The following is a 57531-nucleotide window of genomic DNA, read 5'->3' as shown; positions in this document are numbered from 1 at the left end:
CCGTCTCGCCGCCTACGAAGGCGTGCGCATGCTGATCGCGCACGGCCATCGCCGCATCCTCATGCTTGCCGGCACGCTCGCTGCCTCCGACCGCGCGCGGCAGCGGCATCTCGGCTACACGCAAGCAATGCAGCAAGCCGGCCTCTCGCCCGCACCCGCGCTTGAAGTCGACTTCAACGCGGACGAATTGTCGCCGGCGGTGCTCACGCATCTGACGAGCGGCCCGAACCGTCCAAGCGCCCTCTTCTGCAGTAACGATCTGCTCGCAATGGTCGTCATGCGCGGCCTGCGCCGGGCGCGTCTGCAGATCCCGCGCGATATGTCGATTCTGGGATTCGACGGTCTCGCAATGGGCGAACTTTTGTCGCCGCCGCTCGCAAGCGTCTGCGCGCCGAACCGTGAGATCGGCTGTGCCGCATGGCGCCGTTTGCTGACACGCGTCACCGCAAATTTCGAAGATCTCGGCGAAACGCCGCTTGCACTGACGCTGCCGCACAGCTTGCGCGAAGGCGCCACGATCGCCGCAATTTCAAATCGCAACGACGCGGGCGCGACGCATGTCGGCCAGCGTCTTCATCTCCAACCTTGAACAATCCACCTGAACCACCCGCTCTCTTCCATTCCAGGAGAACCGCAGTGATCCGCTCTTCCGTACGCCTTGCATCGGCAGTTTCACCGCTGATGCGCCGCCTCGCCCAATCCACCGCCGTCGCGCTGTGCGCCGGTACGCTCGTGACCGCCGCGCTTGCCACCGTCACCTCGCAAACGGCCCACGCCGATGAAACCGCGATCTGCTACAACTGCCCGCCCGAATGGGCCGACTGGGCAAGTCAGATCAAGGCGATCCAGCAGAAGACCGGCATTCGCGTGCCGTTCGACAACAAGAACTCCGGCCAGTCGATCGCGCAGTTGATGGCGGAACAAAAGAGCCCGGTGGCGGACGTGGTGTATCTGGGCGTCTCATCGGCTTTCCAGGCGAAAGACAAGGGCGTCGTCGAGCCGTATAAGCCCGCGCATTGGGACGACATCCCCGCCAACATGAAAGACCCGCAAGGCTACTGGTTCACGATCCACTCGGGCACGCTCGGCTTCTTCGTCAACAAGGACGCGCTCGAAGGCAAGCCCGTGCCGCGCTCGTGGGCAGACCTGCTCAAGCCCGAGTACAAAGGCATGGTCGGCTATCTCGATCCGTCGAGCGCATTCGTCGGCTATGCAGGCGCGGTCGCGGTGAATCAGGCGCTCGGCGGCACGCTCGATAACTTCGAACCGGGCCTCGACTGGTTTCGCAAGCTCAAGGCCAACGCGCCGATCGTGCCGAAGCAGACCGCCTACGCGCGCGTCATGTCCGGTGAAATTCCAATTCTGCTCGACTACGATTTCGACGCCTATCGCGCGAAATACAAGGATCATGCGAACGTCGAATTCGTGATCCCGAAGGAAGGCACGATCTCCGTGCCGTACGTGATGAGCCTCGTGAAGGGCGCGCCGCATGAAGCGAACGGCAAGAAGGTGCTCGACTTCGTGCTCTCCGACGAAGGTCAGAAGCTCTGGGCCGATGCGTATCTGCGCCCGGTTCGCGCGAATGCGATGAGCGCGCAGACCGCCGCAAAATTCCTGCCGGCAACCGAGTACGCACGCGCAAAACCCGTCGACTTCGGCAAGATGGCCGAGAAGCAGTCGAGCTTCGGCGAGCGTTATCTGCAGGTGATGCATTGAACGACATTACGTTCCCACTGCGCTGGCGCATTGCATTGATCGCGCCGGCGCTAGCGGTCTTCATCGCGTTCTGGCTGTTGCCGATGGGCGCCCTCGCGCAACTGAGCGGCGACGGCCACGCGTTCGCCACCTATCGCGCGATGCTGACCAATCCGCGCTACATGTCGAGCCTCGGCGCGACGATCGTGTTGTCGGCGGCCGTCACGGCGGCCACGTTAGTCCTCTCGGTGATCGCCGGGTTGCTGCTCGCGCGTCGCGAGTTCGCGTTCAAGCGCACGCTGCTCGCATTGCTGACGTTTCCGCTCGCGTTTCCCGGCGTAGTGGTCGGCTTCATGGTCATCATGCTCGCGGGACGCCAGGGGTTGATCGGCGCGCTGTCGCTCAAGCTCACCGGCGACCGCTGGGTGTTCGCCTACTCGATGAGCGGCCTCTTTCTCGGCTACCTGTACTTCTCGATTCCGCGCGTGATCGTCACGGTGATGGCGTCGGCAACCAAGCTCGATGCATCGCTCGAAGAAGCCGCGCGTTCGCTCGGCGCGTCGCCGTGGCGCATTACGCGCGACATCGTGTTGCCCGCGCTGTCGCCCGGCCTGATCGCGGCGGGCGCAGTGTGCTTCGCGACCGCGATGGGCGCGTTCGGCACGGCATTCACGCTCGCAACCGACATCGACGTATTGCCGATGACCATCTACACCGAGTTCACGCTGAACGCGAACATGATGACGGCGGCCGGACTTTCGATCGTGCTCGGCATCGTCACGTGGGCGGTGCTTGCATTGGCGCGCAGCGTGAGCGGCTCAGCCGTGGCGGCGAGCGCATGAGCGGCGTCATTCGATACAGCGCGGACCCAACCGGAAGCAGAACCTCTCGATGAATTCCATTACTTCCTCTTTACCGTCCGACGCAAAGCCACGTACGCGGCTCCGCCTGCCCGATGCAAGAGCGTGGCTCGCAGCGAGCCAATGGCTCGTTACGCTGCTGCTATGCGCGTTCCTGATCGTGCCGGTTGTCATGTCGATCGTCGCCGGCGTGACCGTCAACTACTTCAAGGGTGTCTCGAGCGGATTCACGCTGCGCTGGCTCGCCGAAGTGTGGACGCAATATCACGGCTCGGTGTTCCTGTCTCTCGAAGTGGCAGCGATCACGTTGCTTATCACGCTGCTGACCGGCGTTCCCGCAGGCTACGTGCTCGCGCGCAGCAAGACGCGGCTCTCGCGCATCGTCGAGGAATTCCTCGTGCTGCCGATCGCATTGCCGGGTCTTGCATCGGCTCTCGCGCTCCTCGTGGTGTACGGCGGCTTCACGATGTTCCGCATGAGCGTGGCGTTTATCGTCGTCGGACATGTGGTGTTCACGCTGCCGTTCATGGTGCGCGCGGTTGCCGCAGTGTGCGCGAGCAGCGACCTGCGCACGCTCGAAGAAGGCGCGGCAAGTCTCGGCGCGAGTTTCATGCAGCGCTTCGTGACCATCGTTTTGCCGAACGCGAGGCCGGGCATCGTCGCGGGCGCGCTCGCCGTGCTGACGCTTTCCATCGGCGAATTCAACCTGACGTGGATGTTGCACACGCCCGACACGAAAACGCTGCCGGTCGGTCTCGCCGACACATACGCGTCGATGCGCATCGAAATCGGCAGCGCCTACACGATTCTCTTCTTCATCATGACGATGCCGCTCCTCGTCGCAATGCAATGGCTCGGCGTCGATGCGACCGGCCAGCGCAACGCGGCGAAAAAACGCATCGCCGCTTCTGCTTCGAATTCCGTCACGACATCATGAAATTCGCCTCTACCGCTGTGCCCGCTTCTGTTGCCGGCTCGGTTCCCATCACGTTGACGCAATGCGCGAAAACCTTTCGCGGCACACGTGTGCTCGAACCGGTCGATCTTCATATCGAAGCCGGTGAGACGCTCGTGCTGCTCGGTCCGTCCGGCTGCGGCAAGACCACGACGCTGCGCATGATCGCAGGGCTCGAAACGCCCGACGCCGGCGGCCGCATCGCATTCGGCGACGACGACGTCACCGCCCTGCCCATCGAAAAACGTCAGGTGGGCATGGTGTTCCAGAGCTATGCGCTGTTTCCTAACCTGACCGTGCGCGGCAACATCGGCTACGGATTGAAAATCAAACGTATGCCTGCGGCGACAGCGCGGCAGCGCATCGACGAATTGCTCGACATGATGCGCCTCACCGCGCATGCCGATAAACCGATCGACCAGCTCTCCGGCGGACAGCGTCAACGCGTGGCGCTGGCACGCGCGCTTGCCGTGCAGCCGCGCGTGCTGCTGCTCGACGAACCGCTCACGGCACTCGACGCCCGTTTGCGCGACGCACTGCGCAGCGAGATGAACACGCTGCTGCGCAAACTGGGCATTACGACCGTGTATGTGACGCACGACCAGGCCGAAGCGATGGAACTGGGCGATCGCATCGTCGTGATGAGCGCCGGGCGTATCGAGCAGATCGGCTCCCCGCGCGACATCTACTATCGACCTGCCAATCGCACCGTCGCGCAGTTCGTCGGCACGATAAACCGAGTCGCCGGCGAACGCCGCGGCGACATGTTGACGACCACGGGCGGTGCCGTGCCGCTGCCTTCGACACCCACGCAAATCGCGGCACCGGCACGCTCGGCGCACGAGATCTTTTTCCGCCCCGAAGATGCGTTTCTCGCCGATCCCGCACACGCGCAACTGCGAGGCCACGTCGAAACAAGCGCGTTTCTCGGTGAGCGCACGCGCCTGACGATCTGCGGCGCCGCACCGGATGCGTTGCTCGTCGACGTCGCGGGCCGCGTCGAACTCGCGCGCGGCACGCCGGTCGGCATCTCGATCGTGCAGGACGCGCTGATTGCGCTATCGTAATAACGCGGCGCTGCTTTGGAGCGCGCTCAAACAAGGACTATCCCATGCTGCTGGCTCAAATTAGCGACCTGCATATCAAGCGGCCCGGCGGGCTCGCCTATCGCCGCGTCGACACCGCCGCGTATCTCGCGCGTTGCGTCGCTGCGCTGAACGCACTCGTTCCCCGTCCTGACGCCGTGATCATCACCGGCGACCTAGTCGATCAGGGCGATCCGCAACAGTACGAACACCTGAAGACGCTGCTCGCGCCGCTTGAATTGCCCTACTTTCTGCTGGTCGGCAATCACGACGACCGGACCGCGTTGCGCGCCGCCTTTCCCGACCGTGCGGAACTGCACAGCGGCGGCGAATTCGTCCAGTACGCATTCGATGTCGGCGCATTGCGCGTGATCGCTCTCGATTCGCTGGAGCCGGGCGAAAGCGCCGGTACGCTGTGCGACGCGCGGCTCGCGTGGCTCGAGACGCAACTCGACGCGGCGAGCGGCAAGCCAACAATCGTCGCGCTGCATCATCCGCCGTTTGCTTGCGGCATCGGACATATGGACGAGCTGCGGCTCGATCCTTCTGCGTCAGCCAGACTGGCTGCACTGATCGCGCGTTATCCAAACGTGGAGCGCGTGATCTGCGGGCACGTGCATCGTCCGATGTTCGTGCGTTTTGGCGGCACGATTGCATCCGCGGTACCGGCGCCCGCGCATCAGGTCGCGCTCGATCTTCGCGACGACGCGCCGTCGGCGTTCATGATGGAACCGCCTGCGTATGCGCTGCATCGCTACGATCCGGCAACGGGGCTCGTCACGCACCACGCGTATGTCGATGCCGCGGACGGTCCCTATCCGTTCTACGAGCCAGAAGGCGCGCTGATCGACTGAACACGCGTTCGTTCTGTACGGGTCAGCGGTTGACGAATGTTCGACGCGCGCGCCGCGATACGCTGAAGTACGGCATTCCGAGCGCGGCCGCGACGATCGCCTGCATCAGGCCGTCGAACGGAATCGCAATGGCGATCCCGATCGCATGCGTCATGTAATCACTCGCCAGATAGGCGCCCGTGCGCAGTACCAGAATCACACCGAGCCACGCCTGCACGTGCACGTTAAAACGCGCCGATCTGCGCGCGGCAAGGAGCGTCAACCACCCTGCGCCCGCCACGATGAACGCGCCGGTCATCACATTCGCGCCGACCATGACGATCACCGTGCGATACCAGCCATGTGTTCCGGCGCGCGCGAATACCGCAAGCAGTTCCCATTCGAGCATCATTTCCAGTGGGTCGCGCATTGCGATTGCAGTAGCGAGCGCCCACGCCGCGAAACCGATCAGCGCGATGAGCAGGCCTCCGCCAATGCGTGGCGACTGCCGTTGAGTCGAGCGTGTCGTGGGCTCTTTCATGAGATCGTAGGGAGTTGGCTGAAATAGCGCGCCGATTCTACGAATCCGGGCCCCGCAAACTTCGCATTTTTGTCACGGGCGCACATGGCGCACGCGTGGCGGCGAGTCAGCACAATCCGGTTCGCTCCGGTATGATCGGCACGCTTGAGGACCGTGCATGGGCCGGTCCGCCCACCGCATCTCTCATGTCCACTTCCAACGCGTCCACACCCGCCTCCGACCGGTCGCTGCGCGGCCTGCTGCTTCTGCTCGCGACCATTGCCGGCATCTCGGTCGCCAACATCTATTACAACCAGCCGCTGCTCGACAACTTCAGGCAGTCGTTTCCGGCGAGCGCGTCATGGGTCGGCGCGGTGCCGGCCATTACGCAGCTCGGCTACGCGGCAGGCATGTTGTTGCTCGCGCCGCTGGGCGACCGCTTCGACCGGCGGGCGTTGATCCTGCTGCAGACTGCGGGCATGTGCGTCGCGCTTGTCGTCGCGGCCGCCGCGCCGACGCTGTCGGTGCTGATCGTAGCGAGCCTCGCGATCGGTGTGCTCGCTACCATCGCCCAACAGGCGGTGCCGTTCGCCGCCGAACTCGCGCCGCCGTCGGAGCGCGGGCATGCGGTCGGCACGGTGATGAGCGGTCTGCTGCTCGGCATCCTGCTGGCGCGGACAGCTGCAGGCCTCGTTGCGCAATACCTCGGCTGGCGTGCGGTATTCGCCGCTTCCGTGGTCGCATTGCTCGTGCTTGCCGTGGTCATCATCCTGCGTCTGCCGAAAAGCAAGCCGACCTCGACGCTGACCTACGGCAAGCTGCTCATGTCGATGTGGCATCTGCTCGTCGAGCATCGCGCGTTGCGCGAGGCTTCGCTGACGGGCGCCGCGCTATTCGCCGGTTTCAGTATCTTCTGGTCGGTGCTTGCGCTGTTGCTGGCGGGCGCGCCGTTCCATCTCGGACCACAGGCTGCGGGACTGTTCGGCATCGTCGGCGCGGCGGGGGCGCTCGCCGCGCCTCTTGCCGGCAAGTTCGCGGACCGCCGCGGACCACGCGCGATCATCACGCTGTCCATCGTGCTGGTGGCGATCTCTTTCGTCGTGTTCGGCGCATCCGCGAAGAGCATCGTGGGACTCGTGATCGGCGTGATCGTGCTCGACGTCGGCGTGCAGGCCGCGCAGATTTCGAATCAGTCGCGCATTTACGCGCTCAAGCCCGACGCACGCAGCCGCGTGAATACCGTGTACATGGTTGCGTATTTCATCGGCGGAGCGATCGGCTCAGGCGTCGGCGCAGCGGTGTGGCCGGTTTTCGGATGGGTGGGCGTGAGCGTCGCGGGTCTGTTGTTCGCGGGCCTCGCCGCGTGGAATCATCTGGCGCTGCAGGCTCGTACTGCCAAAGGTTGATCGCGGCCAGCGCTCAGCCGTTGCTTCGTGCGAATGCGTACTCGTGCAGCGCATCGATCACGCGATCGAATTCGAAAGACTTGTCGTAGAAGTGGCGCACGCCATATTGTTCGCAGCGCTCGCGATAAGCCGGCAATGCATGATTGGTCAGCACCGCGGCAAACACGGAGTCGATCAAACCTTCGCGCTGCAAATAGGCCAGGACGGGTACGCCCGAGCCCTGCTTCAATTGCAGATCGACAATCACCGCGTCGAATGCGTCGTCGCTCAGGAGCGCGATGGCTTCGTCGGCCGAATCGGCGTAAGCCGCCACGCGCAGCGAACCCGACGCGTCGATCGCCTCCACCAGACTGCGGCGGATCAGCGGCGAATCCTCGATAAGCAGCACGCGCAACGGTGCGCGGCTGGCTGACTCGGCAACGGTGTTCGATTCGCTGTTCATCGGGATTTCTCGATCGTCCATTATTCGATCAAGCCGTTCTTGATCGCGTAATAAGTCAGATCGGCATTGTTCGCCAGGCGCATTTTCTCGAGCACGCGAGCCCTATACGTGCTCACCGTTTTCACGGACAAATGCAGTTCCTCGGCAATCTGCGTGGGAATCTGCCCCGCCGCGAGCTTGCAGAAAATCTGAAACTCGCGCTCGGACAGCGCTTCGTGCGGCCGCGCCGCCGCCGGTTTGTCGAGATTGTCGGCAAGCGTGTCGGCCACCGCCTCGGACAAATAACGATGCCCTCGCGCTACCGCACGAATCGCGCGCACGATCTCGTCGGGTTCGCAGTCCTTGTTCAGATAACCGTTCGCGCCCGCGCGCAGCAGGTTGATCGCGTACTGGCTCTCCGGGTAGCCGGAGAGGATCAGCACGCCCTGCTCCGGGCGCACCTGCTTGATGACGCGCAAGGTGTCGATGCCGTTCTTGTCCGGCATCGCAATGTCGAGCAGCACGACGTCGAATGCCTGTTCGCGCACGAGGCTGATGGTTTCGTCGCCGGTGGCCGCTTCCGCCGCGACGCACATGTCCGGCTCGTCGGCGACGAACTGTCTGAAACCCCCTCGGACGATCGCGTGGTCGTCAGCTATCAACACTCGAATCATCGGCTTGGTGTCCGTACGATGGAATCGCTCCAAAGCAGACATTGTAATGACGTCGCGCCGTACTTCGGCGTTATCGCGCCCGGAACCGCCGGCCGCAAGCTCGTCATGCCAGGCGCAATCACTCGCGCCCTTCGAGCAGGTCGGCCATATCGTCCGCATGCTCTTCCTCGACTGCGAGAATTTCTTCGAACATACGACGCGTCGTCACGTCCTTCTCGCCGAGATAGCGGATGATCTCGCGATAGGTGTCGATAGCGATGCGCTCGGCCACCAGGTTCTCGCGAATCATGTCCGTCAGGTTCTCGCCTTCCTTGTACTCGGAATGCGCGCGCGTCTTCAGCCCGTCCGGCGCAAAGTCCGGCTCGCCGCCAAGCTGCACGATGCGCTCGGCGATACGGTCGGCATGTTCCTGCTCTTCGGCCGCGTGCTCCGCGAATTCGGCGGCTACCGCTTCCGAGTTGATGCCCTTCGCCATGAAATGATGGCGCTTGTAGCGCAACGTGCAGACGATTTCGGTAGCCAGCGCGTCGTTGAGGAGCTTGAGCACCGTGTCGCGATCAGCGCCGTAAGTTTGCGTGACCGGGCCATCCGACATGTGCTTGCGGGCGTCGTCGCGGATCTTCTGAATGTCCATCACGAACGGATCGCTCGACTGCGATGCCGCGCCTTGGGCGCCAGGTGTGTTCGCCATTGAATCTCTCCTTTATCCGTATTGGGGGGTGGCTGCATCACGCAAGGTGCCCGCGCGATGCGCCGATAGAATCATGTTCAGGTCTATGTTCGGAAGACACCGAGCAGCAGCGTGACCACGAACACGACGAGGAAAATATAGAACAGTATCTTCGCGATCTCGGCCGCGCCCGCCGCGATTCCGGTGAAACCGAACACCGCAGCAATGATGGCGATGACGAAGAACACGATGGCATAGTGAAGCATGGCGACTCTCCTTCTTGTTGGTATCCGCGGGGATTTCCGTGTGCTCAGGTTGCGCGTGCCGCTTTGCTTAAGCGCCCAATTTCAGGCGCCTCGACGAGGCAAAGCGGCGCTAATCGACGATTTTTTTCGTCACCACGAAGCCGAGCACGAGGAACACCACGCACAGAATCAGGAACACGACAAACAGGAACTTCGCGATTGCCGCCGCGCCCGCAGCCACGCCGGTGAACCCAAGAAGGCCGGCGATCACCGCGATGACGGCGAAAAACAACGCCCACTTCAGCATGATGGCTTCCTCCAGAACAGTGAATGGGATCAAGGTCCATCGTATCCAGCTGTATCGCCGGGCGCATTCCGACGCACTCCGGTTTTCGTGTGAGAATCCGCTTACATTGGATTACGGCCGCTTTACGCGAAGCGGCTCGGACGCAGATTCGCCACGCACAATGTGCGCGCCAGCGCGCGGGCGCGCACCCGCGGCGACTGCAGCGGACGCTACACTGATGCGTATCCAAGGAGTAGAACGTGTCAAACGTGCAGAACGCCGCTGATGTGCATAATGAAGTGCACAATAAAGTGCAGAACGAAGCGCAACAGGAAGCGCGAACCGGATCGCAAACCCCGGCGCCGCAACCCGGCACCGCGGCCCGCCTGAGCAACTGGATGCGCAACCGCAGCTGGGCGATCGCGATGACCGTGGCGATTGTGATCACCGTCGGCGGCCTAGTGATTCTCGAAACCGCGCGCGAGCGCATCGCCGCCGAGTACGAGACAGCGCTCGAAGCCCGCGACGTCACCGTGCAACTCAGCGCGCTCGCGAGTCAGCTATCGCGTCTGAGCGCGCAGCAAAGCGATTTTCTTCTGACGAAGCGCGACGCCGCAGCGCACGATTTTTGCGCAACCGCCGTCAGCATTCGCGACAGCGAACAGCTGCTGGAGCGTTTTTACCGCAGTCCCAAAGCCGATAGCGCGGAGCTCGCGAGCTTCACGCAAATCCGCGCGCTGATCGACGCGCGAATCGGCGCCGGCGCCGCCGCCTTGCAGCGCGCGGCGCCTCGTCCGCTCGATCTGAGCGCATGCGGCAACGCGAGCCATGCCAACGCGGTAGATGCGGCGCTCGTCGACAGCACACTGAGCCTGCTGCGAGACAACGAAGAACGGCGCGCGCAGCACGCGCTCGCCGCGAGCCGTGCCGACCAGCGCATTTCGACGCTTTGCGCGGCTGGCCTGTCGGCGCTCAATATCGTGTTGTTCATTCTGCTCTTCCGCAATCTGGGCATTCAGATCGACCGGCAGGCGCGCGTGCAACGTCAATTGATCACACAACAAGGTGAACTCGATCAACTTGTGAACGAACGCACGCGTCAACTCGAGGCACTCGGCTGGCATTTGCAGGCCGTCAGCGAAAATGAGAAGACGCAACTCGCGCGCGAGCTGCACGACGAACTCGGCGCGATTCTCACCGCGAGCAAAATGGACGTGGCGTGGGCAAACCGCAAACTGAAAGAGAGCGACCCCGACATCTCCGAGAAGTTAAAGCGCGCGCTCGCCAATCTGGACCAGGGCATTGCGCTCAAGCGCCGCATTATCGAAGACATGCGGCCTACCGTGCTGGCGAATTTCGGTCTTGTGACCGCACTGCGCACACTCGCCGACGAAGCCGCGCAACGCAATAACTGGACGCTGAACCTGCAGCTCCCCGCCGACGATATCCAGCTCGACGAGCAAACGGAAATCGCACTCTTTCGCGTCGCGCAGGAATCGTTGACGAACGCGGCGAAGTACGCGCGAGCGTCGCAGGTGTCGATCGGCTTGCAGGTCGGCGACGGCCGGGTCACGCTCGATATCGCCGACAACGGCGTGGGCATCATGCCGGCCGATCTGACACGCACGCACACACATGGACTGCTCGGCATGCGCCAGCGGGTCGCCGCGCATGGCGGGCAGTTCGACATCAGACGCGGCGTGCCGAGGGGCACCGACATCCATGTCGTGATGCCGAGCGTCAGCACGTCGGCGCAGCCGGGCAGCGACCCGTTGCCGTTCCCCGCGCGCACTTCGGTGTAGCCGCGTTGCGCCGCGCTTGAATCCGCTGCTGCTCGTATTTGTAGGAGTGCGCCGACGTCAACACCAGAGCACGCCTACAACAAAATCGCAGCGTAGCCGACAGCGCGGCACGCACCCTTTTTTTACCATGCAATCAGACCGGATCGACTGGCGCAAGCCACGGTCGGCAGCTAGCACAGCCGCTAGCGGGACACGTCTACCGATACCTTCTCGACAAGGAGAACTTTCATGAATCGACTGATCGCTTTGCTTCTCATCGCAGGCACGGCCGCGCTCGCCGGCTGCAACACCATGGCAGGTGCCGGCCAGGACATCTCGAAGGGTGGCGACGCCCTTACCAACTCCGCTGAAAAGGCGAAGTAAGTCGTTTTCGTCGAGCGGCCAGCGCCGTCGCGGCGCATAGCCGCTGCGTTTGAATGAAACCCGCTGCGGGAAACCGCAGCGGGTTTTTTGTTGAACGTTGTTGAACGCCGTCATGTCCGGGTGCGGGTATCGAATGCATGTATCGATGCTTGCGCACAAAACAAAGCGGCGACCCACATGCGTGGATCGCCGCCCCGTCCTCCCCAGGACTTGCCGCTATCGCGTGCGCTGCAATGCGCGCACGCTCTCTAGCGAACTTATGCGCCCGTCAGCGTGTTCGACAATTCGACGCTCGGCGTGTTCGTGTTGCCGTTCTGCACGACGAGCAGATGGATCTGTCCCACCGCCAGCTGGCTCAGCGCGCCGCCAATCGGCACCGACGTGATCAGCCAGTCAGCGTTGTTCGACAACGTGAACGACTGCGACTGATAGATCGGCGTCTTGCTGCCGGCCGCCGTCGCGATCAGCACATACTGGCCGCCCGACACGTAGATGGAATCCTGGCCGCTTGCCGGCACCGCGTTCTTGAACGACAAGCCGGACATCGTCGGGGCTACGTTGCTGATGTTCGTGTTGGTCGACTGGACCAGATAGAGGTCGAGGTTCGGTGCATTGCCCGATGCGTTGAAGCCCCGCACACGCGCGCTGTTCGAAAGCAGACCCTTGTCGAAGGGATCGTCGATCAGACCGATGTCGGCTGCCGCCGCGCCCGGCAACGCGAGCACCGTATATTCGTGGCCCTTCGCGACGTTCGGGAAGTTGCCGCTTGCGAGCGCGGTCGTCGTGCCGGTTGCCGCATAACCCACGTTCGTCGAGCCCGTGTTGATGTTCGTGAAGTTCGTCACGCCCTTATACGAGACATTCGTCTGTCCCGACGGTGCGGTGCCGTTCACGAGAAAATCCACGGCCGGTCCGCTCGGGATCGCATGCACGAAATGGATTTGCGGGTTCGTCAGGCCAAGCTCTTTGCCTACGTCGTCAGAGCCCCCGCCGCACGCGCTCAGGACAGAAGCAACGGCGATCACGGCCGCCATGGTTCGGATCAGTTTCATTGTGTTCACCTATATCGATGTCGGGCTCTCCGCCCATTCATATGCGGGCGCACGCTTAAAGACAGTGCCATCTGAAACCGTGTTCGATGCGTTGTTCGAACGGTCCCGGTCCGGCTGTCCTTCGCGAAGCACTCCCTCCTATCCCTGCGCGCATTACGCCTTTTCAGGGCGCCGCGCGGTCCATTCGATGGACGCACGCAATGAGCAATGGCTGTGCCGCAACCATCGATTTGGCTTATCGACACGTGACAATGTCTTACCGGGCAACATCTTGCGAGCATTAGAAGCTTTCCTCAGATGGTGGTCGGGAGCGCGCGGTGTATCGTTCGTGCGCACCCCATACTTACAACGGCAGCCTGTATGTCTTACCAACACTTACTCGCGGAGCTCGACCTCGGATTCACCCGTCTGCGCAATCGCGTTGTGATGGGCTCCATGCATACGGGCATGGAAGACCGCTTCTGGAATTATCCAAAGCTGGCCGCGTACTTTCGTGAGCGCGCGAAGGGCGGCGTTGGTCTGATCGTCACCGGCGGCATCTCGCCGAATCGCGAAGGATGGCTGCTGCCGTTCGGCGGCACGCTCAACTCGGTATTCGATCTGCGCAATCATCGGCTGCTCACGCAAGCGGTTCACGAAGAAGGCGGCAAGATCGCGCTGCAGATCCTGCACGCGGGGCGTTACGGGTATCAGCCGCTAGTTGTGTCGGCATCGGCTGTGAAGTCGCCGATCTCGAAGTTCAAGCCCCGCGCGCTCAGCATTGCCGGAATTGCGAAGACGGTGCGCGACTACGCGCGCTGCGCGAAGCTCGCTCAACGCGCGGGCTATGACGGCATCGAAATCATGGGCAGCGAAGGCTACCTGCTCAACCAGTTCCTTTGCCCCCGCACCAACCGGCGCACGGACCGCTACGGCGGCGGCATCGAAAACCGCATGCGGATTGCGCGCGAGATCGTCGAGCGGGTTCGCGAGGTTTGCGGGAAGCGCTTTATCGTCGTGTATCGGCTCTCGCTGATCGATCTGGTGGAAGGCGGCAATACGTGGGATGAAACCGTACAGGTCGCGCAGGCGCTCGAAGCAGCGGGCGTGACGATGTTCAACACCGGCATCGGCTGGCACGAGGCGCGCGTGCCGACCATCGTCACCTCGGTGCCGCGCGCCGCGTTCGCCGCGCTGAGCGCGCGACTGAAGGCCGCGGTGAAGGTGCCGGTGATCGTCTCGAACCGCATCAACACGCCTCAGGTCGCGGAGGCATTGATCGCCGACGGCGCCGGCGATCTGGTCTCGATGGCAAGACCGCTGCTCGCCGATCCGGAGTTCGTGCTGAAAACCGCCGAAGGACGCGCGCACGAAATCAACACCTGTATCGCGTGCAATCAGGCATGTCTTGATCATACGTTCAGGAATCAGCGCGCAACCTGCCTCGTCAATCCGCGCGCGGGGCGCGAGACCGAGCTGGTGTATCGACCGCTCGCGGGTCCCCAACTCGTGCGGACTGTGGCGGTCGTCGGTGCGGGACCGGCGGGGCTGTCGGCGGCGACGGTTGCAGCGTCGCGCGGACATCGCGTGACCTTGTTCGATGCAGGCGCAACGATCGGCGGCCAGTTCAATCTGGCCATGCGCGTGCCGGGCAAGGAAGAATTCAGCGAGACGATCCGCTATTTCCAAAGCCAGCTGGAACGGCATTGCGTCGACGTGCGGCTCGGTACGCGCGTCGACCCAGCGCTCCTCGCCGCCGGTGCTTACGACGACATCGTGATCGCGACCGGCATCGTGCCGCGTCGGCCCGCAATCGCGGGCATCGATCTGCCCAATGTTCTGTCGTACGTGGATGTGCTGCGCGGCGCGCCTGTGGGACGCCGCGTCGCCGTGATCGGCGCGGGAGGCATCGGCTTCGACGTCAGCGAGTTCCTGCTGCATCCCACTGGCGAGCCTTTGCCGATGCCGCGCGATGCGTGGCTAGACGAATGGGGCGTCGATCTTTCCGTGCGCGAACGCGGCGGCTTGAAGCCGCCCGCTGCGGCTAGGCCGTTCCGGCAAATCTGGCTGTTGCAACGCAAAGCGGGCAAGCTCGGCACGGGGCTCGGCAAGACTTCGGGCTGGGTGCATCGAGCGACGCTCGCGCGAAACGGCGTGAAGATGCTGGCCGGGGTGTCGTACCTGGAAATCAGCGAGCGCGGTTTGAAGATCGCGCATGGCGGCGTCGAAGAGTGGCTGGAGGTCGACAACATCGTCGTGTGTGCAGGGCAGGAATCGCTGCGCGATCTGCATCCGCGGGAACCGGCGGATGCAGGCGGCCCGCGCTATCACGTGATTGGCGGCGCGGCGCTCGCCACCGAGCTTGATGCCAAGCGCGCAATCCGCGAAGGCGCGGAACTGGCCGCACGGCTTTGACGCAGGACATCTACGGGAATGGGCGGAGTCGCGTGCGCGCCCTGCCCGTACCGGCCGCAGGCGTCGCCTTTCAGGCTAGCCCTTTCTTCCGATAATCGAGCCAGAATGACAAGCCCACGCTGACCAGGATCACGACAGTCGCGATCACCGTCGAGTGCGTAACGGGCTCGCCGAGCAGCAACGCGCCGAGCGCCACCGCAACCACCGGATTCACGTACATGCAACTGCTCGCAATGATCGGGCTCGTGTGCCGTATGAGAAAACCGTAGGCGACGTAGGCGGCCATGGTGCCGATCAGCATCAGATAGACGAACGCGAGCAGCGGCAGGAAATGCACTTCGAGCATGCGCTCGCCCGAAACCCAGGCGACCATGGTCGACATTGCGCCGCCAAGGCCGATCTGCAGCGACGTGGACAAAAACAGGTCCGACGGCAGCTTAAGACGCCCCGCGAGATGCGCGCCGCCCGCCCAGAAGAGCGCCCCGCATAGAATCGCGAGGCTGCCGCCCGCCGAACCGGGCGCACTGTCGCCATGGCTCAGGATCGCGATACCGACGAGCCCGAGCCCGACCGCGAACCACTCGCCTTTGCCGATCTTGCGTCCCGCCACAGCAGCGATCACCGTCGCAAAGAGCGGCACGGTCGCGACCATTACCGCGGCTGTGCCCGTGCCGACCGTGCGCATGCCGTACGCCAGCATGCCGCTCGACAGCCCCACCAGCATCGTGCCGACCAGCCCGGCGTTGCGGATTTCCGCCGCGCTCGGCCAAACCGGATTGCGGCGAGCTGCGAAAACGAACAGCCCGACGCCCGCGAAAAGATTGCGCAGACCGGACATCAGCAACGGCGGAAACGAGCCGAGCGCAACGTGAACCGCAAGATAGGTCGAGCCCCACACCACATAAACGACGCCGAGCGCGAGCGCGATCTGACCGTTGCGCGACTGCGGCAGACGGATCGGGAAACCACGAGAAAACCGGCTTGGGAGTTCCAGCGACATCGTTTCAACCCGCCCATGCCGTTCGAGGCGCCCGCTGGGGGGACGGCGGACACCGCATCGGCGATGCGGTCAGGCGGGCGAGGCTGGCAGACATGATGGTGGAGCGAAGTACGAAGGTTGGCTAACAGAGAAAGCCAGACGGGACATGCAACGCCGCGCCGGTCGAGCGGTGGCTCTGGCGGATTCGCGGCTGACACGCGCCGAATTCGTGGCGCGCATCGCATTATGCAGTAAGCGCCCACCGCGCCATGCGAAAGAATCGTAACTTTTGGTGCGCATGCAACAAAAAGCCGGGGCGTAACCGCACCCCGGCTTTCTGTCTGGATTTGAGCGCCAGGCGCCGCTTCATGCAACGTGCATCGGAACCACCCGGGCGGCGCAAGCCGCACCCGGCACGCAGATATGCGGCTTCGGCGGCCCGCCTAGTTGCTCATCGCGCCCGACGCCTCGTGTTTCATGCCCATTGCGTCGCCTTTTTTCATCTTGTCGTGCTTCATTGTGTCCTTCTTCATGTGGTCTTTCGACATGCCGTCCTTGGACATGGAATCTTTCGACATCGAATCATGCGACATCGAATCGTTGGACATCGCGCCGCTTGCCTGCGCGAATGCGGCGCCGCCGCTCATCAGAAAGGTGACGGCCACTGCTGCGATTGCAAATTTCTTCATGGGATAACTCCGTTTGTTGTGGATCAATCGAACCGGCCGTAGCCGGCGTATTTCCGAAGCTTCTGCCGCCCGGGGTCGCGCATGCGCGCGGCGCATGCGGCGACCCGCGCGCGTCAGGAGCCTCCGAACCAGTTGTAGCCCTGGTCGACCCAATAGCCGCCAGGATACGTGTTGGTGACGAACATCTCGACGATGTGCTTCGGGTTCTTGTAGCCGAGCTTAGTCGGCATGCGCAGCTTCATCGGGAAGCCGTATTTCGCGGGCAGGCGCTCGCCGTCGTACGAAAACGTGAGCAGCGTCTGCGGGTGCAGCGCGGTGGGCATGTCGATGCTTTCGTAGTAGTCGTCCGCGCATTTGAAGCCGACGTACTTCGCACTCGTGTCCGCGCCGATGCGACGCAGAAAATCGCCGAACGGCGTGCCGCCCCAACGACCTATCGCGCTCCACCCTTCCACGCAGATATGCCGTGTGATCTGCTCCGCGTGCGGCAGCGCGTACAACTCGGGCAAGCTCCAGACGCGCTGGCCGGTCACGAGGCCGCTGATTTTCAGCTTGTAGCCGGAAGCGTCGACCTGCGGCACCTCGTCGACACCGTAGTAGGCATTGAACGGAAACGGCCGAGTAATCTGCGCTTCGGTGTAGGTAGGCGCCAGTTGTCTCGGATCGAACAGCGCGGCTTGCGCGCGATCGTTCAGGCGCGAGACGGCAGTGAGAAACTTGTTGACCGATTCGTCGTCGGTCAGCGAGCAGCCGGTCAGCATCGACAATCCGCCAAGCGACAGTAGCTGCTTGCCGAAGAGACGCCGCGACGGCATTGAAAGCTCGCGCCTGACGTCGATCAGGATCGACTCGCGGTCCAGTTTGCCAGCGACATTCGTCGCAGCGTTTTTAATGAGCTTGTTCATGATTCGGTATCCGTAACATTCGCGCGAAGCATTTAGCGACCGCGCAACATGGCAAGCAGCGAGCGAGGCACGAGTGCAACCATCGCCAGATGAACGACGATGAACGCAGCCATCAGCGCCATCGCGCCGAAGTGGACGATGCGCGCGTTGTCGTAGCCGCCCATCAACTCGCGCAGCAGCGGGAACTGCACCGACTTCCAGATCGCGAGCCCAGACAGCACAAGCACGAGCAGATCGAGAACGACGAACAGGTAGGCGAATTTCTGCACCGCGTTGTAGACCCGCAAGTCCGCGTGCGACAGCTTGCCGGTCAACGCGGCGATGAAATCGTGCAACACCGCGCGCGGCGAGACCGGCAAAAACTTGCGGAAGAAACGTCCGGTCGCAAGGTTCAACGCGAGATACGCGAGGCCGTTGAAAACCAGCAGCCACATCGCTGCGAAATGCCATTGCAATGCGCCGCCGAGCCAACCGCCGAGCGTGATTTCCGTCGGAAAACGGAACGCGGGAAAGACCGGCGACGCGTCGTAAATGCGCCATCCCGACAGCATCATGACGATCGCCGCGAGTGCGTTGAGCCAATGCGTGATGCGCACCCATACCGGATGTATCACGCCGCTGGAGGGCGCGGCAGGCGGTGCGCTGTCGCGAACAACATGAGGCGTTGCCATGGGAATCTCCGTTGATTGACGCGAGCTCAATGGCAGGCGGCCAGTTCGGCCACCTGCAGCACGTCGCCGGTTGCTGCGTTCTGGACAAAAGCGACTACGCCAAATCTGTCGGCCGACGCGTTCGCGTTCCTGTTCGTATCGGCATTGGTATCGGCATCGTCGAAACGAATGTCGCGAGTAATCTGCGCATTGCCGCCGACGAGCGGCACCGGCCCGATCCATTGCCGCACCACTCGTTCGTGATGCAATGTCGCGCCGCGGTTTTCGCCGGCGCCGACCTGCGAGCTCAGCGAGTTTTCATACACCGCGACGTAGGCATCGAGCGGCCCGACGGTATCGGCAGCCTTGCTGTCAAAGCGTGCTGCGACGTTGAATGCGCCGCCCGTCTGCGGCTTCAGTTCGAGGGCAACGTTCGCTCGTGCCGGCTCAGCCACGAGCTTGCCGACGCGACCTTCGAAACTGTCGCGTTGCGACCAGCTTCGCAACTCCCGCCCCGCCACGAAAACTTCAGGCGTGTAGATGGTGTGACCGCCCGCAAGATCGGTGAGCGTCTGCTGCCGTTCGGTGAAGCGGTGCTGCGAGAAGCGATCCGTCCAACCGAGGCTGTTCCAGTAGTCGACGTGCAGCGCCAGAGGCACGATGCTTTGCGTTGAACCGCTGTGCTTCCATTGGCTGAGCCACTGGTCGGCGGGCGGACAGCTATTGCACCCTTCGCTGCTGTACAACTCGACGAGCGCAACGCGATGCGCTGGACTGCGCGCGCTGCACATCGCGCCGGCTGCATTTGCTAGACCGCTCGCGGACAACATTGCTATTGCACTGAGAACTGCGACGGCTCGAACGAACGGTCGGCGTGCGCGGCGCATGACGATTGATTGCATGACCTGCTCCTATCGGGATCTGCACGTTTGTCGATGCGCGCAGCAGGTTATGACAGCCCCCCGCAAATTTTTTTGCCTGACGTTTGCACGCGTGTTCATCGCATCACCGTTTGGCGCGGCCCGACTTACAGCGGCGAAATGTTCGCGAAGGTCGTTGAAAGACGCCGTGCTAACATGCCCTTAGTCACTGCGCCGCTCGCTGTCGTCACAGTCATCGTCAGCTACAAGCGGTGCGTCGCCCATCTCCACTCGACAACTGCCGGCCCTTCAATGCGTTCTCCGACTTCACGCGCCCACACCCGCTTGCGCCCCCGCCGCGCAAGTGGATGCGCGCGCGTGCAGTTCGCGCCGCATTCCGCCGAGGAGCCGTCGCGAACGCTTCCGCCAGAAACGCTTCCGCTTCTCGCCGCCCGGCGCCCCACCTGACGCAGCTCGCTTCCTTGCCTGAAGCCGCGTCGTCCCCAAGGGGACTTTCGGGGCGCCGGGCCGATCACATCCGCATGATGTTTCCTCACACAGATTGCAGCCATATTGCAGATCGAATTGGAGTAGCCGCCGTGAAAACGACCAGAAGGACCAAGCAGTGTTACCTCACCGAACTCGACGTCGCCCGTCTTGAGAAGCACGCCGCTGCACCCGGCGCGGACGCACGTTTGCACGACATGCTCGACGACGTACTGGAGCGCGCGGTTATCGTCGATTCGCGCGAGATTCCGGCCAACGTGGTCACGATGAACTCGCAGGCGACGCTCGTCGACGAAAGCAGCGGTGAGCACATGACCTGGACCGTCGTCTATCCGCCCGACGCCGACTTCGCGCATGGCCGCCTGAATGTGTTCTCGCCAGTCGGCCTCGCGCTTCTCGGCGCGAAACGCGGCGAGCAGATTCGCTTCGTGCCGCCAAGCGGCGCCGAAAAGGTGCTGAAGCTCGAAAAGATCCTGTACCAGCCCGAAGCCTCGGACGATTTCACGCTGTAAGCAAACAGGCCGCGTGGCATAAGTGCTGCAGCGCGTCATACGCGGCGCGCCCGTCAATACAAGCATAGTGCGCAAATAGCGGATCGGCGGGCTGCAACGCGATGCGACGTCTTGCGCTTTCGCTCCCGCAGATAGCCCCGGCCCGCAAGGGCGCTGCGCCTCACGCACGACGCCCATACCGATCGCACACAGCATTGCAGACGGGTTGCCAAGCGGCGCCCGCCCGGTGTATCGTGTGCGCTGCTAACGCGGGGGTCCTGCGATGCACGGGAGTTGGAGGTCCGTGCCACGTGGGTGAGAAATACCCTTTGAACCTGATCTGGATAATGCCAGCGCAGGGAAGCGTACGGATTTCGCACTCCAGCCCTTGTGCCTCATCTCTCGCGAATTCCGACTACTTCCGTCTCGTCTCCTGCTTAGCGGCCCACATTGCTTTGACGGAGAACACGCATGAACGCCAACCCGAAGTTTCTTTCCGCCGACGCCCACGTCGACGAAGCCGCCGTCGCGCCGCTGCCGAACTCCCGCAAGGTCTACGTGACCGGCTCGCGCCCCGACATCCGCGTGCCGATGCGCGAAATCACGCAATCAGACACGCCAGACAGCTTCGGCGGTGAAAAGAATCCGCCCGTCTACGTCTACGATACGTCGGGTCCCTACTCCGATCCCGAAGCGAAGATCGACATCCGCGCCGGCCTGCCCGCGCTGCGTCAGCGCTGGATCGAAGAACGCGGCGACACGGAACCGCTCTCCGGCCTCACGAGCGACTACGGCCGCGAGCGCGCCGCCGATCCCGCGACCGCCGAATTGCGCTTTCAAGGCCTGCACCGCACGCCGCGCCGTGCGATGTCCGGCAAGAACGTGTCGCAGATGCACTACGCGCGCAAAGGCATCATTACGCCGGAAATGGAGTACATCGCGATTCGCGAGAACCAGCGCCGCGCGGAATATCTCGAGACGCTGAAGACAAGCGGTCCGAACGGCGAAAAGCTCGCCGCGATGATGGGCCGTCAGCATCCGGGCCAAGCATTCGGTGCAAGCGCTTTTGGTCCGAACGGCCTCACCGAAATCACGCCGGAATTCGTGCGCGACGAAGTTGCGCGCGGCCGCGCGATCATCCCGAACAACATCAATCACCCGGAAAGCGAGCCGATGATCATCGGCCGCAACTTCCTCGTGAAGGTGAACGCGAACATCGGCAACTCGGCGGTGACATCTTCGATCGGCGAGGAAGTCGACAAGATGACGTGGGCGATCCGCTGGGGCGGCGACACGGTGATGGATCTGTCGACCGGCAAACACATTCACGAAACGCGCGAGTGGATCATCCGCAATTCGCCGGTGCCGATCGGCACGGTGCCGATCTATCAGGCGCTCGAAAAGGTCAACGGCAAGGCTGAAGACCTGACGTGGGAGATCTTCCGCGATACGCTGATCGAACAGGCCGAACAAGGCGTCGATTACTTCACGATTCATGCCGGGGTGCGTTTGCAGTATGTGCCGCTGACCGCCAAGCGCATGACCGGTATCGTGTCGCGCGGCGGCTCGATCATGGCGAAGTGGTGCCTCGCGCATCACAAGGAAAGCTTCCTGTACGAGCATTTCGAAGACATCTGCGAAATCATGAAGGCGTATGACGTGGCCTTCTCGCTCGGCGACGGCCTGCGTCCCGGCTCGATTTACGACGCGAACGACGAAGCGCAACTCGGCGAATTGAAAACGCTCGGCGAGCTTACGCAGATCGCATGGAAGCACGACGTGCAGACGATGATCGAAGGCCCCGGCCACGTGCCGATGCAGTTGATCAAGGAGAACATGGACCTGCAACTCGAATGGTGTGACGAAGCGCCGTTCTACACGCTCGGGCCGCTCACCACCGACATCGCTCCCGGTTACGATCACATCACGTCGGGCATCGGCGCGGCAATGATCGGCTGGTTCGGCACCGCCATGCTCTGCTACGTGACGCCGAAGGAACACCTGGGCTTGCCGAACAAGGACGACGTGAAGACCGGCATCATCACGTACAAGCTCGCCGCGCACGCCGCCGATCTGGCGAAGGGCCATCCGGGCGCGCAGGTGCGTGACAATGCATTGAGCAAGGCGCGCTTCGAATTCCGTTGGGAAGATCAGTTCAACCTCGGTCTCGATCCGGATAAGGCACGCGAATTCCACGACGAAACGCTGCCGAAGGATTCCGCAAAGGTCGCGCATTTCTGCTCGATGTGCGGCCCGCATTTCTGCTCGATGAAGATCACGCAGGACGTGCGCGAATTCGCGGCGCAACAGGGCGTCACCGACGACGAGGCGCTGAAAAAAGGCATGGAAGTGAAATCCATCGAGTTCATGAAGAAAGGCGCAGAGATCTATCAGCGGCAGTAAAGCCACGCGGTTCTCGCACCGGTGACAGCCGCGCGCGCATTTCGATGCGCGCGCAACGTCTAGCAACACAAAGCCCGCCGTCAGCGGGCTTTTTTTCGGCTGCTGTTCAGGTACGGCTCCTGCTACGCGTTGGGAAACATTTGATTACGAAACCGTCAGTCTGCTGACAACCTCATACATCTGGAAACCGTCCACAGCGATAAGATCAATTCAGGAACGCAATACGACAGGCGGCTTCCAATCACAACAAAGGGAGTGAGCATCATGAAATCGATTCGTAAATTGGGTTCGCTCGCGATGATCGTCGCGGTTGTCGCGAGTCTTTCGGCCTGCGAGGGAATGAGTACGCGGCAACGGGATACCGCAATCGGCGCTGGTGTAGGCGGTGCCGCGGGTGCGGTCATTGGCGGCAGTGCGCTTTCCACGCTCGGCGGCGCGGCCGTGGGCGGCGTGATTGGTAATCAGGTCGGCAAGTAAGCTTCGTTACTCCTCAGCGGTGAAACGCGAGTCTGGGTGCAATGCCCTGCTCGCTTTCCGCTGACAAGACGTGCGCCGGGAAATGCCGTAAAACGAGGCGAAATACGCCGTTACGGTTTTGCAATCCTCTTTGCGCCGCGTGAGCGTAAGCTCGTGCAATGACGTACCGACGAAGGCGTCGGCTGCGTCGCTCGCAAGTAGTTTGCATACCGGAGCTCGTCATGAAGTCCCGCCTGATTGACTCTTCTCATCCCGTTCACATGCTGTCGCGGCTCCGCACGCGCCAACGTATTTCTACCAGCGGTTGCATCGGCCGCGTCCGGCTCGCGCTCTGCGGCGCCGCGGGCGCAGTGGTGCTGTCGGGCTGCTATTACCCATACGGTTACTATCCGGGCTACTACCCTGCGTATTACGCGACCGTCCCAGCCAGCGCGGCACAGCGAGAAGTGCCGGTGGGCACGGTGGGCGGCACGGGCACCGATCCGCAGGCCGGCCAGCAACCAATGCAAGGGCAACAGGGGCAACAGGTCGAGCAGCAGCCAGGCTCGTCGTACCCCCCTGCCACCTATGTGGTCGCGCAACCGCCGGTGTACGTTGCGCCCGCTTACCCCGCGTATTATCCGCCGCCGGTTTATCCGCCCTGGTACGGCTACGGCTATCCTGGCTGGTACGGTCCGTCTGTGTCGATCGGCTTCGGCTGGTGGTCGGGCGGACATGGCCATGGGCACGGCTACCATCATTGAACGACTTCAGGTTGAGCGAAGTGATTCTTGCCGGCGCGCGCCGCCGGCAAGAATCAGGGCGACAAGCTTCCGATTGCTCCCGTAGTTTCCCTTCTTGACGTGAGAGCCTCGGGCTCTATGCTTGGTTAAGCCGCACACAGTAACCGTTTAAAAGCGAGCCGACCGGTGGTTTTCTGCGCGGGCGGCGCTCATCCGTCCTGCAGGAGCGACGCGTCCCGTCATTCGCAGTCACGCGTCGATTTCGAACAACAACGAAGGAGACGTGATGTTTCATCAACTACTCACTCCAGTCGGCAATTCCCTGCTTCCGTCGTTCCTAGTCGCGGCATTGCCGATCATCGTCGTGCTGTTGCTGCTCGGCTGGGCGCGCCGGCCTGCATGGCAGGCGTCGCTCGCGGGGCTGATCGTCGGCCTCGTCGTCGCGATTGCCGTGTGGCAGTTTCCAGTGAGGCTCGCGCTGGACTCCGTCGCCGCTGGCGTCGTGTTCGCGTGCTGGCCGGTCATGTGGATCGTGTTCACCGCGATCCTGCTATACAACATCGCACAACGCTCCGGCCGCTTCGCGGCCTTTCGCATGTGGATGATCGACAACCTGCCGAACGACCGGCGCGTCGTGCTGGTCGTGGTGGGCTTTTCGTTCGGCGCGTTGCTGGAGGGAATTTCGGGCTTCGGCACGCCGGTCGCGATCACGAGTTCGCTGCTGATCCTGCTCGGTTTTCCGACGCTCGAAGCACTCACCTTCACGCTGATTTTCAACACGGCGCCCGTGGCATTCGGTGCGCTCGGCGTGCCGATCACGGTGCTCGGCGCAGTCACGCATTTGCCCGCCGATTCGCTTGCAAAAATGGTCGGCCGCCAGTTGCCGTTCTTCGCCTTGCTGTTGCCGTTCTACGTGATCGCCGTCTATGCCGGCTTTCGCAACATGGTGCGCGTCTGGCCGGTGCTGCTGGTTTCAGGCGCGAGCTTCGCGCTCACGCAGTTCGTCGCGTCGAACTACGTCAATTACAGCCTGACCGACGTGTTGTCGTCGATGGTGTCGCTCGTCGTCACGATCGCGTTTCTGCGCGTGTGGAAACCGGCCGTCGATCCCGCGTTCGCGGTCAATATCGACCGCGTCGGCGAAGTGCGCGGCAAGATCGGCGGCAGCCAAGGCTGGTATCCGTGGATCATCGTGTCCGTGGTCGTGATCGTCTGGACCGTGGCGAAAATCTTTTTGATCGGCGACGTCAAAGTGCCTTGGCCCGGCCTCGACAAAGCGGTGTTCATCACCTTGTACAACACACCGTACGGCGCGATCTGGGACTTCCAGCCGCTCGCCACCGGCACGGCGATTCTGGTCGCCGCGATCATCACGAGTCTGGTGGTCGGACTCAGCGCGCGTGATTTCGGCGCGGCGATCGTCGATACGTGGGTGCAGACGCGCATCGCGATTCTCACAGTCGCGACCATCGTCGGGCTCGCCTATCTGATGAACTACTCGGGGCTCACGTACACGCTCGGGCTCGGGGTCGCGTCGGTCGGACCGTTCTTCCCGCTGGTGTCGGCGTTCCTCGGCTGGGTCGCGGTATTCCTGTCCGGCAGCGATACGTCGGGCAATGCGCTGTTCGGCAACCTGCAAGTGGTTGCGGCCAATCAGTTGAACCTGAACCCCGTTCTGATGGCGGCGACGAACTCCTCGGGCGGCGTGATGGGCAAGATGATCTCGCCGCAAAATATCTCGACAGGCGTGGCAACGACGGACCTCAAAGGCAAGGAAGGCGTGGTATTCGCCAAGACGTTCAAGCATTCGATTCTGTTGACCGTGCTGCTCGGCATTCTGGTTTGGCTCCAGCAGAATGTCCTTCAGGGAATGATTCCGCACTGAACAAGCGTTGGCGTGGCGGGCGCGCTGGCTTGGCGCGCCCGCGCCTCTCCCTCGCGTCGTGAAATCGCAATTTTTCTCACATCAGCGTGAGAATTGCTCGCTTTGCGCGGCTTCCCGCCACGCTTACGATCACGTGTGTCAGACGCCCTCTCCCGAATCTTGCCATTTCATTCCACGCTGAAACGTTTCGTCTTCTCGCGCTGATACGATGCGCAGGCGTCTCGACTCAACCGCGCGCGACGCCATCACAATGAATGCCAAAAATATCGTCCAGTTGCTGATCCTCGCGGCCCTGTGGGGCGCGTCGTTCCTGTTTATTCGCGTCGGCGTAACCGACTTTGGCGTTGCGCCGCTGATGGCGCTGCGCGTCGGCATCGGCGCGGCCTTCCTGATCGCCGTGCTGCTCGCGCGCCGCCCGTTGCAACAATCGGCGACGATCCTGCGCACGCGCGCTTTTCCGCTGCTCGTGGTGGGTATTCTGAATTCGGCGGCGCCCTTTTGTCTCTTCGCCTATGCGGAGCTGACGCTGTCGGCGGGCGTGACGTCGGTGATCAACGCAACGACACCGCTGTGGGGCGGCCTCGTGGCTTTCCTCTGGCTGCGCGACAGGCTGAGCGCGCTGCGCACGCTCGGCCTCGTGATCGGTTTCCTCGGCGTGCTGATGCTGGTCTGGGATCAGATGGCCAGCCCGGGCAGCGCTTCGGCGACGCCGCTGACAACCGCGCTCGCCGCCGGCGCGGCGCTCGGCGCAACGCTGCTGTATGGCATCGCCGCGAATTACACGAAACGTTACCTGACCGGCGTCGACGCGCTCACAGTGGCCGCCGGCACGATGACGGGCGCCACCATCGTTCTGTTGCCGCTCGCGGTGATCTACTGGCCGAGTGCGCCGATCTCGCTGCACGCGTGGGGCGCAGTGCTCGCGCTTGGCGTAGCGTGCACCGGCATCGCCTATATGCTGTTCTTCCACCTGATCGCGGTGGCCGGACCGGCGCGGGCGATCACGGTCACCTTCGTGATCCCGATCTTCGGCATTCTGTGGGGCGCGCTGTTTCTCGGTGAAGGCGTTTCAGCCGGCATGCTCGAAGGCTGCGGCGTGATTCTGGTGGGTACGGCGCTGGCAACGGGCGTCATCAAGCGCTTGCCGTGGGTCGGAACCCGTCGCGCGGATACCTGAGGGTTGCGCAACGCGTCGATCAGAGGGGCATTCAGGCGAACGGCAACCCTTGCGGCGCGCCGCCGCGAGGCGTTCGCATCAGGTCAGCGGTAGCGTCTTACCTACCCGCTGCCCTGCGACACGACGCGCCCCCGCTTGACTCCAATCACCCACCGTTTGAATTCAGCGCATCGGCCACCTCGGGCGCAGCGTGCCCGCGTGACGCGTCCGCAGCGCTCGCGGCCGTCGCGACTCCTGCGGATTCAAGGCCGCACCGCACACGAGCGCGAGAACGAGCAAGCTCGCCGCCCACATCCAGTAAGGGATCACGTCGAACATGGCTGTCTCAAGTTGAGCGCCGGTCCACACCGGCCCTCTCATCCTGAGCAAGACGTGTGCACGCGGCGCCTCGCGTGACGGCAACGTGATCGCATCCGTCGCAAAATAAAAAACCCGCCCGGGAACGTTGTCCCGGACGGGTTTTCAGACAGCTTGCCGCCAGTTGCAGCGGCGCACGTCAGTGCAGTTGATCGGCCATCAGAGTCATGATCTGCGTGGCCTGCGGGCTTTCGTCGACACCACCTTTGTCGTCGACCACGGCGACGCGGGTCTGGTCAGGCGTCAGCGCGCGCACGTTCACGCGATACTGCTTGGCCACTTTTTCCTTTTTGCCGTGGAATACCTGGCTCCAGAAGCCCTGCTCGGCCGACGACATGTCCTTCGGATCGACGTAACGCACGAAGTACAGGCCGCGGCTCAGATCGCGGTCGTCGACGGTGAAATTGCTGCGGTCGAGCGCGAGGCCCACGCGCAGCCACGCACGGTCGTACGGCTCGCCGAGCGTCAGTTCGTTCGACGACAACTGCGCCGACGCGTTCCCCGCGTCCGGATCGCGCACCGGCTGCTGTGCCGACAGCGCGACATTTTGCGCCGCCGTGGCCGCAGCCGCCGATTTCGCGCCCGACGTAGCCGCGTTAGGCGCCGTCTGCGCACCGGCCGGCGACAGTTCTGCTGTCTGGCCGCCGCCCGACTTCGCGCGCGAATCGGCAAGCGCGAGCGCCGCCATCAAGCGTTTCAGGTATTCCTGCTCGAGGCCGGGGTCGTTCGCCTTCGGCTCCCACGTGCTCGAGTCGTTGTTCGTGCCGGTCAGCGCCTCGCGCATGCCCTTCTGGCTGATGAACACGTACGTGCCGCCGTTCGGCGCCGCTTCGAGGCGCGTGCGGTACTTGTTGCGCTCGGAAGTCACGTAGCTGTTGCCCAGCGCCTTGGACAGCGTGCTGCGGATCAAACCGTCGTTGATCTGCGCGTGCGTTTCGTTCCAGTCGGTTTCCATCACGCCCTTGTCGCGCTGGTCGACCACCAGCAGGAAACCCTGCTCCTGCCAGAACCGGCGGATTTGCGGCCACGCGTCGGCCGGCGCCTTGCCGTCGATCACGAGCCAGCTTTCCGTGCCGTCGCGCTGGATATGCATGTTGCTCACGGGCGGCACGACCGCCAGCGTGTTGGCCGCGGGCGCCTGGGCTTGAACCTGACGCAGCGTGGACAGCGAGGTTTCGCCGCCTTGCGGGGGCAGCGAACGCTGATCGGGCGTCTCGTCGATCATGTTCGGCGGGACGGCGAGTGACACCTGTTTCGATTTGGAGTCGCTCTTGTAGTCGACTTTGGTCGGCGACGACGTGCCGCAGCCGGCGACCAGCCCGCCCGCCATCAGCATTACTGCAAACCGCTTGGTAAGACGAAGATCAGTCATGTTCGGGGAATCCTTCCGCTACGCCACGGCAAGTTTCCGTGGATCAACCCGATATTTTACCGATCCCGGCGAGCCCTGTGCAAAAACCGGGGTTTGCCTCGCTCGACGGACTCACCGCAAGCGTCATATTTAACGTTCAGCAAGCATTCCGAATGGCCTGTCAGGTGCATGCGACACGTCTGTCAGAACATTGTTTTCAAAGACTCTTTGCAGGCTCGACCCCCTTCTCTTTTGCGATAACACAGGGCCGTGAAACGGGCGCCAGGCTTCGTCAGGAAGCGCGAGTGATATCTTCAAATCGACTTTGCGAGAAGACCGAACGCGCCACGCCACGGAGACTGTCATGCCCCAAGCCCATCTCTTTCCCGTCATTACCGCGTCAGCGATCGCCGTCGCGACGCTGTGCATCAGTGCCCATGCTTGCGCTCAACTGGGCGGTGTGATGCCGCTGCAGCCGACGGGCCACGCCGCGGCGCCGCAAAGCCTGTTGAACGGCGCGCTGCGCCTGCGTACATCGACCGACGCGGGCAACACCGCCATCAACGAATACGCGACGAGCACCGGCGAAATCGTTGCCTATACGTGGCAAGGCCCGACGATGCCCGATCTCGTCGCCCTGCTCGGCAACTACGCCGGCTCTTACCGGGCGGGCGCTGCGGCCGCAATCGACGGCAATCTGCACGCGTCGCGCGTCGCGCGGCCGGACGTGATCGTGGAATCGGGCGGACCCATGCGCGGCTATGCGGGCCGCGCATGGCTACCCGGCGCGTTGCCGCCGGGCGTCACTGCCGACGATCTACGCTGACGCTGGTCCAGGCGCTTCCGGATGGCTCCGGCGCTTGTATCGGTGCTGCTCCAGTTCGAAAGACCATCGGACAACCCGTTCGGCGCCGGCAGACCAACAGAGCCGGACAAGCAACGCGGCCAACGCATGGTCAGCCGCGCAAATCCTGTTGCTGCGCTCGTGCCGGACTTCAACCCGATCGCGGCAAGCCGCGCCCAGAAGCGCCTCAACAATTCGCCTGAGCGCGCCCGCACCACCAGGCGCCCGGAACAACCAAAACGACTGCCGACCTACGTTGACGCCATGAAGCTCAATCTCTCACTCCCTCTCCTGCTGCTCGTCTGCGCGGCTCTTACGGCATGTGGCGGCGGCAGCGGTGGCGGCCAGGCCGCGACCACCCCGGCGAGCAGTTCAGGGGCGGCGAGCGCGCCTGTCGCGTCGGCGCCGACTGCCGCATCGAGCCCAAGCGGCACTGCCGTCGCACAGTCGAACACGCCCAATGTGCAGCCGATTGTCGTGACGGCGGCGCCGCGTCTCACGCGCAACATGCTGACCACGAGCGTCACCATCTGCCAGCCGGGCACGGACAACTGCGCGACCATCGACAACATTCAGGTGGACACCGGCTCGCACGGTCTGCGCATTCTTGCTTCGGCCGTTCCGGCTGGCTTGCCGCTTGCCGCGAGCACGTCGGGCGCCGGGATATCGGGCGAATGCGCGGTGTTCGGCGGCGGCTACGCGTGGGGCGCGGTGCGCAGCGCGGACGTGCGCATGGCCGGACAACTGGCCGCGTCGATCGCGATTCAACTGATTGCCGACCCTGCGGTGCCGACGGTCCCTGCGGACTGCGCCGGCGCAGGTCCGTCGATGCTCACGCTCGACACGCTGCGTGCCAACGGCATTCTCGGCGTCGGCGCGTTCGCGGCCGACTGCGGCAGCGCCTGCGCGAACGCGGCGCTGCCACGCTGGTACTACGGCTGCGACGCGGGCGGCGCCTGCGTGCCGGCCGCGCAACCGCTCGCACAGCAGGTGGTCAATCCGGTCAGCCGCTTCGCCCTCGACAACAACGGCGTCGTGATCGATCTTCCCGCGGTTCCAGACAGCGGCGCGCCCACCGTTTCCGGGTCGATGATCTTCGGCATCGGCACTCAGGCAAACAACACGCTCGGCAACGCGCGGGTGTTGAAGGGCAATCCGCAGACCGGCTACGTGACGACCACGCAAGGCGCTCAAACGTACACGCAAAGTTATCTCGACACGGGCTCGAACGGCCTCTTCTATCGCGACACGCAACTGCCCCAATGCGGCTACTGGTATTGCCCGAGTTCGACGCAGTCGGCGACGGCAACGATCACCGGCACGGACGGCGCGGCGAACGCAGTCACGTTTTCGGTCGGCAACTCGCGGGTTCTGTTTGCATCGGCGAACAATGCCTTCAACAACATGGCGGGCATCGCGAGCAGCGGCTTCGGCTGGGGCCTGCCGTTCTTTTTCGGGCGCCGTGTGTACACCGCGATTGCGTCGCGCGCGACGTCCGCAGGGCCCGGCCCTTACTACGCCTTCTGAGTGGGATGCCTCATTTGCTGTGCTGAAAATTCGCAAATTCGTGGACGGCACAAATTCGGTATCGGCTGGCTGCGATAATCGTCGTTCGCGGCTAACGCCTCTGGAAAATGCTTAGTCATGCATAACTACCCACGCCCTCCCGATGGAAGAAGCCACCTTTTCGCTCGACGAATTCGAGCAGCTCGTCTACACGCGGCAGCATATCCGGGCGTCGATCCAGCTTCTCTCGGCATTCGCGCTGCTGCAGCACAAACGCGGTCTGCTGGACGAAAGCTTTCTTGCGTCGGGCATGAGCGGCCTTGCGCCTGCCGAGCAACGCACGCGCTTCTGTACGCGGCTCGCCAGCGCGGCCTCCACGCTCTTTGCCGATCCGGAGTTCCAGCTGCCCGGCGAATGTTTCAGGCTCTTTCTGACGCTGCATGAATGGGTGGGTTTGCTGTTCTCGGTTACGCCGTTTGGCAATGCGGACCATGTCGCTTGCCAACTGAATCCGCGCGGCGCGCACGACAGGCAGTTTCTTGCAGGTGACCGTTTCGTCGAGAAGCTTTGCGTGCTGTATTCAACCGGCTCTGAAATGGAGCTGGACTTCGTCGCGCTGTGGGCGTACGACAAGGTGCTTGCGGCCTCCCTCGCACTCGTCCTGATGGCGCCGGTTTTCAAGGGTTCGCCGAGCGCGCATCTCAAGCGCGAGGCACTGATCGAGTGGCTTCCCGGCAAACTGCAGCAGATCGGCGACCTCGACGATCTGCCCACCGCGTTGCTGCACAACGCCTACATGTTTTGCAGCTACGCAGAAACGCCGCGCCGTCATGAGATCAAGCGTGACATTAATGTGCTCGTGCGCCGCAAGCTCACGCAACTCGGTTTGACCGACCTGCCGGCGCCACCACGCAAGGCGAACGCGGCGAACCCCAAGACGTCGAAGAACGCGAAGCGCCGCAAAAAGCCGTTGATGATGGTCGTGCTCGAGTGGTTCGGCGGTGCGCATTCAATTTACCGCACGCACTCGCGCACTATCGAGGCAGCGCGCAAGCATTTCGAGGTGGTGGGTTTCGGCTTCGGCTATGCAATCGACGATATCGGGCGAGCGGTCTTCGACCGTTTTATCGAACTGGAGGACCCGGAGTACATCGGCGAATGTCTGCGGACCATTCGCGACTTTGCGGAGCGCGAAAAGCCCGACGTGCTGTATATGCCGAGCGTCGGCATGTTCGTGATGACGGTATTCATGTCGAATCTGCGGGTCGCGCCGTTGCAGATCGCGGGCCTCGGGCACCCGGCCACCACGCACTCGGACAAGATCGACTACGTGAGCGTCGAGGAAGACTATGTCGGCGATCCTGCATGCTTCAGCGAGCGCCTGATGAAGCTGCCGAAAGACGGCCAGCCGTACCGGCCTTCGGTTGCGTTGCCGGAGATCTCCGCGCGCATTCCGCCTGCGCGCGAACCGTTAGAAGTGGTCATTACCGCTAGCGCGATGAAGCTCAACCCCGGTTTTCTCGCAGCCTGCCGCGAGATCGGTGCGCGGGCCGCGACGCCTGTCGAATTCCACTTCATGAGCGGCGTGCCGGCCGGCCTCGCGCTCGACCAGATGCGCGAGGTCATCGGACGCGCGGTACCGGGCGCGGTTGTGCACGAGTTTTGTCAGTATGCGGGCTACCTGGAGCGCGTGAATCGCTCCGATCTCTTTCTGAGTCCGTTCCCGTTCGGCAATACGAATGGGATCGTCGACGCGCTCACGCTCGGTTTGCCGGGCGTGTGCAAGCGCGGGCCTGAGGTATTCGAACGGATAGACGGCGCGCTATTCGAGCGCGTGGGTATGCCGCCGTGGACAACGGCGGACAACGTCGAGGGTTATATCGCGGCAGCGGTGCGAATGATCCAAAGACACGACGAACGCACGGCATTGCGGCAGCGGCTGATCGACACGCGCGCGGTTGAGCGCTGCTTTGAAGGCCGGCCTGAGGCGTTTGCCGAAAGCGCGCTAGCGTTGATGCTGGAGAGCAGATAGGCAGCGCAATGTCAGGCGGTGGATTCACGTCACCTGGATAATGAACCGGCCGCCTGGGAGCTTACTCGTCTGCTTCGCTCGCGTCCGGGTCGGAGGGCGCTGCCAGCTTTGCGGGCGCTAACCAGCTAAACGTGTCCAGCGTGGGACCGTGGAACGTGCATTCAGCGGCTGCGGCCAGAATCAGCTTCTTCGGCTTGTTCGGCTTCCGTGCAAGCGCATCGGCCTCCGACGCAGTGACCGCCGAAGCCGCCTGCGACACAGACGAAGACGCCCCCACACCCGAGGCCGCCATTCTGCGTCCTGCCCGAGCGCCCGACGCTGCTCGCGCTGACGCGGCCGCTACTTCAGACGCCGTCATCACATGTTCAATGGACCCTTCCACCACGACGCGTGAGCCGTCGATTCCCGCGCCCGTATGGCCGATCTTCAGCGTATCGGTCGATTGTTCTGCCAGCTTGCTTCGCATTAACTGCTCGCACGCGTCCGAGTTCTTGTAGACAGCCGTGCAGGCCGCGAGGAGTGCTGCGGCGGTCGCAGCGCACGCGATAGTGACAATCCGAATCTTCATTGACGTTCCGTTTTTCAAGCCGTCGGGAATTGTAGCCTGGCGCCGCGCGCGAGCGCCCCGCTTGACGCCGTCCCAATAATATGTTCCTATTGCGCACTATGTACCGCGCCCAGACCACCCTATCGCTACTACTAGCCCGCTCTACCGGGCTAGGTCTGCTGCTGCGCGCTTCCATCTGAAACACCCGAAGCACCGCATAATCCCCCAGTAACTGACCCAGCCCCGGTTTCCGACCGGCGGCGCTGCTTTGCGTTCTTGTCGTCCGGTCGACTACCAGCCAGTCGAACCCACGGACGATGAAAATGTTGAAGAACCCAGCTACCAAGTACCGCTCCTTCAAGCCCATCAATTTGACGGACCGCCAGTGGCCGTCGCGCACGATCACGCGCGCGCCGATCTGGATGAGCACCGACCTGCGCGACGGCAACCAGGCTCTGTTCGAGCCGATGAACGCAGAGCGCAAGATGCGCATGTTCAAGACGCTGGTGCAGATCGGTTTCAAGGAGATCGAAGTCGCGTTTCCGTCGGCATCGCAGACCGATTTCAACTTCGTGCGAGAGCTGATCGAAGGCGGCCACATTCCCGACGACGTAACGATCGAAGTGTTGACGCAAGCCCGCGACGATCTGATCGAGCGCACGTTCGAATCGTTGCGTGGCGCGCCGCGTGCGATCGTCCATCTGTACAACGCAACCGCGCCGGAATTCCGCAAGATCGTGTTCGGGCTCGACCAGAACGGCGTCAAGGAACTCGCGCAAAAAGCCGCGCGCACGATGAAACGTCTCGCCGATGCCGCGCCGGAAACGCATTTCACGCTGCAGTACAGCCCTGAAGTGTTCAGCGGCACCGAACTCGAATTCGCCAAGGAAGTTTGCGACGCGGTGTTCGACATCTGGCAACCCACGCCCGAACACAAGGCCATCGTCAATCTGCCTGCAACGGTCGAAATGGCGACGCCGAACGTCTACGCCGACCAGATCGAATGGATGCACCGCAACCTCGCGCGCCGCGATTCGTTGATCGTGTCGGTGCATCCGCATAACGATCGGGGCACTGCGGTGGCCGCGGCGGAACTCGCGGTGATGGCGGGCGCTGATCGTATCGAAGGGTGCCTGTTCGGCAACGGCGAGCGCACCGGCAACGTGGACCTCGTCACGCTCGCACTGAATTTGTACACGCAGGGCGTCGATCCCGGACTCGACTTCTCGAACATCAACGAAATCGCGCGCACGGCCGAGGAATGCACGCAGTTGCCCGTTCATCCGCGTCATCCGTATGTGGGCGATCTGGTGTTCACAGCATTCTCCGGCTCGCATCAGGATGCGATCAAAAAAGGTTTCGCTGTGCAGAAACCCGACGCGATGTGGGAAGTGCCGTACATGCCGATCGATCCGAACGACCTGGGCCGCACCTACGATTCCGTGATCCGGGTGAACAGCCAGTCTGGCAAGGGCGGCATCGCGTACCTGCTCGAGCAGAGCTACGGCGTCGTGTTGCCGCGCCGCTTGCAGGTGGATTTCAGTTCGGCCGTGCAGCGTTTTACCGACGACAGCGGACAGGAAGTCACGCCGTCGCAGATCTGGGAACTGTTCCAGCAGGAGTACGTGCAGAATATTGCGCCGGTGCACTACATCGGCCACAGCCTGTCCGAGCAGGACGGACGCGAGCGCATCAAGCTGACTGTCGATATCAATGGCACCCGGCGCGTGTTGAACGGCGAAGGCAACGGTCCGCTTGACGCACTGATGCACGCGATGGGTGTGCCCGTGCGCATCCAGCACTATGAGGAGCGCGCGTTGACGCAAGGCGCCGACGCCCGCGCGGTCGCCGTCGCCGAAATGGCCGGTGCGGACGTAACCGGCAGCGCGTTCGGCGTGGGCATCGACGCCAATCTGGTGACCGCGTCGATTCGAGCGGTGATCAGCGGCGTGAACCGCGCGTATGCTCGCGTCAGTGAAGAGGCGAAGGCACGGTTCTTCGAAACTGCGCTGGACAACGAAGCCGAGCGCGCCGAAGCGTAAGACACCAATAAAGTGCCTTTAATGGCCTGATATGCAAAAGGGGCGCAGTTCTGAACTGGCGCCCCTTTCTTCTTTGTTGCATACCTCTGCGGCTTTCTTATCAAAGATACTCGCTCACGCCCGCTTCACTCGGTCCATGCATCGGGCAAGCTGTGCGTCAGCGTCGAGACGAAGCGCGCGGTTTCCTCCTGCTTCGGCCGCATGAACACATCGCGTGACGGCCCCGACTCCACCACTACGCCGTTGTTAAGGAACACCACGTCGCGTGCAATGGTAGCGGCGAGCCGCAAATCATGCGTCGCCATCAGCATGGTCATGCCTTCATTCGCGAGCTGCTTGAGTACTTCGACCACTTCCGCAGCGAGTCCGGGGTCGAGCGCGGACGTGGGCTCGTCGCATAACAATACTTCGGGCGACGGCGCCAATGCTCGCGCGATCGCAACGCGCTGCTGCTGCCCGCCCGACAGGGTGACAGGCCATGCATCGCCCTTGTGCGCGATGCCGACTTTCTCCAGCAATTCGTCAGCGCGGGCCCGCGCCTTTTCCTTGTCCCATTTCAGCACGGTGATGAGGCCTTCCATCACGTTCTGACGCACCGTGAGATGCGGAAACAACTGGAAGTTCTGAAACACCATGCCGGTACGGCGGCGAATAGTCAGGACCGTTTCGCGCGACGGCCGCTCGTCGCGGCTGAACGTGAGTTTCTGATCGCCGATTTCGAGCGAGCCGGCCTCGGGAATTTCCAGCAGATTCACGCAACGCAACAACGTACTTTTGCCGCTACCCGACGGCCCGATCAACGCAGTCACGTTGCCCTGCGCGAGGTGCAGGTCGACCGAGTTGAGCACACGGAGCCCGGAAAAATACTTGTCGATTTTTTCCAGTCGGATCATTAGTTGCCCGCCTGAAAGAGTGCATGACGGCCGAACTTTCGTTCAAGCCTCACTTGAGCCGACGACAGCACCGAACTGAACAGGAGATACACCAGCGCAGCCTCGGTATAAAGAATCAACGGTTCGTAGGTGACCGAAGCAATTCTCTGCGCTGCCTGAAACACTTCGGGCACAGTCAGCACAGCAGCCAACGACGTGTCCTTCACGAGCGCGATAAACGAGTTGGACAACGGCGGCAGCGCGACGCGTGCGGCCTGCGGCAAGATCGCACGACGCAGCGCCTGTTCGCGCGTCATTCCCATTGAATACGCGGCTTCCCACTGTCCTTTCGGGATCGACTCGATTACACCGCGAATCACTTCCGAGTTGTAGGCGCCCACGTTCAGCGAGAAGCCGATAATCGCCGCCGTCAACGGATCGAGCACGATGCCTACGTTCGGCAAGCCGTAGAAGATCACGAATAGTTGCACGAGCAACGGTGAGCCGCGAAACAGCCACACGTAAAAGCGCACTACCGCCACTGCCCACTTCGGCCCAAAGAGCCGCACCAGCGCGACAATAAACGCGAGCGCGAGTCCGATTGCAAACGAAGCCAATGTGAGCGGCACCGTGAACACGAGCCCCGCATATAGCAGGGGCCACAGCGAGTGCGCCATCAGATGCAACCATGCCGGCATGATTCAGACTCGCGAAAGGCGTTTATTTGGAGACGTCTTTGCCGAAGTACTTCTGCGAGATCTTCGCGTAGGTGCCGTCTTTCTTCATATCGGCGAGCGCCTTGTTGATCGCCGCGACGAGTTCCGGGCTGCCCTTGCGAATCAGCACGGCGGACTTGTCGCTGCTTTCCGGCGATGTGTCCAGCGCGGCGATCTTCACCTTCGCATCCGGCTTGTGCTTCTTGAAGTCGAGGAACGACAGCGAATCGTTCACGGTTGCATCGACACGGCCCGCGGTCAGCAGATCGATCGATTCATTGAAGCCCTGCACGGGAATCACTTCCGCGCCGTGCGCGGCGGCGATCTTGCCGAAGTTGCTGGTGAGCGTGTTGGCGGACTTTTTGCCCTTCAGATCGTCGAAAGTCTTGATCGCGTTGTTGTCCGAGCGCACGATCAGTGCAGCATGCGACGTGATGTACGGGTCGGAGAAATCATATTTGAGCTTGCGCGCGTCGGTCACCGCAACTTCGTTGATCACCGCGTCGTAGCGGTTCACGTCGAGACCGGCAATCAGCCCGTCCCATTTGCCTTCGATGAATTGCGGCTTGACGCCCAGACGCTGCGCGATCTGCGTGCCGACTTCCACGTCGAAGCCGGTTAGCTTGCCCGACTCGTCGTGATAGGTGAACGGTGCATAAGTGCCTTCCGTACCAATCCTGAACACGCCCGAGGACTTGATCTGCGCGAGTTCATCGGCGGCGAACACTGGGCTCACGGTTACCGCATGAAACAGCGCGATCAGCACAATGGAACGAATCGACTTCATGAATGGCTCCCTAAGGTGGTCAGGACGCATGCCTGGACGCGTGTTGGCAGTCCCACCGGCGCTCGTGCCCGGCGGAGTGGGCGGACTGTAGCAAACGGCCTGCGTTTTTACAAAGGATCAGCTTTCCAATCCATATGCGCATTCATGCTAAGCCGCAGCCATCGCCTCCACTATCACATGAATTCCAACTCTACAGCAGATGTGACGACGCGGCATGCATCGCAACATGGAACATGGGCGGGACGCCATCGGGGAAAACGCGAGACAGCGGTGCCGCGGCGAATGCGCGGCGCCGAAAGGAAAGTCGGCGCGAGCTTGCCCGCCCGCGCCGCAGTCTGGAAGCTCGAGCGCTACCGCTCGATGGGATGCGGCTCTTTCAGCTTGTTCGACACGCGGATCGCGTCGAAGTAAGCAGCATTTGGCGGGCGCTTCTGATACTGCCCGGCGCCTCTCACGGCTCGCAGATCGCCGTTGGTCCAGGCAAGCGCGCCGCGCGTGAGCGTATGCATGGCCACGCCTTGCACCGTCATGCCTTCGAACACGTTGAAGTCGACTTTCTGATGATGCGTCTTCACGGAAATCGTCTTGCTTGCGTTGGGGTCCCATACGACGATATCCGCATCGGCGCCGACACGCACCGCGCCTTTACGCGGGTACAGGTTGAAGATCTGTGCGGCGTTCGTCGACGTAATGCGCACGAACTCGTTCGGCGTGAGACGCCCGGAGTTCACACCGTGATGCCACAGCACCGCCATGCGATCTTCAACTCCGCCGCAGCCGTTCGGAATCTTCGTGAAGTCTTCGCGGCCCATGGCCTTTTGCGACGCACAGAATACGCAGTGATCGGTCGCGGTGGTATGCAATTGGCCAGCCTGCAAACCTCGCCACAATGCCTCGCGATGTTCGGCCGAGCGAAACGGCGGGCTCATCACATGCGCTGCGGCGCGCGTCCAGTCGGGATCGCGATATACGGCTTCGTCGATCACGAGATGCCCCGGCAACACTTCGCCGAATACGCGCAGCCCTTCGCTGCGCGCCCGCGAGATCGCATCGACAGCGTCTTTCGCGGACACGTGCACGATATACACCGGCACTCCCAGCACCTGCGCGATACGAATCGCGCGATTGGCCGCCTCGCCTTCGACTTCGGGCGGCCGTGACAGCGGATGCGCCTCGGGCCCCGTGAAGCCTTTTGCAAGCAGCTGGCGCTGCAACTGAAACACCAGTTCACCGTTTTCCGCATGCACAGTGGGCAGCGCGCCGAGTTCGAGCGATCTTGAGAAACTGTTCACCAGCACTTCGTCGTCGGCCATGATGGCGTTCTTGTAGGCCATGAAGTGCTTGAAGCTCGACACGCCATGTTCATGCACGAGCGAGCCCATGTCGCGATACACCGAGTCGTCCCACCATGTCACGGCGACATGAAACCCATAATCCGCCGACGCCTTCTCCGCCCAGCCGCGCCACTGCTTGAACGCTTCCATCAGGCTTTGCTTCGGACCAGGAATCACGAAGTCGATGATGCTCGTGGTGCCGCCCGACAATCCCGCTGCAGTGCCCGTATAGAAGTCGTCGCTCGCGGTGGTGCCCATGAAGGGCAGCTCCATATGCGTGTGCGGATCGATGCCGCCGGGCATCACATACTGCCCGCCCGCATCGACGATCGCCGCGCCCGCCGGCGCTTCCAGGTCCGCTCCGATCTGTAGAATGGTGCCGCCGTCTTGCGGGTCGGCACACAACACGTCCGCTCGATACGTGTTCTCCGCGTCGATAATGGTGCCGCCGCGAATCAGGGTCGTCATGTTGCCGCCTCCTTATGAATTTGCTTGTGTCGCTGCTGCAGACACGCGTTTCTCATGCACTCGCGACGCGCGCGCTGGGTCCTTTGCTGAGTTTCATCCAGGCGCTGTACACGATCGACGCCAACGCGAGCCCGACAAACCATGCATACGTGTAGACCGTATTGAAGATCGACGGCACGTTCGCGAACGAAGCAGGAAACGCCGTGTGCAAAAAGCCCGGCAGATTCGGCAGCACACCGATCACCAGCGCGACCACAGCGCCGATATTCCAGCCGCCGGTATAGCTATATTCGCCGCGCTCGTCGAATAGTTCGCGGGTATCGAGCCGCGTGCCGCGAATCAGGAAGTAGTCGACCATTAGAATGCCCGCCACCGGACCGAGCAGCGCCGAGTAACCGACGAGCCACGTGAAGATATAGCCTTGGGTAGTCGCGAGAATCTTCCACGGCATCATGACGATTGCGATGGTCGCGGTAATCATGCCGCCGACGCGATACGAAATGCCCTTCGGCCACAGGCTCGAAAAATCATAAGCGGGTCCGACGAGATTCGCGGCAAGATTGCAGCACATCGTGTCGAGCGTGAGGATGATGAGAGCGAGGCCGACGCCAATGCCCGTCATCCGGCTCGTCAGGTCGATCGGGTCCCAGATCGCCTTGCCGTAGATCACCACGGTGGCGGACGTCACCACCACCGAAATTACCGAGAGCAAAGCCATCGGCACCGGCAAACCGATCGACTGCCCGACAATCTGGTCGCGCTGCGTTTTTGCAAAGCGCGTGAAGTCGGGAATGTTCAACGCGAGCGTGGCCCAGAAGCCGACCATGGCGGTAAGGCCCGGCCAGAAAGTCGCCCAGAACATGCCCTCCTTCTTGCCGCCCGGCACGAACTGCGAAGGCGCCGCGAGCATCGAGCCGAGTCCGCCCGCTTTCGACGTCGCCCACCAGACAAGCGCAATACACATGACGATCTTGATTGGCGCCGACCAGCTTTCGAGCCAGCGGATCGAGTCCGTACCATGCACGATGAAGTAGATCTGCAAGGCCCAGAACACCAGGAAACACGCGAGCTGTGCAATGGAAATGTCGATGAACGGCAACGCTGCGCCGTGCAGCGCGTTGCCGGTGAGAATGTTCAACAGCGTATAGATCGCGCTGCCGCCGAGCCACGTTTGAATGCCGTACCAGCCGCAGGCCACAATGGCGCGCAGCATTGCCGGCAATTTCGCGCCCTGCGTGCCGAACGACGAGCGCACCAGCACCGCATACGGAATGCCGTGCTTGGCGCCCGCGTGGCCGATCAGCAGCATCGGCACGAGCACGATCAGGTTGCCTAGCAGCACGGTCAACACCGCTTGCCACGGCGACATACCCTCTTCAGTCAATCCGGCCGCGAGCATGTACGACGCAATGTTCATCACCATGCCCACCCACAGCGCTGCAAAGTGATACCAGCGCCAGGTGCGCTGCGCGGGGCCGGTGGGTGCAAGGTCGTCGTTGTAAAGACTGCTGCCTTGCGCGCCGGCCGCGAATTGCGGATCGACGGGTTGCGCGGTCTGCTTCATCGAAAGATCTCCACTAGATCGTTGAAGCCCGCGCGGCTTCTGTCGGCGCGTCGGGCGTTAGAGAAAACACCGGTTCGTACAAGCGCTGCGCTTACAACTGTGCTTACAACGATTTCGCCCTGTATTTCAGGCGGCTTTTGCTGCGTGGGCGGGTTCGGCGTTCGCTGATTCTGCCTCTACCTCACTTGCCGGAGCATTCACTCGCGCCGGATTGTTCGGATGCGTAGTCCAGTTCGCGTATTCGCCGTTGTCCACGCGCTCCATGGTGATGCATTGCTCGACCGGGCACACATGCATGCACAGATTGCAGCCCACACATTCGGAGTCCATCACTTCAAAATGCCGGACGCCATCTTTTTCTTTCATGATCGCCTGATGCGCAGTGTCCTCGCATGCGATATGACAGAGGCCGCATTGAATGCACTTGTCCTGGTCGATGCGTGCCTTGATGTCGTACTTGAGGTTCAGATACTTCCAGTCGGTAACGTTGGGCACGGCGCGGCCGCGAATGTCGTCGAGCGTCGCGTAGCCCTTCTCGTCCATCCAGTTGGCAAGACCGTCGGCGAGATCCGTGACGATGCGAAAACCGTAGTGCATGGCCGCGGTGCAGACCTGCACGCTGCCCGCGCCCAGCACCATGAATTCGGCTGCATCGCGCCAGGTCGAAATGCCGCCGATACCCGAAATCGGCAGGTTCGGCGTCTCCACGTCACGTGCGATTTCGGCGACCATGTTCAATGCAATCGGCTTCACCGCCGGGCCGCAGTAGCCGCCGTGCGTGCCCTTGCCGTCGACCATCGGCAACGGCGACATTGCGTCGAGATCCACGGCGACGATCGAGTTGATCGTGTTGATCAACGACACGCCGTCCGCACCGCCCTTGTATGCCGCGCGCGAGCCGAGCCGGATGTCGGTGATATTCGGCGTGAGCTTGACGAGGCACGGCAGCTTCGAGCTTTCCTTGACCCAGCGCGTGACCATCTCGATGTACTCGGGCACCTGGCCGACCGCCGCGCCCATCCCCCGTTCGCTCATGCCGTGCGGACATCCGAAATTCAGTTCGACTGCATCGGCGCCGGTGTCTTCTACGAGCGGCAAGATCCACTTCCAGTCGCGCTCATTGCACGGCACCATCAGCGAAACGATCATGGCGCGTTCGGGCCAGTCGCGTTTCACCTGTGCGATTTCACGCAGATTGACGTCTAGCGGGCGGTCGGTGATCAACTCGATGTTGTTGAGGCCCGCGATGCGTTGACCGTTCCATTGCACCGCGCCGTAGCGCGAACTCACGTTGACCACGTGCGGGTCGAGGCCGAGTGTCTTCCACACCACGCCGCCCCAGCCGGCTTCGAACGCGCGGTTCACGTTATAGGCTTTGTCGGTCGGCGGCGCAGACGCGAGCCAGAAGGGATTCGGCGATGTGATGCCGGCAATCGTACAGCGCAGATCGGCCATGTTCGGCTCCTTGGGGACGGCTATTTTGTTGTGTCTTCCAGTGCTGTGCAGCGAGCCACGCTACGCGGCCTTCACGGCGGTGCGAGCGAATTGCGCATCGATAGCGGCGGCCGCCAGCTTGCCGTCCTGCACGGCTTGCACGGTCAGGTCGATACCGCCCGTGGCCGCACAATCGCCGCCCGCCCAGACGCCGGCAAGCGACGTCTGCCCGGTTGCATCGACAGCAATGCGGCTGCCGTCGAGCGTCAGCAACTCGCGTTCGATCCCCACCGGCACGAGCGTCTGGCCAATCGCCTTGAGCACCATGTCCGCTTCGATCACGAAGCGCTCCTGGTCGCCCCCGCTCACTGTGCGTTCGAATTCGACGCCCGTCACCACGCCGCCCTCGCCGATCAAACGCACGGGTGTTGCATGCGTGATGAGCGTGACGCCGCTGGTTTGTGCGAAGTCGCGTTCGGCCCATGTCGCGCTCATGGATTCGACACCGCGCCGATACACCATCGCTACCGATGTCGCGCCGAGCTTGCGGCTTTGCACAGCCGCATCCACCGCGGTATTGCCTCCGCCGATCACGACGACGCGGCGGCCCACCGGCACCGTGCCGAGATCGCGTGCGCTGCGAATCTGCTCGATGAAATCCACCGCATTCATCACGCCGCTCAGGTCCTCGCCGGTCATGGCGAGTGCGCGCACGCCGGTTAGGCCAATCGCGAGAAACACGGCGTCGTGTTGTTTGCGCAGCGTATCGAGGTCGATGTCGCGCCCTAGCGCAGTGCCATTTTTTATTTCGATGCCTCCCACGGAGCACAGCCATTCCACTTCACGCTGCGCGAAATCGTCGACTGTTTTATAGGCGGCAATGCCGTATTCGTTGAGACCGCCGGCTTTGTCGCGAGCGTCGTAGAGGGTGACGTCATGGCCCGCCAGTGCAAGGCGATGCGCGCACGCGAGTCCCGCAGGCCCCGCGCCTATGACTGCGACGTGCCGACCGGTCGCGGGCGCCCGCTTGAACAATGCTTCGCCGCGCGCCATCGCCCAGTCGGTTGCATGACGTTGCAGTGCGCCGATCGCCACCGGCTTCGCGTCCTGATGATTGCGCACGCAAGCGCCTTCACACAGAATTTCGGTCGGGCACACGCGCGCGCACATGCCGCCGAGCGGATTGGCCGACAGAATGTCCACCGCCGCGCCCTTCAGGTTGCCGTTGCCAATCTTGCGAATGAAGCTGGGAATATCGATCCCGGTCGGACAAGCGTTGACGCAAGGCGCGTCGTAACAGTAGTGGCAACGGCTCGCCGCCGCGGCGGCGGCGCTTGCGTCGAGCAAAGGTGCAATGTCGGAGAACTCGCAGGAAAGCTGCTCGGGCGACAGGCGTTGCGCGGCGATGTCGCCGGTTTGCTTGATAGCCATACACGTTCCTTCTGTCGATTTGAGGACGCAGCCGAACCTGTCGGCTCTCGCGTGAGCGAAGCCCGGACGGCATGTTTTTCTGGCGCTACGGTGAAGCTGTTGAAGCAGGTAATCCGGCTCGCGATCAGAAGCCAGGACGGCGCTCGCAAGCCGCATTGATCGGCGCACTATGAAACCGGCTCGCACGCACGCTCCAGCATCGCATGGAGCAATACGTTCGCGCCGGCTTCGATCCATTCGAAGGAGGCGTCCTCGATTTCGTTATGGCTGATCCCGTCGACGCACGGCACGAACACCATTGAAGTGGGCGCGACTTGCGCGAGATAACAGGCGTCGTGACCCGCGCCGGACACCATGTTGCGATGCGAGTAACCGAAGCGCTCGGCCGCTGCGCGCACCGACTTCACGCAAGCTTCGTCGAACGCAACGGGCTCGTAGTAAAAGATCTGTTCGAGTTCGGTTTCGAGACCGATGCCGTTCGCGATCTGCGCCACGCCTTCGCGCAACGCGGCATCCATCTTCGCCAGCACGGCGTTGTCCGGATGCCGGAAGTCGACGGTAAAGAACACTCGCCCAGGAATCACATTGCGCGAGTTCGGATAGACCTGCATCATGCCGACCGTCGCGCACGCGAGCGGCGCATTATCCAGCCCGATGCGATTGACGAGGTCGACTACTCGCGCGGCGCCGAGCAGTGCATCGCGCCGGCGCGGCATCGGCGTCGGACCCGCGTGCGCCTCCTGTCCCGTCAGCGTGATTTCGTACCAGCGCTGACCTTGCGCGTCCGTGACCACGCCAATGGTCTTCTGCTCGGCTTCGAGAATCGGCCCCTGCTCGATATGCAGTTCGAACGCCGCATGCAATCGGCGACCGCCGCACGGCACATCGCCCGCATAGCCGATGCGCTGCAGTTCCTCGCCGATCGTCTTGCCATCTACGTCTTTGCGCGACAAACCGTATTCGAGCGAGAACACGCCCGCGAACACGCCGGACGCAACCATGGCCGGCGCAAAACGCGAGCCTTCCTCGTTGGTCCAGATCACGACTTCGACAGGATGCTCGGTCTCGATGCCGTGATCGTTCAGACTCCGAATCACTTCGAGACCGCCCAGCACGCCGTAAATGCCGTCGAAGCGCCCGCCCGTCGGCTGCGAGTCCGCATGGGAGCCGGTCATCACAGGCAGCGCATCGGGATTGCGTCCTGCGCGGCGCATGAACACGTTGCCCATCTGATCGACACTGACCGTGCAGCCGGCTTCCTTCGCCCAGCTAACGATCAGGTCTCGCCCTTCCTTGTCGAGGTCGGTCAGCGCGAGGCGGCATACGCCGCCTTTAGGCGTTGCGCCGATCTTTGCCATCGTCATCAGGCTGTCCCACAGCCGCTTGCCGTCGATCCTGATCGACGTAGCGGGCTCTGCCCGCTTTAGCGCTTCGGATACCGCGTTCATTCGTCTCGCTCCTTCCGGTGAACCGACATGAAACTGGTGCATGGGCGGCGGCTTTTGGGGCGTCTCCGCACGGCTGCGGTGCAGGTTCCATGCGCCTGGTTGATTCTCATAGCGAGGGCTAACCCTGGTGCATGTCCCGCTTTCTCAATCCTGTCCAGTTGGACAGGTTGTAGACGATTAACTCCGCCAAATCAATGCTTTTCGCACGGGCAAACCAAGAGCGAGAAGCGTGCCATTGCATTGCAGCAGCGCCGACAGCGGCGTTCAAAATACGTAGATCAGCAGTGCGTCGAGCGACTAGAATGAAGCGCGACGCGGCGCCCATGCCGCCGAAGGCGAACATGAGAGACGACGACGTGGCTGGGGGCATCACGGAAAACGACGAAACGCGCGCGCCTTTGCGGCGGCGCAAGGCGCACATTCGCGAGTCGAACGAAGCGCATCTTCTGGCTTGTGCTGAAGCGGTCTTCGCGGAACGGGGACTCGACGGCGCGAGCACCGCGATGATCGCCGAACGCGCGGGCTTACCGAAAGCCAACGTGCATTACTACTTCCCCACCAAGCTTGCGCTTTACCGGCGTGTGCTCGAAGACCTGTTCGAAGACTGGTACCGCGCAGCCGATACATTCGAATGCAGCGACGATCCGGTGGAGGCGATCGGCGGATATGTGCGCGCGAAAATGGAGTTGTCGCGGCGGCGTCCGCTCGGCTCGAAAGTGTGGGCGAGCGAGATCATTCACGGCGCCGGGCATATGGAAGACATTCTCACAGAGCGCGTCAAGCCATGGCTCGACAGCCGTGTAAAAGTAATCGACGACTGGATCTCACGAGGCCTGCTCGCGCCTGTCGATGCGCGAACGCTGATGTATATGATCTGGGCGACAACCCAGCACTATGCCGACTTCGACGCACAGATTCGCGCGCTGAAAGGCAAGCGCGCGATGACGCAAAAGTCGTTCGAGGCGACGACCGAAGAAGTCGTGCAACTGGTCATTCGCGCATGCGGAGCAGTGTCGCCGGCACAACGGGCGCCAGGCCGGTGACGCTTCGCGGTAGCGGTTATCTGGCGCGGCCGAATCAATACGTTTCCAGATGCAGGCGCCCTTCTTTCTTCAGCTTTGCCCACAGCGCTTCCCAATCCAACTGATGCTGCTCGCCGATCTCTTTCAGCGCTTGCAGCACGCCGTCTTCCATACCCTTTAGCCCGCATACATAGATATGCGTATTGTCGTCCTTGAGCATCTGCGAAACGTCGACCGCGCGTTCGCGCATCGCGTCCTGCACGTAGCGCTTGGGCTGTCCCGGCGTGCGCGAGAACGCAAGATTGGTGTCGATGAAATCCTTCGGCAGATTAGTTAGCGGCCCGAAGTATGGCAATTCCTCTTTGGTACGCGCACCGAAGAACAGCATCAGCTTGCCCGTTGCTCCCTTCAGGCGACGGCGCCGGCGATATTCCGTCATTGCGCGCATCGGCGCCGAACCGGTGCCCGTGCAGATCATCAGAAGATGCGAATTCGGATGGTTCGGCATCAGAAACGTGCTGCCGAACGGGCCGATCACCGTGACCACGTCGCCCTTTTTCAGATCGCACAGATAATTCGAGCAGACTCCGTCGATCGAATCGCCATGCCGTTGTGCGACGCGCTTCACCGTCAGCGAAACGTTGTTGTAGCCGGGGCGCTCGCCGTCGCGCGGGCTGGCGATCGAATATTGGCGCGCGTGATGCACGCGCCCGTCGGCGCTCGCGCCGGGCGGCAGAATGCCGATCGATTGACCTTCGAGCACCGGAAACGGCATCGTTCCAAAATCCAGCACGATGTGATGTATGTCGCTTTCCGTCGATACGTCGGTAAGCCGGTAGTTGCCGACCACAGTCGCCGTAGTCGGCGTCTTGTGTGTGTAGAGATTGACGTAAGGCTTCGCGGCGGACCACGGCGGCACGACCGACCCGCGCACGGTGTCTACTTCAATGCCGCTCGCGTTCGCCGCTGCATCGCCGGTAGTGTCCGCCGCGGGCGATTCCTCCACCGCGGGCGCGGCCATTGTGTTCTGCTCCGGCAAAACGTCCCACGTGAATTGTTCTTCGACCGGATATGCGTCGGCCTTCAATACGGTACGCCAGTTGTCGATCGCGCCTGTCGGACAAGGCGGCACGCACGCCATGCAGCCGTTGCAGACATCCGCTTTCACGACGTAGTTGTTTTCGTCGTGCGTGATCGCGTCGATCGGACAGGTCTCTTCGCACGTATTGCAGCGAATGCAGATTTCCGGATCGATCAGATGCTGCCTGAGAACCTCGATCGACACTGGTCCGTTCATGACTTCCTCCACCATATTGTGCCGCGCAAGCTTGCCACGCGCGCTTCATGCAACTTCAGCAACTCCCGCGTTTTGCGAAACCGGCGTTCAGTTAAAGCGCACGTATTCGAAATCGACCGGCTGACGGTTCACGCCCATCGCAGGCGGCGCAATCCAGTTCGCGAATTTGCCGGGCTCCGTGACGCGACCCATCAGCGAAGCAACGAATGCGCGGTCTTCCGGTGTGGCGAGCCATTTCGCTTCGTTTGCAGCCCACTCCGCTTCGCCAATCACGCGGCCATCGGGCGACACGCGTGTGCCCGCAAAGGTGCCGATCTGCCGGTTGAACGCCTTGTGCGGCACCGTCATGCGGAAGTCTATGCCGGCCTTTTCGAGCACCTTGTTCCAGCGTCCTACACCCGCAACCGAGTCCTTGATGTAGTCGTCGCGCAGAACTTCGTTCATCGCATTGAGCATGGGCACTTCGCGCTCCACGAGCTTGCCGTCCTGCACATCCAGCAGCTTGTAGCTCTGTCCGTTCAATTGATGATCGTCGTCGCGCTTGCCCTCTTCATAGCGGCCCTTCAGGCCCGAGCTATAGAACGTGGCCGCATTCGACGAATGATCCGCGCCGAACAGGTCGATCGTCACCGAGTAATGGAAGTTGAGATAGCGCTGAATGGTCGGCAAGTCGATCACACCGGCCGCGCGAATCCTGGCGACGTCGTCGGTGCCGAGTTCGTTCATCACCTGAGCAGTCCGCTGAATCACGCGCGAAACGCCCGATTCGCCGACGAACATATGGTGCGCCTCTTCCGTCAACATAAACTTCGTGGTGCGCGCGAGCGGGTCGAAGCCCGATTCCGCGAGTGCGGACAACTGGAACTTGCCGTCGCGATCAGTGAAGTACGTGAACATATAGAACGCGAGCCAATCCGGCGTTTTCTCGTTGAACGCACCGAGAATGCGAGGATTGTCGTCGTCGCCGGAACGTCGCCCCAGCAGTGCTTCGGCTTCCTCACGACCGTCGCGGCCGAAGTAGCGGTGCAGCAGGTACACCATGGCCCACAGATGCCGGCCTTCTTCCACGTTGACCTGAAACAGGTTGCGCAAGTCGTACATGGAAGGCGCGGTCAAGCCGAGGTGTCGTTGCTGCTCGACGGAAGCGGGCTCCGTATCGCCTTGCGTCACGATGATACGGCGCAGATTGGCGCGGTGCTCGCCGGGCACGTCCTGCCATGCGGCTTCGCCCTTATGTTCGCCGAAGTGAATCTTGCGGTCCTGGTCGCCCGGCGTCAGAAAGATGCCCCAGCGATAGTCCGGCATCTTCACATGATCGAAATGCGCCCAGCCTCCCGCATCCACGCTCACCGCAGTACGCAAATACACGTCGTAGCCATGAGAGCCTTCCGGGCCCATATCGCCCCACCACGACAGGAAGTTCGGCTGCCACTGTTCGAGCGCGCGTTGCAGCGCGCGGTCGTCGGCGAGGTTGACGTTGTTCGGAATCTTTTCGCTGTAGTTGATCGTTGACATGGTCGTTCCTTGCAATGCGGAAGGTGAGAGGCGTACCGGGAAGCGGGCGTCGTATCGCGCTCGTGCGTCAAACGCGCGATACGTCGAATTGCGCCTTGCTGCCCTTGCCGTACACCTTGAGCGCACCCTTCTCGCCCACTGCGTTCGGCCGGTTGAAGATCCAGTTCTGCCACGCGGTGAGACGGCCAAAAATGCGCGTTTCCATTGTTTCGGGGCCGTTAAAACGCAGGTTCGCTTCGAGTCCGGTCAGCGCATCGGGAGACATTGCCGCGCGTTCTTCTAGTGCGATCCGAATCTCGTCTGCCCAATCGATGTCATCCGGCGCTGCCGTGACAAGTCCCAAACGCTCGGCTTCGACCGGCTTGACCGCCTGTCCGATCAGCGAACGCACCGCGTCGAGCGGCGCCGCTTCTTCATAGAAGCGGCGTGCAAGCCGTGACTGGTGCGTAACCATCGGATAGAGACCGAAGTTCGCTTCCGACAGCGTGATGGCCGGCTCCTCTTCCTCATTGCCCGGCAACGCGGCCATATACGAACGATCCGCTGCAAAAGCGAGTTCGGCGAACGTGCCGGCAAAGCACGAGCCCGGTTCGATCAACGCAAATAACGAACGCGACGAAACGTCGATGCGCGCGAGCGTGCGGCGCAACATGCCAATCGTCTCGCGTACGAACCAGTGGTCCTTGTGCTGCATCAACACGGCGTCGGCGGCGAGCACGTTGCGCGCGTCGCCTTCGGTTCGGAATATCCACGTGCCGACTTCAAGCTCGTTGGTGCGCATCGACAGGATGGCGTCGTCGAGTTCGCGAGCGAATTGCAACGGCCACCAGTTCGCGCCCGCTGCGACGATCACGTCGATATTTGTGGGCTGTTCCGTTTGCGGCGCTTTTGCGGTGAATGTCGCAATGCGTTTAGCGCGATCGATCGTGACATCTAGCGTTCTATACGTGAGCCCGTCGTCGCGGTCCGTACGCTGGATGCGCGTGAGCATCACACCTTGCGCGTCCGAAGGACGATCGCTCTGCGCGGCGAGTTCGAGCGCGCGGGCCTGAATGGCCTGGTCAAACTGGTTCGGTTTGACGACCTCGTCCACGAGACGCCACGCTTTTGCCCGCTCGCCGCGAATACCTTCGACCACGGTGCAGAAAATGTCGGCGCGGTCATGGCGCACCTTGCGTTTGTCAGTGACTCGCGTGAGTCCGCCCGTGCCGGGCAGCACGCCGAGCAACGGCACTTCCGGCAACGACACCGACGAAGAGCGGTCGTCCACCAGGTAGATCTCGTCACACGCAAGCGCAAGTTCATAACCGCCGCCCGCGCAAGCGCCGTTCACCGCCGCAAGAAACTTGAGGCCCGAATGACGCGACGAGTCTTCCAGTCCGTTACGCGTTTCGTTCGTGAACTTGCAGAAGTTGACCTTCCACGCGTGCGACGAAAGGCCGAGCATGAAGATGTTGGCGCCCGAGCAGAACACGCGGTCCTTGAGGCTCGTCAACACGACGGTTTTGACTTCCGGGTGCTCGAAACGGATTCGCTGAATGGCGTCGTGCAGTTCGATATCCACGCCGAGGTCATACGAATTCAGTTTGAGCTTATAGCCGTCGCGAATGCCGCCGTCTTCCGCGATGTCGATGCCGAGCGTCGCTACCGGGCCGTTGAAGCTCAGCTTCCAATGCTTGTACTGCGAGGGATCGGTGCGGTAGTCGACCGGCGCAATCGCGGCTTCTGCTGTGGACATGGGCGTCTCCTGACTGGACGATGCAAGTTGTTTCTAGAACAATAGTGCACCGTCCAACCCATGTAAAGCACTTTAATGCATATTAAGGTGTTTCCCTGATCCGTCAGTGCATGTCAGACAGCGCGTGCCTCATCGGGCGATTCGGCTGCGAGCCGCGCTGCAAGGCGGTCTCGCAGTTGCAGATAAGCGTCCGCCAAGGTTTTCTCGCTCGTGTCGAAGGTCATATCCGCGCGGCCATACAACTCGCTGCGGCCGGCCAGAATGCGCTTCAGGTCGTCCATCGCCTCCTTGTTGCCCGACATGGGGCGCAAATCGCCCTGCGCGACGACCCGGCGCATGTGCTCTTCCGGCGCGGCCTGCAGCCACACGGTGAAGCAATGCGACAGCAGCGCGTTGAACGTGCCGGACTCGGACACCAGCCCGCCCGGCGACGCGATCACCGCACGTTCGTGCTCCTGAATCACCGCTTCGAGCGCACGGTGTTCGTACCGCCTGTAAGCGCTCGCGCCATATAGGGAATGGATTTCCGCCGGCGGGCAGCCCGCCAGTTGCTCGATCACCCGCGTCAGTTCGACGAACGGAACCTTGCGCTCCTGCGCGAGCATGCGCCCGAGCGTCGATTTTCCGGCGCCGCGCAGTCCGATCAGCGCAATCCGGTCCTTGCGATGAGGGTCGCGCGGCGCCTGCGCGAACATCTCGGCAAGTGCCACGCGCGCGCGCTGCAACGCGGCCTGGTCGCGCCCGTGCAGCAGTTCGCGGATCAACAACCATTCGGCGGACGCAGTCGTTTCGTCGCCGATCACCTCGGCCAGCGGGCAGTTCAACGTGGCCGCGATCTGCCGCAACACCAGCACCGACGCATTGCCGACGCCCGATTCCAGATTCGCGAGATGCCGCTCCGACAAGCCGGTTTCAGCAGCCAGTGTCTTGCGCGTCATGCCGCGACGTGCGCGCAGCAGGCGCACGCGCTCGCCCATCGCGGTCAGAAACGGGTCGCGCTCTTCGCGTTCGCCGGTGCGCTCGCCGCGAGCGCTCTCCTCGCCGACGGTTTCGAGCGACGGCGAATCGGATGGCGAGTCAGACGGCGAGTTAGACAACGAGTCCGGCGATGAAGCAACGTTATTTCGGTTCATGTTATCTACCTAGATCCAGCCATACATGTACTATAGTGCTTGACACACGCTTAGTGAACGGTTAATTTTCGCCGAACATTGATCGCATACCAAGCTCGCCGCGATTCTTCGAGCGGCATTACGGAGACCGCGCAGCGCGTCACATGCATTAACGTGCGTGCGCACAGTCTGGAGGCCCGCATGTCCCCATCCGATTTCCAGCGCCTGATAGCCGGCGTGACAGCGCAACTCGCGGGCCGGCCGCTGAACGCCGAACTCGCAGACTGGCTCAACAGCACGTATCCCGCAGACAGCCAGACATTTCGCGATCTCGCCGCTGCGTGCCGCGCGGGAGCCGCTGAAGGCTGGCTGTGCAACCGCGAGGGCGGCGGCATCCGTTACGGGCGCATCTTCAAGGCGCTGCCCGATACCCACGGTTTTTCCGTCGACGTAGTCGACATGAAGGACATTGCCGGCCCGCATCATGTTCATCCGCACGGCGAGATCGATCTCATCATGCCGCTGACAGAAGGCGCGACTTTCGACGGTCATCCTGCGGGCTGGTGCGTCTATCCGGCAGGCTCCGCGCATCGACCCACGGTGGCGAACGGCCAGGCGCTCGTGCTGTATCTTCTGCCGCAAGGCGCAATCGAATTCACCGCTGCGTGAGTGCCGTCATGATCGAACTGTTGAAGAACCACGTAGCGGGCGAATGGGTCGCGGGAACCGGAGACGGACACACGCTGACCGATCCGGTAACGGGAGAAGCGCTCGTGCGCGTGTCCAGCGAAGGACTGGATCTGTCACACGCATTCCGCTTTGCGCGCGATGAAGCCGGCCCGTCCCTGCGCGCGCTGACCTATGCCGAGCGCGCCGCGCGTCTCGCCGATGTGGTCAAGCTCCTTCAGTCGAAGCGCGACGACTACTATGCGATCGCTCTCGCTAACTCCGGCACGACGCGCAACGATTCAGCGGTCGATATCGACGGCGGCATTTTCACGCTGTCATACTACGCCAGGTTAGGAGCATCGCTCGGCAATGTGCATGCGCTGCGCGACGGCAACGCGAGCGCATTGAGCAAGGACCAATCGTTCAGCGTGCAGCACGTGCTCACGCCAACGCGCGGCGTCGCGCTCTTTATCAACGCATTCAACTTTCCGTCGTGGGGCTTGTGGGAAAAAGCGGCCCCTGCGTTGCTTTCCGGCCTGCCCGTCATCGTGAAGCCCGCGACCGCGACGGCGTGGCTCACGCAACGCATGATCGCCGATGTGGTCGACGCGGGCATCCTGCCACGCGGCGCGCTCTCCGTTATTTGTGGCGGCTCCGCGGGGCTGCTGGACCAGGTTCAGGCGTTCGATGTCGTGTCCTTCACGGGCTCGGCTGAAACGGCCGCATCGCTGCGCGCGCACCCGGCTTTCGTCGTACGCGGCGCGCGGCTCAACGTCGAAGCCGATAGTCTGAACAGCGCGATTCTGTGTGCGGATGCCACGCCTGACACGCCCGCATTCGATCTTTTCATCAAGGAAGTCGTGCGGGAAATGACCGTGAAATCCGGGCAGAAATGCACGGCGATCCGGCGCGCATTCGTTCCCGACACGGCGCTTGATGCCGTCGTCGATGCGCTAAAAACGAAGCTCGCGAAGATCACCGTGGGCAATCCGCGCAACGACGCCGTGCGCATGGGATCGCTCGTGAGCCGCGCGCAATACGAGAACGTGCTGGCGGGCATTGCAGCGTTGCGTCAGGAAGCGGTGCTCGCGTACGACGGGTCGGCCGCGCCGCTCATCGACGCCGATGCGGCTGTTGCTGCATGCATCGCGCCGCATCTGTTCGTCGTCAACGATCCGGATAATGCGACGCTGCTTCACGATGTCGAAGTATTCGGACCCGTGGCGAGTGTGGCGCCATATTGCGTAGCAAACGGCGCCGGTGAACTGCGCGAAGCGCACGCGGTCGACCTCGCGCGGCGCGGACAGGGATCGCTCGTCGCATCGATCTATTCAAACGACGACGCGCACCTGGGCAGGCTTGCGCTTGAACTCGCCGATTCGCATGGCCGCGTGCATGCGGTTTCGCCTTCCGTCGAGCAGAGTCAGACCGGCCACGGCAACGTGATGCCGATGTCGCTTCACGGCGGACCGGGACGCGCGGGCGGCGGCGAAGAACTCGGCGGTCTGCGCGCGCTTGGTTTCTATCACCGGCGTTCGGCGATTCAGGCGTCGGCAGCGGCAATCGATGCAGTTGCGCAGCTAACCCATTTGCCCACAGCATGACGACTTGAAGATGAACACCACAGACGAAGAAGCGCCCGCAATAGCGCACGCAGACATTCAGCGGATCATGAGCACATAACAGCCGGACCGCCCCCACTCGATGGAGGAGACATATGGAAGCCCTGTTCGAACCGGCTGCAAGCCAGCCCGTCGTCACGGTCGAGCCGCCGCCCGCTCGCTTCAATTTCGCGGCTCATCTGTTCGCGTTGAACGCGCCGCGCGCGGCGAAAACCGCCTATATCGACGACAGCGGACACATGACTTATGGCGAACTCGAAGACCGCGCACGGCGCTTTTCGAGCGCGTTACGCGGTTTGGGCGTGCATCCGGAAGAGCGTGTGCTGCTGGTAATGCTGGACACCGTCTCATTGCCCATCGCTTTTCTTGGCGCGCTCTATGCGGGCGTGGTTCCGGTGGTCGCAAACACGCTGCTCACGTCGGCCGATTACGTGTACATGCTCACGCATAGTCATGCGCGTGCGGTCATTGCGTCGAGCGTGCTGATCCCGAATGTCACGCAAGCCATGGAGACGGCCGAGCACGACGGCTGCCAGCTGATCGTGTCAAACCGGGCGGCGCCAGCACCTGAAGGCGAGCCGCTCGCGGCGCCGGTATTGGAAGACCTGATCGACGCCGCGACGCCCGCCTTGAAAGCTGCCACCACAGGTTGCGACGACATTGCCTTCTGGCTGTATTCATCGGGTTCGACCGGAAAACCGAAGGGCACGGTCCACACGCATGCGAATCTTTACTGGACCGCCGAGTTGTATGCAAAGCCGGTACTCGGCATTGTCGAAAGCGATGTGGTGTTCTCCGCGGCGAAGCTGTTCTTTGCATATGGGCTGGGTAACGCGCTGACCTTTCCGCTTTCCGTCGGCGCTACTGCTGTGCTGATGGCTGAGCGCCCCACCGCCGACGCCGTTTTCTCCCGCCTCACGCGCCACCGTCCGACCGTTTTCTATGGCGTGCCGACGCTTTACGCGAGCATGCTCGTGTCGCCGAATCTGCCTGCGCGCGACGATGTCGCGATGCGCGTTTGCACCTCCGCTGGCGAGGCATTGCCGCGCGAGATCGGCGAACGTTTTACGCGGCACTTCGGCTGCGAAATTCTCGACGGCATCGGCTCGACGGAGATGCTGCATATCTTCCTGTCGAATCGCGCGGGCGAAGTCGAATATGGCACGACGGGGCGCCCTGTGCCCGGTTACGAAGTGGAGTTGCGCGACGACAGCGGTCGCGCGGTCGGCGACGGCGAAGTGGGCGACCTCTTTATCAAAGGCCCGAGTGCCGCGCTGATGTACTGGTGTAACCGCGAAAAAACGCGAGCCACTTTTCTCGGCGAGTGGATTCGCAGCGGCGACAAGTACAGCCGTCTGCCGAATGGCTGCTATGTGTATGCGGGCCGCAGCGACGACATGCTGAAAGTCAGCGGCCAGTATGTGTCGCCGGTCGAAGTGGAAATGGTGCTGGTGCAGCATGACGCAGTGCTCGAAGCGGCCGTGGTCGGCATCGATCACGGCGGCCTTGTGAAAACGCGCGCGTTCGTCGTATTGAAGCGCGAGTTTTCACCGTCTGAGATACTGGTGGACGAATTGAAGGCGTTCGTGAAAGGCCGGCTCGCGCCGCACAAGTATCCACGCGATATCGTTTTCGTCGACGACTTGCCGAAGACCGCCACCGGAAAAATTCAACGCTTCAAACTGCGCGAACAGTCATAAGGTGATACATGCAGAATGCCGCTGTCGAGACGCCCATTAGCCATTTCGCCGATTTGCCCGCCACGGCATCGCACGGGCCGCTGCGTATTGAATATCGCTGGTTGAACGGTGCAGCCGCTGAACCAACTGGCAACGCAACGAGCCATGCGCCAATCGCCGTCTTTCTTCACGAAGGACTCGGCTCGATCGCCATGTGGCGCGACTGGCCACAATCGTTGTGCGAGCGGCTCGGCATGCGTGGACTCGTGTACTCGCGTCCCGGTTATGGTTTGTCGACACCGCGCCCCCACCACGTCAAATGGCCGGTCGACTTCATGAGCGACCAGGCGCGCGATATTTTGCCCGCCCTGCTGGACGAACTCGGCATCGGCCTGCAGGAACGGCGGCGCATGTGGGTCATTGGACACAGCGACGGCGGCTCGATCGCATTGCTTTACGCGGCGTTGCATCCCGACGCCCTGGCGGGCGCGGTGGCCATCGCGCCGCACGTATTCGTCGAAGAGCTATCGGTGCAAAGCATCGCGCAGACAAAGCAGCTTTACGAAAGCACCGACCTGCGTGACAAGCTCGCCCGCTATCACGCAGACGTCGATTCCGCTTTCTATGGCTGGAACGATATCTGGCTGGACCCCGCATTCCGCGACTGGTCGATTGCGCAGCAGCTTTCGACGATCAGCAAGCCTTTGCTCGCCCTACAAGGCCACGACGACAACTACGGCACGATGGCTCAGATCGACACCATTCCCGAATATGCGCCGCATGCGGAACTCGTCAAGCTCGACGCTTGCGGACACTCGCCACACCGCGATGCGCCTGACCGGTTGAACGAAGCAATCGCGGAGTTCGTGTCGCGACACCGGTAGCGGCAAGCTGCCGCTCGCCGGCACGCAACGGACGGAGCGGCAGCCTCTATCCCCATTTGTCACCAAATCCCCAAATTTCCAAAACTTCACAAAACTTACACAGGTAAGCGGATATTCTCTTCGCACCGCTGACCTGGGCACACCGATGCCCGCGCGTTCCCCGTGCCGGAGACATCGCTATGTCCTATGCGTCGAAGCCGTTCAGTGCCTTGCATCGCAAACGTTTGGCCATTGCGCTCGTGGCGCTGCCGCTT

The 57531-nt window shown here is 62.4% G+C and carries 53 protein-coding genes and 1 riboswitch (2 of these 54 running past the window's edge); of the genes, 26 read left to right on the top strand and 27 right to left on the bottom strand.

Going from position 1 to position 57531, the window contains the following annotated elements:
- The 6 genes in view from H281_RS0102135 to H281_RS0102110 are tightly spaced (at most 49 nt apart) and all read left to right on the top strand, a layout consistent with a single transcriptional unit that may run on beyond the window.
- Positions 1-589: the 3' portion of a LacI family DNA-binding transcriptional regulator gene (locus H281_RS0102135; protein WP_020065445.1), read on the top strand. It extends 479 nt beyond the left edge of the window; 589 of the gene's 1068 nt are visible here — the last part of the coding sequence; its start codon lies beyond the left edge, outside the window; it ends in the stop codon at positions 587-589.
- Between the two features lie 47 nt (positions 590-636).
- Positions 637-1716, top strand: a complete 1080-nt coding sequence (locus tag H281_RS0102130; RefSeq protein ID WP_020065444.1) for an ABC transporter substrate-binding protein — start codon at positions 637-639, stop codon at positions 1714-1716.
- A complete protein-coding gene (locus tag H281_RS0102125) occupies positions 1713-2537 on the top strand; it encodes an ABC transporter permease (RefSeq protein WP_020065443.1) in 825 nt (274 codons plus the stop codon). The genes H281_RS0102130 and H281_RS0102125 overlap by 4 nt, the downstream gene beginning before the upstream one ends.
- A gap of 49 nt (positions 2538-2586) precedes the next feature.
- Positions 2587-3492, top strand: a complete 906-nt coding sequence (locus H281_RS0102120; protein WP_020065442.1) for an ABC transporter permease — start codon at positions 2587-2589, stop codon at positions 3490-3492.
- Complete coding sequence (locus H281_RS0102115; protein ID WP_020065441.1) at positions 3489-4577, top strand: ABC transporter ATP-binding protein; 1089 nt, start codon at positions 3489-3491, stop codon at positions 4575-4577. The genes H281_RS0102120 and H281_RS0102115 overlap by 4 nt, the downstream gene beginning before the upstream one ends.
- 44 nt (positions 4578-4621) lie before the next feature.
- A complete protein-coding gene (locus H281_RS0102110; RefSeq protein WP_020065440.1) occupies positions 4622-5449 on the top strand; it encodes a phosphodiesterase in 828 nt (275 codons plus the stop codon).
- A 22-nt stretch (positions 5450-5471) separates the two neighbouring features.
- Here the strand turns inward: H281_RS0102110 and H281_RS0102105 are convergent, their stop codons facing one another.
- The gene (locus H281_RS0102105; RefSeq protein ID WP_020065439.1) at positions 5472-5969 is read right to left on the bottom strand and encodes a DUF2569 domain-containing protein; all 498 of its coding nucleotides are present in this window, start codon (positions 5967-5969) and stop codon (positions 5472-5474) included.
- A 185-nt stretch (positions 5970-6154) separates the two neighbouring features.
- Between H281_RS0102105 and H281_RS0102100 the strand changes: the two genes are divergently transcribed.
- A complete protein-coding gene (locus tag H281_RS0102100; RefSeq protein WP_027804220.1) occupies positions 6155-7354 on the top strand; it encodes an MFS transporter in 1200 nt (399 codons plus the stop codon).
- Positions 7355-7367: 13 nt separating this feature from the next.
- Here the strand turns inward: H281_RS0102100 and H281_RS0102095 are convergent, their stop codons facing one another.
- The 5 genes from H281_RS0102095 to H281_RS35810 form a co-directional block, all read right to left on the bottom strand.
- Entirely contained in the window at positions 7368-7796 is a 429-nt protein-coding gene (locus H281_RS0102095) for a response regulator (protein WP_027775480.1), read from the bottom strand.
- Positions 7797-7816: 20 nt separating this feature from the next.
- On the bottom strand, positions 7817-8449 hold the full coding sequence (locus tag H281_RS0102090; protein WP_013338705.1) for a response regulator: 633 nt from the start codon (positions 8447-8449) through the stop codon (positions 7817-7819).
- A 118-nt stretch (positions 8450-8567) separates the two neighbouring features.
- The gene (locus H281_RS0102085) at positions 8568-9140 is read right to left on the bottom strand and encodes a ferritin-like domain-containing protein (RefSeq protein ID WP_020065436.1); all 573 of its coding nucleotides are present in this window, start codon (positions 9138-9140) and stop codon (positions 8568-8570) included.
- 83 nt (positions 9141-9223) lie between these two features.
- On the bottom strand, positions 9224-9385 hold the full coding sequence (locus tag H281_RS35815) for a DUF1328 domain-containing protein (protein ID WP_006052455.1): 162 nt from the start codon (positions 9383-9385) through the stop codon (positions 9224-9226).
- Between the two features lie 109 nt (positions 9386-9494).
- The gene (locus tag H281_RS35810) at positions 9495-9671 is read right to left on the bottom strand and encodes a DUF1328 domain-containing protein (RefSeq protein ID WP_020065435.1); all 177 of its coding nucleotides are present in this window, start codon (positions 9669-9671) and stop codon (positions 9495-9497) included.
- 239 nt (positions 9672-9910) lie between these two features.
- Between H281_RS35810 and H281_RS0102070 the strand changes: the two genes are divergently transcribed.
- Positions 9911-11452, top strand: coding sequence for a sensor histidine kinase (locus H281_RS0102070; RefSeq protein ID WP_020065434.1), 1542 nt, complete (start codon positions 9911-9913; stop codon positions 11450-11452).
- A 228-nt stretch (positions 11453-11680) separates the two neighbouring features.
- Positions 11681-11815 (top strand): entericidin A/B family lipoprotein, encoded by a 135-nt coding sequence (locus tag H281_RS0102065; protein WP_020065433.1) that lies wholly within the window; start codon positions 11681-11683, stop codon positions 11813-11815.
- 257 nt (positions 11816-12072) lie between these two features.
- On the opposite strand, the gene H281_RS0102060 is transcribed toward H281_RS0102065, so the two are convergent.
- On the bottom strand, positions 12073-12867 hold the full coding sequence (locus H281_RS0102060; protein ID WP_020065432.1) for a DUF4397 domain-containing protein: 795 nt from the start codon (positions 12865-12867) through the stop codon (positions 12073-12075).
- Between the two features lie 360 nt (positions 12868-13227).
- On the opposite strand from H281_RS0102060, the gene H281_RS0102055 reads away from it, so the two are divergent.
- Positions 13228-15261, top strand: coding sequence for an NADPH-dependent 2,4-dienoyl-CoA reductase (locus H281_RS0102055; protein ID WP_020065431.1), 2034 nt, complete (start codon positions 13228-13230; stop codon positions 15259-15261).
- Between the two features lie 70 nt (positions 15262-15331).
- Here H281_RS0102055 and H281_RS0102050 read toward each other — a convergent pair whose 3' ends face one another.
- The 5 genes from H281_RS0102050 to H281_RS0102030 form a co-directional block, all read right to left on the bottom strand.
- Positions 15332-16261, bottom strand: coding sequence for an EamA family transporter (locus tag H281_RS0102050; RefSeq protein WP_020065430.1), 930 nt, complete (start codon positions 16259-16261; stop codon positions 15332-15334).
- Positions 16262-16683: 422 nt separating this feature from the next.
- Entirely contained in the window at positions 16684-16929 is a 246-nt protein-coding gene (locus H281_RS0102045) for a pentapeptide MXKDX repeat protein (protein WP_020065429.1), read from the bottom strand.
- A 113-nt stretch (positions 16930-17042) separates the two neighbouring features.
- Positions 17043-17834: a molybdopterin-dependent oxidoreductase gene (locus tag H281_RS0102040; RefSeq protein ID WP_020065428.1), complete on the bottom strand. Its 792-nt coding sequence runs from the start codon at positions 17832-17834 to the stop codon at positions 17043-17045.
- Between the two features lie 32 nt (positions 17835-17866).
- Positions 17867-18505 carry a cytochrome b/b6 domain-containing protein gene (locus tag H281_RS0102035; RefSeq protein WP_020065427.1) on the bottom strand — a complete coding sequence of 213 codons (639 nt, stop codon included), beginning with the start codon at positions 18503-18505 and terminating at the stop codon, positions 17867-17869.
- A gap of 26 nt (positions 18506-18531) precedes the next feature.
- Positions 18532-19386, bottom strand: coding sequence for a DUF1223 domain-containing protein (locus H281_RS0102030; RefSeq protein WP_020065426.1), 855 nt, complete (start codon positions 19384-19386; stop codon positions 18532-18534).
- A 557-nt stretch (positions 19387-19943) separates the two neighbouring features.
- Between H281_RS0102030 and H281_RS0102025 the strand changes: the two genes are divergently transcribed.
- The 6 genes from H281_RS0102025 (at position 19944) to H281_RS0102000 (ending at position 27006) form a co-directional block, all read left to right on the top strand.
- Positions 19944-20363 carry a GreA/GreB family elongation factor gene (locus H281_RS0102025; protein WP_020065425.1) on the top strand — a complete coding sequence of 140 codons (420 nt, stop codon included), beginning with the start codon at positions 19944-19946 and terminating at the stop codon, positions 20361-20363.
- Between the two features lie 240 nt (positions 20364-20603).
- Positions 20604-20722, top strand: a riboswitch (TPP riboswitch).
- 91 nt (positions 20723-20813) lie between these two features.
- A complete protein-coding gene (gene thiC, locus H281_RS0102020; protein ID WP_020065424.1) occupies positions 20814-22745 on the top strand; it encodes a phosphomethylpyrimidine synthase ThiC in 1932 nt (643 codons plus the stop codon).
- Positions 22746-23009: 264 nt separating this feature from the next.
- Positions 23010-23222: a glycine zipper 2TM domain-containing protein gene (locus H281_RS0102015; protein WP_020065423.1), complete on the top strand. Its 213-nt coding sequence runs from the start codon at positions 23010-23012 to the stop codon at positions 23220-23222.
- Between the two features lie 221 nt (positions 23223-23443).
- Entirely contained in the window at positions 23444-23965 is a 522-nt protein-coding gene (locus H281_RS0102010) for a hypothetical protein (protein WP_020065422.1), read from the top strand.
- Positions 23966-24230: 265 nt separating this feature from the next.
- Positions 24231-25829 carry an L-lactate permease gene (locus tag H281_RS0102005; RefSeq protein WP_020065421.1) on the top strand — a complete coding sequence of 533 codons (1599 nt, stop codon included), beginning with the start codon at positions 24231-24233 and terminating at the stop codon, positions 25827-25829.
- A 250-nt stretch (positions 25830-26079) separates the two neighbouring features.
- Positions 26080-27006 (top strand): DMT family transporter, encoded by a 927-nt coding sequence (locus tag H281_RS0102000; protein ID WP_033379415.1) that lies wholly within the window; start codon positions 26080-26082, stop codon positions 27004-27006.
- A 162-nt stretch (positions 27007-27168) separates the two neighbouring features.
- On the opposite strand, the gene H281_RS36720 is transcribed toward H281_RS0102000, so the two are convergent.
- A complete protein-coding gene (locus tag H281_RS36720) occupies positions 27169-27324 on the bottom strand; it encodes a hypothetical protein (RefSeq protein ID WP_020065419.1) in 156 nt (51 codons plus the stop codon).
- Positions 27325-27502: 178 nt separating this feature from the next.
- On the bottom strand, positions 27503-28735 hold the full coding sequence (bamC, locus tag H281_RS0101990; protein ID WP_020065418.1) for an outer membrane protein assembly factor BamC: 1233 nt from the start codon (positions 28733-28735) through the stop codon (positions 27503-27505).
- 343 nt (positions 28736-29078) lie between these two features.
- Between bamC and H281_RS0101985 the strand changes: the two genes are divergently transcribed.
- The 3 genes from H281_RS0101985 (at position 29079) to H281_RS0101975 (ending at position 33096) form a co-directional block, all read left to right on the top strand.
- A complete protein-coding gene (locus H281_RS0101985; protein ID WP_020065417.1) occupies positions 29079-29540 on the top strand; it encodes a DUF2844 domain-containing protein in 462 nt (153 codons plus the stop codon).
- Between the two features lie 282 nt (positions 29541-29822).
- Positions 29823-31085, top strand: a complete 1263-nt coding sequence (locus H281_RS0101980; RefSeq protein ID WP_027804219.1) for a DUF3443 domain-containing protein — start codon at positions 29823-29825, stop codon at positions 31083-31085.
- 142 nt (positions 31086-31227) lie between these two features.
- Positions 31228-33096 carry a glycosyl transferase family 1 gene (locus H281_RS0101975; RefSeq protein WP_020065415.1) on the top strand — a complete coding sequence of 623 codons (1869 nt, stop codon included), beginning with the start codon at positions 31228-31230 and terminating at the stop codon, positions 33094-33096.
- Between the two features lie 61 nt (positions 33097-33157).
- On the opposite strand, the gene H281_RS0101970 is transcribed toward H281_RS0101975, so the two are convergent.
- Positions 33158-33664, bottom strand: a complete 507-nt coding sequence (locus tag H281_RS0101970) for a hypothetical protein (protein WP_020065414.1) — start codon at positions 33662-33664, stop codon at positions 33158-33160.
- Between the two features lie 302 nt (positions 33665-33966).
- Here H281_RS0101970 and leuA point away from each other — a divergent pair, with 302 nt between their 5' ends.
- Positions 33967-35685, top strand: a complete 1719-nt coding sequence (leuA, locus tag H281_RS0101965) for a 2-isopropylmalate synthase (RefSeq protein ID WP_027804218.1) — start codon at positions 33967-33969, stop codon at positions 35683-35685.
- A 125-nt stretch (positions 35686-35810) separates the two neighbouring features.
- On the opposite strand, the gene H281_RS0101960 is transcribed toward leuA, so the two are convergent.
- The 8 genes from H281_RS0101960 to H281_RS0101925 all read right to left on the bottom strand — a co-directional run bounded on the left by H281_RS0101960 (position 35811) and on the right by H281_RS0101925 (position 45739).
- On the bottom strand, positions 35811-36578 hold the full coding sequence (locus H281_RS0101960) for an amino acid ABC transporter ATP-binding protein (RefSeq protein ID WP_020065412.1): 768 nt from the start codon (positions 36576-36578) through the stop codon (positions 35811-35813).
- Entirely contained in the window at positions 36578-37255 is a 678-nt protein-coding gene (locus H281_RS0101955; protein ID WP_020065411.1) for an amino acid ABC transporter permease, read from the bottom strand. The genes H281_RS0101960 and H281_RS0101955 overlap by 1 nt, the downstream gene beginning before the upstream one ends.
- Before the next feature lie 22 nt (positions 37256-37277).
- On the bottom strand, positions 37278-38060 hold the full coding sequence (locus H281_RS0101950; protein ID WP_020065410.1) for an amino acid ABC transporter substrate-binding protein: 783 nt from the start codon (positions 38058-38060) through the stop codon (positions 37278-37280).
- 350 nt (positions 38061-38410) lie between these two features.
- Positions 38411-39862: a dihydropyrimidinase gene (gene hydA / locus H281_RS0101945; protein WP_020065409.1), complete on the bottom strand. Its 1452-nt coding sequence runs from the start codon at positions 39860-39862 to the stop codon at positions 38411-38413.
- A 52-nt stretch (positions 39863-39914) separates the two neighbouring features.
- Positions 39915-41426: an NCS1 family nucleobase:cation symporter-1 gene (locus H281_RS0101940; RefSeq protein ID WP_020065408.1), complete on the bottom strand. Its 1512-nt coding sequence runs from the start codon at positions 41424-41426 to the stop codon at positions 39915-39917.
- Positions 41427-41552: 126 nt separating this feature from the next.
- Positions 41553-42881, bottom strand: a complete 1329-nt coding sequence (gene preA / locus H281_RS0101935; RefSeq protein ID WP_020065407.1) for an NAD-dependent dihydropyrimidine dehydrogenase subunit PreA — start codon at positions 42879-42881, stop codon at positions 41553-41555.
- A 60-nt stretch (positions 42882-42941) separates the two neighbouring features.
- Positions 42942-44291 carry an NAD(P)-dependent oxidoreductase gene (locus tag H281_RS0101930; protein ID WP_020065406.1) on the bottom strand — a complete coding sequence of 450 codons (1350 nt, stop codon included), beginning with the start codon at positions 44289-44291 and terminating at the stop codon, positions 42942-42944.
- A gap of 167 nt (positions 44292-44458) precedes the next feature.
- Positions 44459-45739, bottom strand: a complete 1281-nt coding sequence (locus tag H281_RS0101925; protein WP_020065405.1) for a Zn-dependent hydrolase — start codon at positions 45737-45739, stop codon at positions 44459-44461.
- A gap of 302 nt (positions 45740-46041) precedes the next feature.
- On the opposite strand from H281_RS0101925, the gene H281_RS0101920 reads away from it, so the two are divergent.
- Entirely contained in the window at positions 46042-46782 is a 741-nt protein-coding gene (locus H281_RS0101920; RefSeq protein WP_020065404.1) for a TetR/AcrR family transcriptional regulator, read from the top strand.
- A 34-nt stretch (positions 46783-46816) separates the two neighbouring features.
- Here H281_RS0101920 and boxA read toward each other — a convergent pair whose 3' ends face one another.
- From boxA to H281_RS0101900, 4 genes are all read right to left on the bottom strand, one after another.
- The gene (gene boxA, locus H281_RS0101915) at positions 46817-48058 is read right to left on the bottom strand and encodes a benzoyl-CoA 2,3-epoxidase subunit BoxA (protein ID WP_027804217.1); all 1242 of its coding nucleotides are present in this window, start codon (positions 48056-48058) and stop codon (positions 46817-46819) included.
- An 87-nt stretch (positions 48059-48145) separates the two neighbouring features.
- Positions 48146-49573 (bottom strand): benzoyl-CoA 2,3-epoxidase subunit BoxB, encoded by a 1428-nt coding sequence (gene boxB, locus H281_RS0101910; protein ID WP_020065402.1) that lies wholly within the window; start codon positions 49571-49573, stop codon positions 48146-48148.
- A gap of 67 nt (positions 49574-49640) precedes the next feature.
- Positions 49641-51311, bottom strand: a complete 1671-nt coding sequence (gene boxC / locus H281_RS0101905; protein WP_020065401.1) for a 2,3-epoxybenzoyl-CoA dihydrolase — start codon at positions 51309-51311, stop codon at positions 49641-49643.
- Positions 51312-51424: 113 nt separating this feature from the next.
- Complete coding sequence (locus H281_RS0101900) at positions 51425-52444, bottom strand: helix-turn-helix transcriptional regulator (RefSeq protein WP_020065400.1); 1020 nt, start codon at positions 52442-52444, stop codon at positions 51425-51427.
- A gap of 180 nt (positions 52445-52624) precedes the next feature.
- On the opposite strand from H281_RS0101900, the gene H281_RS0101895 reads away from it, so the two are divergent.
- The 5 genes from H281_RS0101895 to H281_RS0101875 form a co-directional block, all read left to right on the top strand.
- Positions 52625-53092 (top strand): DUF4863 family protein, encoded by a 468-nt coding sequence (locus H281_RS0101895; protein ID WP_020065399.1) that lies wholly within the window; start codon positions 52625-52627, stop codon positions 53090-53092.
- An 8-nt stretch (positions 53093-53100) separates the two neighbouring features.
- Positions 53101-54696 (top strand): 3,4-dehydroadipyl-CoA semialdehyde dehydrogenase, encoded by a 1596-nt coding sequence (locus H281_RS0101890; protein ID WP_020065398.1) that lies wholly within the window; start codon positions 53101-53103, stop codon positions 54694-54696.
- A 113-nt stretch (positions 54697-54809) separates the two neighbouring features.
- Entirely contained in the window at positions 54810-56414 is a 1605-nt protein-coding gene (locus tag H281_RS0101885) for a benzoate-CoA ligase family protein (protein ID WP_020065397.1), read from the top strand.
- Between the two features lie 8 nt (positions 56415-56422).
- Positions 56423-57277 carry an alpha/beta fold hydrolase gene (locus H281_RS0101880; RefSeq protein WP_020065396.1) on the top strand — a complete coding sequence of 285 codons (855 nt, stop codon included), beginning with the start codon at positions 56423-56425 and terminating at the stop codon, positions 57275-57277.
- A gap of 179 nt (positions 57278-57456) precedes the next feature.
- Positions 57457-57531, top strand: partial view of a hypothetical protein gene (locus H281_RS0101875; protein WP_020065395.1) — the 5' portion only. Its footprint extends 249 nt past the window's final position; the window shows 75 of its 324 coding nt (coding positions 1-75); the start codon lies at positions 57457-57459; its stop codon lies beyond the right edge, outside the window.

Origin of the sequence: Paraburkholderia caledonica (genome assembly GCF_000383275.1) — a bacterium.
GTDB classification, from domain to species: Bacteria; Pseudomonadota; Gammaproteobacteria; order Burkholderiales; family Burkholderiaceae; genus Paraburkholderia; species Paraburkholderia caledonica.
This window is presented reverse-complemented; position numbering and strand designations above follow the sequence as displayed.

Coding starts and splice junctions, on each gene's coding strand:
- H281_RS0102120 (WP_020065442.1), top strand. CDS start 2,587: ATGAATTCCATTACTTCCTCTTTACCGTCCGACGCAAAGCCACGTACG.
- H281_RS0102115 (WP_020065441.1), top strand. CDS start 3,489: ATGAAATTCGCCTCTACCGCTGTGCCCGCTTCTGTTGCCGGCTCGGTT.
- H281_RS0102110 (WP_020065440.1), top strand. CDS start 4,622: ATGCTGCTGGCTCAAATTAGCGACCTGCATATCAAGCGGCCCGGCGGG.
- H281_RS0102105 (WP_020065439.1), bottom strand. CDS start 5,969: ATGAAAGAGCCCACGACACGCTCGACTCAACGGCAGTCGCCACGCATT.
- H281_RS0102100 (WP_027804220.1), top strand. CDS start 6,155: ATGTCCACTTCCAACGCGTCCACACCCGCCTCCGACCGGTCGCTGCGC.
- H281_RS0102095 (WP_027775480.1), bottom strand. CDS start 7,796: ATGAACAGCGAATCGAACACCGTTGCCGAGTCAGCCAGCCGCGCACCG.
- H281_RS0102090 (WP_013338705.1), bottom strand. CDS start 8,449: ATGATTCGAGTGTTGATAGCTGACGACCACGCGATCGTCCGAGGGGGT.
- H281_RS0102085 (WP_020065436.1), bottom strand. CDS start 9,140: ATGGCGAACACACCTGGCGCCCAAGGCGCGGCATCGCAGTCGAGCGAT.
- H281_RS35815 (WP_006052455.1), bottom strand. CDS start 9,385: ATGCTTCACTATGCCATCGTGTTCTTCGTCATCGCCATCATTGCTGCG.
- H281_RS35810 (WP_020065435.1), bottom strand. CDS start 9,671: ATGCTGAAGTGGGCGTTGTTTTTCGCCGTCATCGCGGTGATCGCCGGC.
- H281_RS0102065 (WP_020065433.1), top strand. CDS start 11,681: ATGAATCGACTGATCGCTTTGCTTCTCATCGCAGGCACGGCCGCGCTC.
- H281_RS0102060 (WP_020065432.1), bottom strand. CDS start 12,867: ATGAAACTGATCCGAACCATGGCGGCCGTGATCGCCGTTGCTTCTGTC.
- H281_RS0102055 (WP_020065431.1), top strand. CDS start 13,228: ATGTCTTACCAACACTTACTCGCGGAGCTCGACCTCGGATTCACCCGT.
- H281_RS0102050 (WP_020065430.1), bottom strand. CDS start 16,261: ATGTCGCTGGAACTCCCAAGCCGGTTTTCTCGTGGTTTCCCGATCCGT.
- H281_RS0102045 (WP_020065429.1), bottom strand. CDS start 16,929: ATGAAGAAATTTGCAATCGCAGCAGTGGCCGTCACCTTTCTGATGAGC.
- H281_RS0102040 (WP_020065428.1), bottom strand. CDS start 17,834: ATGAACAAGCTCATTAAAAACGCTGCGACGAATGTCGCTGGCAAACTG.
- H281_RS0102035 (WP_020065427.1), bottom strand. CDS start 18,505: ATGGCAACGCCTCATGTTGTTCGCGACAGCGCACCGCCTGCCGCGCCC.
- H281_RS0102030 (WP_020065426.1), bottom strand. CDS start 19,386: ATGCAATCAATCGTCATGCGCCGCGCACGCCGACCGTTCGTTCGAGCC.
- thiC (WP_020065424.1), top strand. CDS start 20,814: ATGAACGCCAACCCGAAGTTTCTTTCCGCCGACGCCCACGTCGACGAA.
- H281_RS0102015 (WP_020065423.1), top strand. CDS start 23,010: ATGAAATCGATTCGTAAATTGGGTTCGCTCGCGATGATCGTCGCGGTT.
- H281_RS0102010 (WP_020065422.1), top strand. CDS start 23,444: ATGAAGTCCCGCCTGATTGACTCTTCTCATCCCGTTCACATGCTGTCG.
- H281_RS0102005 (WP_020065421.1), top strand. CDS start 24,231: ATGTTTCATCAACTACTCACTCCAGTCGGCAATTCCCTGCTTCCGTCG.
- H281_RS0102000 (WP_033379415.1), top strand. CDS start 26,080: ATGAATGCCAAAAATATCGTCCAGTTGCTGATCCTCGCGGCCCTGTGG.
- H281_RS36720 (WP_020065419.1), bottom strand. CDS start 27,324: ATGTTCGACGTGATCCCTTACTGGATGTGGGCGGCGAGCTTGCTCGTT.
- bamC (WP_020065418.1), bottom strand. CDS start 28,735: ATGACTGATCTTCGTCTTACCAAGCGGTTTGCAGTAATGCTGATGGCG.
- H281_RS0101985 (WP_020065417.1), top strand. CDS start 29,079: ATGCCCCAAGCCCATCTCTTTCCCGTCATTACCGCGTCAGCGATCGCC.
- H281_RS0101980 (WP_027804219.1), top strand. CDS start 29,823: ATGAAGCTCAATCTCTCACTCCCTCTCCTGCTGCTCGTCTGCGCGGCT.
- H281_RS0101975 (WP_020065415.1), top strand. CDS start 31,228: ATGGAAGAAGCCACCTTTTCGCTCGACGAATTCGAGCAGCTCGTCTAC.
- H281_RS0101970 (WP_020065414.1), bottom strand. CDS start 33,664: ATGAAGATTCGGATTGTCACTATCGCGTGCGCTGCGACCGCCGCAGCA.
- leuA (WP_027804218.1), top strand. CDS start 33,967: ATGTTGAAGAACCCAGCTACCAAGTACCGCTCCTTCAAGCCCATCAAT.
- H281_RS0101960 (WP_020065412.1), bottom strand. CDS start 36,578: ATGATCCGACTGGAAAAAATCGACAAGTATTTTTCCGGGCTCCGTGTG.
- H281_RS0101955 (WP_020065411.1), bottom strand. CDS start 37,255: ATGCCGGCATGGTTGCATCTGATGGCGCACTCGCTGTGGCCCCTGCTA.
- H281_RS0101950 (WP_020065410.1), bottom strand. CDS start 38,060: ATGAAGTCGATTCGTTCCATTGTGCTGATCGCGCTGTTTCATGCGGTA.
- hydA (WP_020065409.1), bottom strand. CDS start 39,862: ATGACGACCCTGATTCGCGGCGGCACCATTATCGACGCGGAGAACACG.
- H281_RS0101940 (WP_020065408.1), bottom strand. CDS start 41,426: ATGAAGCAGACCGCGCAACCCGTCGATCCGCAATTCGCGGCCGGCGCG.
- preA (WP_020065407.1), bottom strand. CDS start 42,881: ATGGCCGATCTGCGCTGTACGATTGCCGGCATCACATCGCCGAATCCC.
- H281_RS0101930 (WP_020065406.1), bottom strand. CDS start 44,291: ATGGCTATCAAGCAAACCGGCGACATCGCCGCGCAACGCCTGTCGCCC.
- H281_RS0101925 (WP_020065405.1), bottom strand. CDS start 45,739: ATGAACGCGGTATCCGAAGCGCTAAAGCGGGCAGAGCCCGCTACGTCG.
- H281_RS0101920 (WP_020065404.1), top strand. CDS start 46,042: ATGAAGCGCGACGCGGCGCCCATGCCGCCGAAGGCGAACATGAGAGAC.
- boxA (WP_027804217.1), bottom strand. CDS start 48,058: ATGAACGGACCAGTGTCGATCGAGGTTCTCAGGCAGCATCTGATCGAT.
- boxB (WP_020065402.1), bottom strand. CDS start 49,573: ATGTCAACGATCAACTACAGCGAAAAGATTCCGAACAACGTCAACCTC.
- boxC (WP_020065401.1), bottom strand. CDS start 51,311: ATGTCCACAGCAGAAGCCGCGATTGCGCCGGTCGACTACCGCACCGAT.
- H281_RS0101900 (WP_020065400.1), bottom strand. CDS start 52,444: ATGAACCGAAATAACGTTGCTTCATCGCCGGACTCGTTGTCTAACTCG.
- H281_RS0101895 (WP_020065399.1), top strand. CDS start 52,625: ATGTCCCCATCCGATTTCCAGCGCCTGATAGCCGGCGTGACAGCGCAA.
- H281_RS0101890 (WP_020065398.1), top strand. CDS start 53,101: ATGATCGAACTGTTGAAGAACCACGTAGCGGGCGAATGGGTCGCGGGA.
- H281_RS0101885 (WP_020065397.1), top strand. CDS start 54,810: ATGGAAGCCCTGTTCGAACCGGCTGCAAGCCAGCCCGTCGTCACGGTC.
- H281_RS0101880 (WP_020065396.1), top strand. CDS start 56,423: ATGCAGAATGCCGCTGTCGAGACGCCCATTAGCCATTTCGCCGATTTG.